The following is a 57671-nucleotide window of genomic DNA, read 5'->3' as shown; positions in this document are numbered from 1 at the left end:
GCGGTCGGAGCGTATTCGCCCGATCAGGACCACGGGCAGATCCGCGAGCTCGTATGCCAGGCATGTGATGTCGTAGCCCGCATCGAACACGATCTTGATGTGCGGGTCGCCGGGAACATGGAGGTCGGCGGCTTGCAGGCGTTGCACGACTTCCCGGATCTGGGCGGCGGTGACCTCGGTCGCGTCGTCGTCGGGGTGCAGCCGTATCGCGTCGAGGATCGTGGTCCAAGAGGTCCGGCCGGGCTCCAGCGCGGCGACGTAGGAGAACAGCCAGCCCGGGATCATCTGCGCTTGCCCCCTGCCACGGCCATAGACATGGCAGAACGATCGATCGGGGCTGGTCGCCGCGTCGGGACGCAGCCACGGACTGGCATCGACGGCCAGCATGATCGCACCTTCGTCGTCTCGCCCGACCGTGGTCGTGGCGGTGATCGCGCGCCGGAGCCGGGCGATGTCGATACTTCCGGCGTTCAGACCGTCGTAGAGGGCGCCGTGGCCGCGTCGATATTCCCCGGTCAGACACAGTCCGACCAGCGTGGTGACCGGTCCGTCGTCGCACAGCACCGCGTCGGTGAGTTCGAACAGCGCGTCGGCGCGCGCGGTCAGGCTTTCATAGAACGAATTGCGGAACGCGGCAAGCGATTCCGGTCCCGACGGGCGCGCCGACTCGACCGGACGAAATACTTCGGGCACACTGACAGGCACGGCCACCACAACTTCTCATCAGGCTCTTTAGCGGGAACCCGACGATGATGATGCGGTGGCCGCTCCATGTCACGGCGACACGCCGAAATTCGTCCCTAAATCAACACGGCAGCAACACGTTTCGATGATCGAACCGCTCCAACACCGACCCGGACGGTCGGCGGGCAGTGACCCGGAGGTTAAAAATCAAGCTTAGGAGATGCGAATGGTCCGTCACACCCCGCCTCGGCCGGTGGCGGTACAGGAACTCTTTCCCGAGCTCGTACCGCTACGCAGGGATGCGATACGACTTCACCCGCGTTCGGGCGACCCGACATACCACGACAGCTCGGTCGGAGGCCCACTGCTGTGGCCGGCCGACGAGCCCTGGCCGGTGTGCGCCGAAGAACACAACGACGATGATGCGGTGGTGCCGTTCGTGCCGATCGTGCAGGTCTACCGGGCCGATGTTCCAAGTATGTCGTTCCCGCAGGGATGTGATCTGCTGCAGGTACTGTGGTGCCCGTTCGACCACGGTGAATACTGCTACCCCCTGCCGCGGGTCCATTGGCGAGACGCCCGCGCGGTCGACCAGGTGGCAGCCACTCCTGCGGCGCCTGCCGGAGCGGAAAAGGACTACATACCCAACCCGTGTGTGGTTCATCCCGAGCAGGTGACAGAGTATCCCAGCAGGGATCTGCCGGATGACGTTCGGGCTGCGCTCGAGGACCGGTTCGCGCAGCTGGAGAGCGACACAGGCTGGATCTACCACTACCATCTCGCCGTCGCCCCCGGGATCAAGCTAGGTGGCTATCCAGACTGGGCCCAGGATCCGGTTTGGCCCGACTGTGACTCGTGCGGTCAGCGCATGCACCATCTCCTCACTGTGGCCAGCGAGGAGTGCGACGGGGAGTCCTGGCGCACCTGGCTGCCGATCGAGGACCGGGCGGTTGACGACACACAGGCGCCGTGGTACTCCGAGCAGGGCAGGGCGGCGACAGATGCAGCCGGCCTGATGCTGGGAGACGTGGGCGGCGTGTACATCTTCGAGTGCCGATCGTGTACCGGTCGCCCGATCGGTCACTGGTTCGATTGTTCCTGACCGGACGCCCCGCCCGACTCCCACCAGCTGCGACCCGGTGGCCGCAGACAGCCCCCACAGAGCCGCGTCACCTGCGCACCACTCGTCGGCACGCCACGGTGGCCGCGGCCGACGAGACCATCCAAACGGCACCCAGATAGCTGCTACTTTGCCCCCGTGGGTCAGCTTCGGACCCAGAAGATCGATGCCCTACGCCAGGAAGCCGGACCCGTCCAAGCTGTCCGGATCGACGACGCCGCCCACATGGTCCACCTCGACGCACCCCACACCGGGAACTTCACGAGAGCCAGACCGCGTTGAACACCGCACTCCTCCGAATCCGGGCCGCCGTCAAGCGAGCAGTCGCTCACCTGAAGACCTGGCGCATGCTCAGCGAGGAAGGATGCCGCTACCGCGCACCGGTCCACAAATTCCCCTCCGCACTGAAAGCGATTGTCGCACTGCACTTTTTCGCAGAGGCTTATGAATAACGCTCCAGCCCTATGCGGCACAGGCTAACTCGGGTGCCCGTTCAGGACCGCTCCCACACCTGAAACCCGAACTGCGCCAACCTGTTCCGCGCTGTCTCCCGCTCCTTCTCATCGAACAACTCCGCGAACTGCGGCTCGATCACCAGCGCCTCAACGGTGAGATCGAGACGCTCGTGCTCCCACAACGCCGAGAACCCGTCCGACACCGTCGGTGCGGCAAGCAGTTTCCTGGCCGTCAGCACCGGACCGTGCTCGGCCAGCATGCTGCGGAAATATCCGGCGTGGTATCCCGCCTCCTTACGGGCACGGTGGTAGGCGTCGATCATGCGCCGCCCGAATTCGGTGGCAGCGCTGTCGCTGACAGGCGTCTCGACGATATCGGTCGGTTCTTCCCCCGCGGCGGCAGCGCGATCCATATTCACGAACCCGAGCAACGCATCGACCGACGTGAACACCATATAGCCGAGTTCCTCGAGCCTCGGCAGATCCGCTTGCTCCGGATCCAGTTCCAGCACAACAGGCGATCCGACGCCGTGTTGTAGCCCGTCGGGCCAAAAGGCTTCCGCGACAGCGAGTTCTCGGCCGTTGACCGGATCAGGGATCCCGGTGTCGACGAGCGGCCCGGCGTAGCCCTGCTCGAGCAGACCCTTCGCAACGGAACAGACATCCAGACCAGATGGATTTTTCGCGAACTCCGACGGAGTTTACCGCGAATTCCGACAGCACTTACCGAACCGTCCAGCCATCGGAGACGCCAGTGATTGGATGATCGTCCAGGGCACGGGCGATGAGCACTGTGGCAAGCACCAGATGTGTCACTTTTGCGGGATATCTGTCACCGAACGCGTGGCCTTCGCCCGAGCGGCGGCGGTCTGGGATCACCGCGCGACCGATGAATCCGAGCGAGCGCGATCGTCTACACCCGAGAACGATGAACTGCACCACCGACGGCACTGGCCAAGGACGCAGATCAGCTCACACATCGCCACCCCTTCTGGCTGGCTTCGCTCGAATTGGAGGAACCCCGGTGTCGGATGTTGTGTCTCGCGAGGGCCTCTGGGCCATGGCTCACGCCGAACGCGCCGCCTTGGCCGGTGATCTCGCCGACCTGGATGACAAGCAGTGGGCCCAACGATCGCTGTGCGGACGCTGGGTGGTCGAGGAGGTCGTCGCCCACCTCACCGCGGCGGCGAGTATCGGCCGGCTGCGCTGGCTGACGAGTGTCCTCGGTGCCCGCTTCGACTTCGACCGGCACAACGACCGGCAACTGGCCGGGCACCGTGGTGCGACCCCGGCCGAAACCCTCGAACGATTCCGTGCGGTCGTCACGAGCACCACAGCGGCATCGGGGCACACGGCAGCTTGGCTCGGCGAGGTGGTCGTCCACGCCCAGGACATCCGGCGTCCCCTCGGGCTGTCGCGCACACCGTCGGTCGCGGCCACCACCGAAGTGGCCCGCTTCTTCGCCAGCCGCGATTTCACCGTAGCTAGCCGCAGCATCATCGAAGACTTACGCCTCGAGGCGACCGACGGCCACTTCGCTGTCGGAACCGGCCCCTTGATCCGCGGAACGACCATCGCGCTCACCATGGCAATGGCGGGAAGACATGCCTATTGCGATGACCTCACCGGGCCCGGCGTGCCCACCCTGCGCGCTCGCTGTACACCGCATGACGGTGGCTGACCCACCCCCAAGAAAAATAGTTGGGCGGGATGACGTTCGGGCTGATAGTGAATCCATCGCGTCGTCGACGTCGTGCACGACCTCCCCTTTCCGAAGTTTCCCGATAACCGGGAATCGAACAGTGTGGCGCCTTCGGCGTTCCGCCAGCTCGCCCGATCCGGTCCTAGGCGAACTGTTGGGTCGTTCCGGGGTTGGTTATTCCGGTGCCGCTCGCAGCTGTCCCATCTTGTGGTTCGGGCTTATTCGGGTGCGTAGAGCTCAGGCACGAACAGCGCTTCGGCGCCGGCGCGGGTGTGGAGCTTCCGTTGCAGCGAACGCAGGATCGTGATCGCTTCGGCGTCGCGTATCGCGTTGACGAGTTGGAACTCGACGCCTGCGCCGAACAGGTCGCTGCCGAAGGCCAGTTCGCTGAGGAACAGCACCTCAGCGGTCTCGACCCCAAACTCATAGAACAACCGGTCGATTCGTCAACTACGAAGGAGGCCGCCTGACGCTCGCCCCTTCTACAAGGATTTGACGATATCTCGTGTGGCGTCGCGATGAGTTTTGCCCTCCGGTGCAGTCTGATCTCCATGGGCAAACTCATCTATGGCTTCAACGTGTCGGTGGACGGGTACATCGCCGACGCGCAAGGCAACATCGACTGGTCCGATCCGAGCGAAGAGCTCCTCCAGTACTGGAACGACTTCGAGCGGGAGACCGCCCTGTCGTTCTACGGGCGGCGGCTCTACGAACTGATGTCCGCGTACTGGCCGACCGCTGACAAGGCCCCGGACGCCACCCCTCTGATCGTCGACTTCGCCCGCATCTGGCGCGACATGCCCAAGGTCGTGTTCTCACGCACCCTGGAGTCGGTCGACTGGAACTCCCGCCTGGAACGCGGCGACCCGGTCGAGGTGGTGACGAAACTGAAAGCCGAAACCGACGGCAGGCTGGAGGTGGCCGGCGCGACGCTGGCCGCACCGATCGTGCAGGCCGGACTGGTGGACGAGTACCGGATCGTGGTCACGCCCACCGCCGTGGGCGGCGGCACCCCGTTCTTCCCGACACTGCCGTCATGGATCTCCCTGCGACTGTTGGAGAACCGCACCTTCCCGGGCGGCACGGTCCTGCTGCGCTACGAGGCGAAACACGACTGACACAGCCAGACGCGCCCTGCGGACGCACTACGAGGTACACGACTCGAGCGGCACCCCGCTACTGCGCGACGGCCTGTTCGACATCCACCAGCAGTTCGGCGAACTGCTACCCAGCGAAACTCGCAGAACGACCGACCGACCCGCCAACACCGAGGAGGCCGCCTGAAACTCGCTCATCCACAGTCTTGACAATATCTCAGGCCAGAACGGGAGGTGACATCAGATAGAATGAGTTGCCATCAATGATGGCGGACAAGAGGAGATGATAGCGAATGAAGAACGTGACCGTGCGCAATCTGAGCGACGAGGTACACCGAGCGATCCGCCACCGCGCGGCCGCGCACGGCCGCAGCGCCGAGGCCGAGATACGAGCGATCCTCACCGACGCCGTGCAACCGGCCGAGCGGATCAAGCTCGGATCACGGCTGGCCGAGATCTGGCGCGAGGTCCCTTTGACCGAGGAGGAGCACGCCGCTTTCGACAACCGCGACCGCAGCCCGGCCGAACCCCTGGAGTTCGGCGAGTGATCATCCTGGACACCAACGTCATCAGCGAACCCATGGGCCGCACTCCGAACCCGCGCGTGCTCGCGTGGATAGACGCCCAGAACCTCGAAACCCTCTACCTGACCGCCGTCACTGTCGGCGAACTGCGCTACGGCCTGTCCATCCTGCCCGACGGCCGCCGCCGCGATGTGCTGACCGAGCAGCTGGAGAAAGACACAATGCCGCTGTTCGCCGGGCGCATCCTGCCCTACGACCTCGAGGCCACCGCGGAATTCGCGCGCCTGATGTCCACCGGCCGCGCCGCCGGATTGGCCATCGGCACCGCCGACGGCATGATTGCCGCCACGGCGGCCGCCGCAGGCTTCACCGTCGCCACCCGCGACACGACCCCGTTCGAGGCCGCCGGAGTGCCCATTATCGACCCGTGGCAATAGTCCACAGCCGCAAAAGTTTTCAGGCCCCGATGAACAGAGATGGCATGGTCAACAATGCGAAGCTGATCGAGATCGAGGCGGCATTGACCAACGACACACTCACCGACACCGAACTCGTGGAGCAGCTGCGCGCGGCGGGCTTGCCCGATCCGGCGGCACAAAGCGGCCACCGCACCGACTCCCGCGGTGGCCACCGCACCGCCGCCGGACCCGGCGAACAAGCTGACCGTCTTGGAATGCGCGCGCATTCTGGCGGTGCTCACCAGCGACCGGTTCGTCGACCTGGCGCCGCTACAGATTTACGCCCGACTGCTCGACGAGGGCACCTACCTATGTTCGGTGTCCACGATGTATCGGGTGCTGCGGGAAAACAGGTAAGTCAGCGAACGGCGCCGGCTGGCACGACACCCGGCGAAGGTGAGTCCGAGCTGGTCGCGACCGCCGCTGGTCAGGTGTATTCCTGGGACTTCACCAAACTCGCCCGGTCAAGGGGCAGTACTTCGATGCCTACGTGATGATCGACATCTACTCCCGCTACATCGTCGGCGTCCACGTCCATGCTCACGAATCCGGTGTTCTGGCAACGGAATTGATGAAGGAGATCTTCGGTGTCCACGGCATCCCGCAGGTCGTGCACGCCGATCGGGGCACATCGATGACCAGCAAGACCGTCGCAGCGCTGCTGGCCGACCTCGAGGTCACCCGGTCGCATTCCCGGCCGCGGGTGTCCAACGACAACCCCTATTCGGAGTCGCTGTTCAAAACCTTGAAATATGGGCCGGAATTCCCTGAACGCTTCGGATCACTCACCGAGGCAAGACAATTCATGGATTCATTCGGCCAGTGGTACAACCACGAACATCGCCACACCGGCATCGGCTTGCACACCCCCGCCGATGTCCACTTCGGGCTCGCCACCGCCAAGGCAGCGGACCGGCGCGAAGTGCTCGATGCGGCCCGCGCCCGACACCAGCACCGCTTCGGCACCACGACACCGCCGAAGATCCTCGCACTACCCGACACCGCTAAGAACGAGGCCCGTACCAATCCTGGTACGGGCCTCGTTTTCGTCAGACGTCAAACGCCAAAGATCCATACGCCTCGCCGTGGCGTGGTCAGACTTGCACTCTGTCGATTCCACAAGACCAGATGCTGTCCGCTTTCGTGACGATCGACAAAGCACACCTGCCCCGATGTCCGCCCACCCGGAACAAGATTCCCGGACCCGACATTGTGGCTCCAGGGTTCATGAGAACAAACGGTAGCGTGCGGTGTCGCAGTTGGTCGAAAAGGTAGGCACATTCCTACGGTTGACGGGTAGGCAAAAACCTACCTATGGTGGGTCATGCCCTACCGCACGAAATCCGGCGCGGCCGACCAGGTGTTCGGAGCGCTCGCCAATCCGACCCGGCGCGACATCCTCGAGCTGCTGCTCGACGGTGAGCAGTCGGTGCAGGCCATTGCCGAGCGCTTCGATATGGCCAGACCCAGCGTGTCCGAGCATCTGAAAGTGCTGCGGGATGCGGGACTGGTCGAGGAGGACAAGCGCGGGCGGCAGCGGTTCTATCGCGTCGAACCGCATGCGCTGCACGAATTGCAGTCCTGGCTCGACCCGTTCGAGCGCTTCTGGCGGGCGCGCCTGCATGCCCTGGGCGAGGTGCTCGACACCATGCCCGACGACCCCCACGAGAAGGAATCCGAGTGATGACCGACGATCTGACGAAAATCGAACTCGACCACTACTACCCGCACCCGCCGGAAAAGGTGTGGCGCGCGATCACCACCCCGGACCTCATGGGGCAGTGGATGATGCAACCGATCGGCTTCGAACCCGTGGCGGGCAATATCTTCGAGATGAAGACGCAGCCCATGCCCGGACAGGACTTCTCCGGCGAGATCCGCGGCAAGGTGCTCGAAGTCGTTGCCCCGGAACTACTCCGCATCACCTGGAGCGATGCCCGCGCCGAGGTCGACTCCGGCTGGATCATCACCTGGTTGTTGCGGCCGGAGGGTCATGGCACCCGAATCCTGTTCAGTCACACCGGATTCGACCCCGACAATGCGGTCACCCAGCGCGCCCGCTCGATCATGGGCCCCGGCTGGGCGAGCATGCTCGACAATCTGGAAGCCGTGGCCGCCGCTGCCTAGATGCGTGATTCCGGAGCCGCGATCCTGATCAACCCGCTCCGGCTGCTCCTAAATTTACTTCAAGTTGTTGTCCGTTCAGGACCGCTCTGCCACCTGAAACCCGAACTGCACCAACCTGTTCCGCGCCGTCTCCCGCTCCTTCTCATCGAACAACCCCGCGAACTGCGGCTCGATCACCAGCGCCTCAACGGTGAGGCGGAAATATCCGGCGTGGTATCCCGCCTCCTCGCGGGCACGGTGGTAGGCGTCGATCATGCGCCGCCCGAATTCGGTGGCAGCGCTGTCGCTGGCAGGCGTCTCGACGATATCGGTCGGTTCTTCCCCCGCGGCGGCAGCGCGATCCTTATTCACGAACCCGAGCAACGCATCGACCGACGTGAACACCATATAGCCGAGTTCCTCGAGCCTCGGCAGATCCGCTTGCTCCGGATCCAGTTCCAGCACAACGGGTGGCTCGACCCGACGGGGCCGCCGAACGTACGCTACCCACATGTGCATCTACCCCAGCCGGACGCATCTGGTGTGCCTGGGCTGCCGGGTTTCCTACAAGCATTCGATCGGCCGGGCGCCGGACCGCTGCCCGCAATGCCATGCGGGACTCATCGACGCTGGGCCGCATCTGGAGGTGCCCAGGAAAGTCGACAAGGCGGGTTGGCGAGCGCTCGCAGCAGTGCTCGACTCCGGGCTGAACTTCTACGGCGGCTGCTGTGGCACCGGTCCGGGCTATCGGCCCCGCACGTCGCGCGAGGTTCGGGAGCGGCTGATTCTCGCCGAACGGACGGGTATGTCGATCGCGGAGGCGCTGGCCACGGCCGATCCCACGACCGCTCACCCGGCTGCCGGCGCGGCGCGTGAACGAAGCGCCCTGTGAGGTGAATGGCGCGCCAGCGGAACAGAAGCCGCAGCCGCGTACCGATCCACCAGCGAGACCGGATTCCACCATGGCCATCAATAAGATCCAGTTCGACATACAAGTCCAGTTCCCCCGCCCACGCCGCTGGCTCCTCGCTGGCATCCTTCCGATCGTGCGACGTGACCGGGTCATCCCACGTGTCGACGGTGTGCCACTCACCGATCTGATCGACAGATTCGAGCTCGAGGCAGGTATGCAGCCCGCAGGTGGGGCATATGGTGGCCTCATCCCGGCGTACTCTCGGTGCCTCCGGATGGATGACCACTTCCACGGAAGGTCCACCATGGCAACGGGATCGAAGACACCCTTGCTCGTGTGCGAATGCGGCGAGTGGGGCTGCTGGCCGCTCCTGGCCGAGATTACTGTCACCGACGACCTTGTGATCTGGGATCGCTTCGGGCCCTATCGCCCAACACGCGACTATGGCGCGTTCGGTCGGTTCGACCGCAACCAATACGACGACGCACTACGGGACCTGAGTAGGCCAATCAGCTCAGACATCGCGTGAACACGATTCGCCGCATGTCTCGCTGCTCGCATCTCCGCTGCTCCGCAAGCCGATCGGCCAACGGAACACCAAGAAGTGCGAATCCCGCCCCAGCTCAACGCTGTTCCGTAGAGGTGTTCCACGTACTGTCCCGGTGAACCCCGGGTGACGACGCTGCTCGCCACGGTGGCGAGCCTCCCGCTCAACCTGCCACCGGAGGCCAGGCGTTGACGCCGTGGCTGTGGTCAGTCCTGGCGGACGTCGTTCCTGCCCGGGCCGCCGTAGAGCTTAGTCGCATTCGACGACACCGCTGACGAAAGTCGTTGCCGGTTCGTATAGCTCGCTCAGGTGCGCGTCCAACCAGTGCGCGGCACCGAGCGAGCCGACGCTGGTGACACCCGCGATGTGCACGACCACCCTGTCGTGATCGACTCGGCGGGAAAAGTATCCGATGTCAGACCGTTTCGACTGGTCTCGTCCGAAAGGTGACGAGTGTCGGCGCCCGGTGCAACCGTCGGTGACCGACCAGCCCTCGTCGTCTCGTTGGAACCCGAGAACGGAATCCGCGGCCAACAGCGTCCTCGCCATGGGTGCGCACGCTTCGGCTCCTAATCCGCATGCATCACGGTATTTCGTTGACGCCGCCTCGCGGGCACATTAATCTTGCTCTTGCAGATGACTTGAAGTGCAAGATTAAGTAAAGGACGGCGGGTCAATGGAGCATGAGATCGTCGTTGACGACGATGTGTACAACGCACTCGCGCAGCACCGGATTGCCTTCGAAGACCCGAACGACGTACTGCGGAGGCTCCTGCTCACCGGCGACGCTGTCCCCGCCATCTCCGCGGCCGCAAGTTCAGGCCCGCCGCGACTCGGCAGACTTGCACCACTGATCAGCGCGGGCTTAGTCGCGAGCGGGGACGAACTCCGCCACGAACGCGTTCGAAAAGGCGACGTCTTTACGGCAACGATCATCGATGGAGGTCGGGTGCGGACCGACAAAGGGATTTACAGCGAACCGTCTCCGGCACTCAAGGAACTCGTCGGGTCAGAGATCAACGGTTGGCACAACTGGACTCACACACGCTCCGGCAAGACGCTGCGCGAGCTACGAAACTCGCTGTGATCATGCGTTCCCGTAGGTAGAAACAAACCATCGCATAAGAGAACCGACCGTCCCTCCCTGGTGCGGGAGTGGGCGGTCGGCCATGTCGTTACAGACTATCAGAGGTGTCTCGATGAGTAACCCCCCTCGTGGCGTGCTCGCGCTCTCGCCACCTGTCATGACGATCTACGACAAGCCGTTCAAGACTCTGGCGGAGCAGGTAGGTCTGCTGCGTGAGCGTGGTATGGACATCGCCGACGAGACGGCGGCGATGCAGGTGCTGCACACAATCGGCTACTACCGGTTGAGCGGTTACTGGCATATCTACCGCACTCCCGTGCCGAGCTCCGGTACGACGCCACACAGCGAAGTCGGCGACCAGTTCAACCCTGGGACTACCTTCGACCAGGTCCTGAATCTCTACGAGTTCGACCGCCGTCTACGCCTGCATGTCCTCGATGCGATCGAGCGCATCGAGGTCGCTCTGCGGGTCCGACTCGGTTACACATTGGGCACCGGGCACCCGTTTGCGCATCTGGATCCTGCGGCACTAGGTGCGACCTTCACCAAGATGGATGATCAGAATCCCATTGCGAGCAGGGCACACTGGCTGGCCAGCGAGCACGCCAAGTGGCTGACCAACGTCAGGCGACTCGAAGACGCATCGAAAGAAGAGTTCGTCAAACACTTCAAGGCGAAGTACGGGATGCCACTCCCGGTATGGGTAGTCACCGAGCTTCTCACCTTCGGCAGCTTGTCCACCCTGCTCGCAGGGTTGAAGCAGCAGCAAAAGAACCTGATCGCTGAAGGATTCGGAGTCTTCGACGAGCACTGCGACGGCGATGGAGCAGCGCTCGTGGGGTGGATCGCCAATCTGACCTATGTGCGTAACACCTGCGCGCATCACGTTCGTTTGTGGAACAAGAACATCACTGAGCAGCTGAGCCGACTCGAAGGGACCCCGGATCTCGCCCACGCAGCCGGTACCCACCCTCGTTCTCGGATCTATGCGTCCTTGGCCGTACTGGCCTATCTCACAAGCCAACTGAACCCGCGATCGACCTGGCGCGCCGACACTGCAGAACTGATCAAGACCGGGCTGGCCGGAGCCGGCGAGCCACACAGCCGTATTGGATGTCCACCTGGTTGGGACCAGCAACCGATCTGGACTGCGACCTATAAGCCGCCTCCAGACCCGATCCCCGCCGAGCATCGCGAGATTCTGCGGCGATTCGAGTGCGTGGGGACCTCCGATGTCGGAGCAGTCATCGACTCCAGTGCCACCCCCAAGCGGCGGACCAGCCAGGTGCGCTACCACCGCGCTGGTGGCAGACTTTTGGGGTTTCCTGTCGGCCGGACCTATCGGTACCCGACGTTTCAACTCGATACACCCGGCAAGCTCATCAACCCTGTCGCCGCCCACGCCAACCTCGAGCTCGATGCCAAAAATCACCCATGGGAGGCGGGAAAGTGGTGGTGTGCGCCGAACGGACAGCTCGGCGGCGCTGTCCCCATGGATCTGCTGCTCACTGGAGAGTTGACCTGCCAGATCGTTGACTCCATGTTTCCGCTCTGACAGCGGAAATAGCCAGCATCGTCCAAGACCGCGCACCGCCTCCTATGAGGCCGGCGCCGTCCTCGCCCCCTTCTGCACTGACAACCGAGCGCAGCCCAAGCGGATGCGTGGGTGACCTGCCGTTATCGGCCATTCCGCTGTTCCACACGCGCACAGGAACATTCACTATCGAAGTGGTCTTCCAGCATCTCAACAACGAGAACCGGGCACCGTTCGACGACGTGGCGCTGCGTCGCGAGCTGCGCGACCGCATCAACGCCATCCCCGGATCGATCCTGGTGAACCGTTTCGATGCAGACATTCTCATCACGGTCGGCGTCACGTCACCGCGGGAACTGGCGGTCGCCCAGTTCGACCGCACCGGAACCTTCCTCCGAATGCGACAGGTATGAGCAACGAGGAACACCCGGTCCGAACCCGTAGCAGCCTGCCGAAGCTGCTCGCGGTCTTCTTCGCGATCTCAGTCGGCACCGCACTGCTCGGATGCGTTCTGCCCGTCGCGATCTGGCCTGGCGAGGTAAAACTCACAGCACCCTTGTTCTGCGAAGCCCCATACACCGACCCGATCGTCGTCTCCTACGCCGTGCCCAATTCCGGCGGCGGCGTCAACTACACCCTGTACTGCATAGGCGCCCGTGGCCAATTCACCGATGAGGGCTTCTTTCGGCCCTGGCTTGCACTGTGGGCATTCCATACCGCCATCGCGACGGCACTGATCTCGACAGTCACCGTGTTGCGGCGACTCTCGTCATGAAACGGGGGTCGAGGAGCAGCCGCGCGACTCAACTGCAACGGGGACCGGAACCCCGTCTCGGGCGTGACGATCCGGTCCAACGGGGACCGGGCGGCACAAATATCACCCGGCGGGGACTGGCCATCGGACTGTTCATGTTTGGACCGCATGGATGTGACCGTCGCCGCCGATCAGATACGCCGTTCGGTTACCGATGGCTGCTCCCGAGAGCTTGGCGGCAGTGACGTATCGCCACTGTTCCTCGCCGGTCGCGGCATCGAGCGCGCGCAGCTGTCTGTCGCCGGTGGTGAGTACCGAGTTCTCAGCCACCGCAATAGTTTCCAGCTGTGTACCGTCCCTCTCCCCGTGCCAGCGCGCCCGGCCGGTGGCCGCGGCCAGCGGGCTGATATGGCTATTATCGCTCAGCAGGTACACCGTGTCGCCGACCACGGTGGCGGCGTCGAACCACGCGCCGTGGCGCTCCCACATGGACGCTGCGACCGGCGTACTGCGGTGGCAGACCCAAGGGCCGGACGCCAATTTCAGCCCCCTCACGGCACCGGCGGTCGGAGGCGGTCGGGTCTACACGTCAGCGACGAAGGGTTGTGCCAGAGCCACTTTTCCATGGCCACGGACAACACCCTGCTCGCCCGCCGCAGCATCGACGACCCGACCGATATCGCCTACTACCTGTGCTTTCACCCCGACACTGTGCCCCGGCAACAGATCGTGACCGTCGCTGACGCCCGGTGGGCGATCGAGGAATGCTTCCAAGCCGCCAAAGACCAGTGCGGCCTCGACCACTACCAAGTGCGCAGATGGGACGGCTGGTACCGGCACATCACCCTGGCCATGCTTGCCCACGCCTTCCTCGCCGGCACCGCCGCCACCGACCCAAAAGCCCACGCGGGCTGGGCCCACTCACAGTCGCCGACATCCGCCGTCTCCTGGCGATAGTGCTCCACCCAGCCCGCACCCTCACCCACGCCACCGCACGATGACGACGACACCACCAAAACCACGCCCGACAGATCCGATATCAACGAAACCGATTACAGCACAACTAAATACAACTGTCGTGTTAAATTAGTGCGATCCGCACCGGCACTCTGGGTCGTTCGCCCGACGTCGACAGATCGCGCACGGCTGGTAGTACAGGCGTTCGTCGACCTGGATCTCGGGCGGGTTCAACGCCCGGCTGAAATAGGTCGACTTGTAGGTGTAGAGCAGTTCGCCGGGCACGTAGTAGTCGTCCTTCTTGTCGGCGATGTTCGACCGCACGACGACGCTACCGATCTCGGCGGCCTCCTGTTCGAGCGGCGGACCGGGGTCGTCTGCGACGCCTGCGTTCGTCTTCCTCGGACCGAGCGAGATGCCGAACTGCAGATGGTGCAGCGACTTTCTCTCATGATTACCGCGCAGGTCCGACTTCGCCTTGACATGGACGACACCGTCCGGGTCAAGGGTCGTTTTCAGTGTCAGGCGCTCGATAAAGGGCCGCGCGGCGGTGTCGACCGCAAGGCTGAGTGTTTCCAGGTCGTCACGCAGATCGGACCGCTGGGTATCCGAGCCCGGCCGGGACGGCGTGCAGAACTGGAACTTCGCGTGGCCATCGCGAGGATCGGCGCAGTATATTTCCAGCGACTCGTCCGAGAGTTCTTCGCCCTCGAAGGGAATACGGGTGCCGGCCTTGAGCAGCCGGTAGTACGAGCCTCGGGCCAAGCGGACCTCGATGTCCTTGGCCAACTCCAACTGCTGCCGGTCGACGGCGATCCACGCAGCACCCTGAGCGATCAACGTTGCGCTGTTCTGTGACACCTCGACCCGGTGCGCGCCGAAGAACTCCCGCAGCCGGGACGAGATCGCCGGCATCCGCGACATGCCACCGGTCACCAGACACATCGCCACCTGTGAATCGCTGACGTGCGCGGCGTCGAGCAGTGCCACGACGTGGTCCATCGCGCGGTCGATCAGCGGCTTCGCAATCGTCTCGAGCTCGGCTCGCGTCATCTGGTGGGTCAGTGGAGCGCCGGTGTCGGGATGGAAGTTGCGGATGTAGAGGGTCGCCGAATCCTCCTCCGACAGGTAGATTTTCAGCTGCTCGCACTTGTGACGAAGCTGGCGTCGACGGTCGGGGTCGACATCGAAGGATTCGTCGGTCGCCTGGGTGAGAATCCAGTTGCGCAGAGCGTCGTCGAAGACGTCGCCGCCGAGTTCACCCGTGCCCGCGTTGTGCAACTGGACCACGCGACCGTCCAGCAACCGGCACAACGTGAGGTCCAACGTGCCACCGCCCCAGTCCACGACCAGCACGTTCTTGCGGTCGAAACGCTGCACGAAATCGGTGCCGATCCGCGGCCGGAAGTGGCCGTAGAGTGCCGCGAACGGCTCGTGGACGAACTGGACCACGCGGATGCCGGCGCGGGCGTAGGCGTCGCGCAGCGCTCGGCGTCGATGCCCGTTCATGCCAACTGGGATGGTGGCCACCGCGTCCGTGATCTCTGACAGATAGTCGGCGTTGATGGTCGAGGCCAGCGCGCGTCGGCGCACATGCTCGATGATGTCGTGGGTGATGTCGACGGGACTGAGTTCTACACCGTCGACGCTGATCGTCTCCTCACCGAGGTAGGTCTTGGGCGACTTGACGAAACTGCCGTGCACGCCGAGGCCGCTGGCGTCGAGTTCATCCTTGGCGGCCTGCCCGACCACCTTCCGGACGCCCTCGTATTTGACGACCGAGGGCACCGGTCGGCCTTCGTCGAGAAGGTCGTAGACCCGGTCGTTGTCGACGACCGAGACGAGGCTGTTGGTGGTGCCGAAGTCGAAACCTACGACGGTCATTGCTGTACCCCTCGCGCGTTCTTCATGGAAGGTGGTTGTAGCGTCGCCAAACTTCGCCGCAGATTATTGACCGAGCGTCTGACAAATTCGTCGGTGATCTGCGTCTGCCCGTGTTGGAGGGCGTCGAGAGCGTCCTCGAGCGATTCGACCTGTTGGGAGACGACCCGCGCGGTGTCGATGCGCAACGTCTCGAAATCCGATGTCGCGCCCATACGCTCGCTGCGCCGAGCGTCGACTTCCTGCTGGAGCGCGACCTGGACCTTCGCCAGTTCGGCCTCCAACTCTGCAGTTCGGGCACGGGCTGCGGCAAGGTCCGACGCGGTTCGCCGGATCTCTGCTTGCGCCGCATGCAGGTGATGGGTCGTCTGGTCGCGTTCGGCTTCGATGGCCTGCAGCTTGTGACGTGCGGACTGGACGACGAGCGCAGCCGCTTTGCGCGCAGTCTTCGGCAGGGTGGCCATCTTCTCGCGGCGGGTCGCGGACTCGACGAACGGCTCGTCTGCACCCCAGATGGTGTCCGCGAACGCGTCGACACAGTCGGCGAGATCCCAATTCGCCGCCGAGGCCGCGATGAGCACGAGGGTGTGTGCCGCATTGTCGGACAAGCTATGCAGCGGACCCTTCATGGACTTCTTGCCGTCGAAATCCTGGCTGAGGAGATGCTGCATCCGCACGATCGACAGCGGCAGTGTCTCCCGCTCGAGGTCACCGGCGACGAGCCGGTCCAGCCGCACCCCGAAAGCGGAATCTTCGACGAATGCCGGATGCCGCTGCAGGATCCGCGCGGCTAGCGCGGTGACGTTCTGACGTGCGGTGCCATGGAGATCGGACTTGTCGGCGGTCAGCATCAACGCCAAGGCGGTGGCGAGCTTGGTGTCGCGTGCCGCGATATCGGCGATCAGGTCGTCGAGGTCTTCGAGCTCGACCGGCTTCGCCATGGCTTTCCTGGAAGATGAGTCATCCGCCAGTTCGATTGGTTTGAGGTCCTGGTCGAGACCGCGTAGGTAACGGAGGAAATCGGCGAACGACTGGATATGGTCGATCGTCAGCGGTGCCGGCGCGGCGGAAAGTGGCTGGGCAGCAGGGGTGGGCGACGGAACCGGATCATCCTCGGGAACGGCGTTCGCACCGTGCTCTTGTGCAGCGGAGGTGGCGGGTGGTTCATCGGTGGCCGCACGCTCGGCAGGCACGTTCGTGTCATCGGTGCTCGACGCATTCTCTGTTTCTGCGGCCGAGGCTGCTTCGAAAGAGTTTGCCTCCGTGGGGCGCTCCGCGCTGCCGGGTTCTTCCGCGCTGGTGAGTTCATCTGCGGTTGCTACGGCTTGAACCGTGGCCGAGCTCTCCTGCGCCGTGCCATTGTCCTCGACGGCTTCGGTCGGATGGGGGGCATTGCTCTCGGTAGTGGCATCGGTCATCTTCACCGTCTCGATTGCAGGCGTGGTGTCGTTCGTCGAAGCGTCGGACATGGTGCGTGCTACCTCCGTCGTCGGTGAAACAGTCGCCGCCAAGGCTTCTGCGGCTCGTCGTCCTCTGTGGGCGCGTCGTTTGCCCGGGCGTCGCTGCGGCTCGACATCGCGTCGCGTGTGTCCCACGGTGGAGTGTCGGACACTTGCGGAGCCGGGTTCGCGGTGCTCGATGTTCCGGTGGCCGAAGCCGCTTCCTTCCGAGCGCGCGCCTGTGCGGCGAGGGTCGCCGGAGTCAGGGCTGTGGCGGCGAGCCGGTGCTTTCTTGGTGTGCGCGCGCCGCTCGAAGTCGTCGAAGCCTCGCTCGCCGGATGCGCTGTCGTGCCGGAGGGGAGGCCGGGAGTCCGTGTCCCATCGGTTGCGCCCGCCTTCTCGGGGCGAACATTCGCCGGTGTGGTCACGGTCGTCGCGGAATCGCTCGGTGTAGCGGCGGCCGTGTGTGTCTTCCGTGGCGTGCCCGCCGGCTTTTGGGTCCCGGTGCGGGTTCTCGCCTGCACGCTTCGGGTTCGGTTTCTTGTTGCGGTTTTCGCTCCCGGTTCCGCCTGTGGCAGAGCCCCGGCTGTCTGTCCGCTCCTTGCGGTGGCCGCGTCCGTTGCTGCCGTCTGCCACGTCGATCCTTCGTTGGTAGTGAGATCCAGCCGGGAGTCCACCCACTGGTCGGGCAAACAATTTTGACTGGCCTCCCGTACGGCGGTCACAGCGCGGGGGTCGCCTGTGGCGATGTGATGCTCTGCGATGAACAGCACAGCCTTGACTCGGTCATAGGGTTCGGCGCTGCGGTAGTCGAAGCTTGCGACTGCCTCCCTCGCGGCGGCATCGAGGGGCTGGCTGCAGAGCTCCACGAGGGAAGCGGTGTAGTCGTCCATCAGCAACTGCTCGAGGTGTGAAAGCCCGCCAGCGATCCGGCTCGGGTCGACAGTGCTCGTTTTCGTCGCCAACATTCGTGCCAGACGGCCGGAAACGTTACGCAGCCGCGGGCTCAACGCCAGGTGCTCGGCTTCGTCGAAATGGTTGAAGTGGAAGGAAATCACGCTGGTGATGGCACGGGCGACCGGCCGATGTGCATCGCCCAGCAGGTACGCAGCACGATTGAGTTTCTCGCGATAGCGGACAGCCGTGGCCGGGTCCACACCGGTTCGTCGGCCCGCCAGCCAATACAGGTATTCGGCGATGCCGCCGGTGTAGTTGCGCGCGGTTTCGAAGGCCAGTGCCCGGTCGTAGAAGGCACTGATCGCATTCGAGGTGATGCCGCCAGTGGCGAGCAGTACTTCGACGTCGGTGTCAACGCTGTGCAGATCCTCCTCCGAGGCGATCGAGAAGTCGAACTCGTATGTGCGGTCCGATCGGTCGTTGCCAATCTGCACGGCGACGACGCCACTTGCCCCAGACAGTCGGGTACCGAGCTCGGCCGGATCGACCTCGGTGCCATCGACGCGTGCCCACGTGCACTGGGAGACCGCCCAGTCGATCGGCGTCGTGCGCCGCTGTACCAGAAGGCGTGCGTCACCGCACACCACACCGCGGTACACGAGAACCGGCCGAGCGACGGGGTGGCTGCTGAAGGCGTGTTCGCGCAGCGCGTTCAGCTCCGGGAAGGTGGCGCCGCACTCCGCGCAGGGCAGTCGCAGCGGCCGAGGGGGTTCCGGTGGCGGCGCCCAGATCTCCTCGTGGAAGTCGGCATAGCCCGATGACCAATGAGCCATGGTCGTCGTACTCCGTTCGTGGTGGCCAGAAAGTTCTCGACGTCGTATCGGCGTCAAACCCCGGCACGCAACAGGGAATTGATACGAATCAGACGGCCGTTCTGCACAGCCAGATCTATGCACGCTTCCAGCCGGTCCCGACTCGAGCCTGCGAGGCGACGCTGATTGAAGACCGTCATGGTCTCACGCATCAGGGATTCCTCGTCGAGCTCTCGTCCGGCGCACACTGCGTTCATCGCGTTGATGATCTCCTCGGGAGCGATGTCGCTCAACGGCCGAGTGACGACGGCCGGGGTGGCGCGATAATCCCTCCACGTCGTGCGATCGATCTGCCGGGGCCACACGAACGTTCCGAGTGGGCACTTTTGCACGAGCTCGGCGGGGATGCACTCGATGATGAAGTCTTTGCGATGACTCAGAACCCGGTCCCAGCCGAAACACTTGCCGATGCCACGAACCAGCCTGTCCAGCTCGATCGGGCCTTCCACGTCGACGGTCACTCGCACAGCATCGGTGATGATGCGTCGGATCGACGGTGAATTCGTCCGGTCGAGATCGTCCCGAGGGCCGAGCATCGTCGTCGGGGCGCACTGGTAGGCGATGCCCTTACCGTGCCAGTCACGAGAAACGGAGTTTGGCGGCGCGACTGAGGCGGGGTCGACATCGGAGGCGAGCGCCGGCGCCGTATTCGCCAGGCGCGCCGATTCAACTGGCTCCGTCCAGATCTCGGCAGGTTCGGTGTACGTGGGTAACGGCTGATCAATTTCGGGCTCGGCTACGACTTCATCGACGGACGCCTCGACGGCCACCTGGGCTTCGGCTTCTGCGATCTGCGCCGCCCGCGCCGCTGCCGCCGCTTCGAGCTGCTCCTCGAAAGCCTGTCGACGTCTACGGGAGATCTCGACGGCAGCCTCGATCCGGTCGAGGACGGCACCGGGATCATCGATCCATTCGGGCAGCCACACCCGCAACGATGAACCCCAATGCATCATTGTTTCCAGCAATCGCGGTGTCAGATCCCGGTCGGCGACTGTCGGCCGCTGCGCCCACCTCGGCCCGTCGAGCACGAGCGCTACCTGCCAGTGATCGCAGCCCCGTTCACGGACGACGATGTCGAGGACGAATTCCGACAGACCGTAGTTCGCCTCCACCTCGTAGCCGCGCTTCCGCAACTCCGCGCACAGATCCTTCTGAATCGGATCGACGGCGGCGCCGTCTCTTGTCTGGTCTCCGTCGCCGACCCCGTGCGCCGCCAGCTCGAGGTAGCCACGCAGATGCGCCATGCCGAGCGACTTGGTCCGCGACAGGTCGATGTCGGACGGATCGAACGACGTGAAGACGATGACTTTGCGGCGGGCTCTGGTGATCGCCACGTTGAATCGTTTCTCTCCGCCCGTCCGGCTGAGCGGGCCGAAATTGAGGGGGAGCTGGGACTCGCCGGGCTTCGCCGAGAACGCCGCGGTGAACAGGATGACGTCACGCTCATCGCCCTGGACGTTCTCGAGGTTCTTGACGAAGATGCCTTCTTCGGCGTCGGGTCGTAGTTGCTCGCGGACGAGGGGATCGTCGCATTCTTCGAGCAGATCCTGGACCAGGTCGCGTTGCTGGATGTTGAAGGTGACGACGCCGATGCTCTGCCCGGCCAGGTGTGGCGTAGCCAGTCGCGTACGGATCTCCTCGACGACAGCTTCGGCCTCGACGCGGTTCGTGCGCAGCGACTTACGGCTCTCGCGGTTGAAATGGCCGTTCACCCGGCGCCATTCGACACCGGCGGGACGTCGCCACCCGGGGACGGCAGGCTGGCGAGACGTCCCTCGTAGTACTTCTGGTTGGAGAAGTGGATGAGGGCCTCATCCTGACTGCGGTAATGCCACGACAACCACAGCTGAGGGATACCGGATTCGACACATTCGGTGAGGATGCTGTCGAGGTCTTCGGGAGCGAGCCCGCCGTCCTCGTCGGCTTCGTCGTCGTCGGCAGTGACCTGGCCGAAGGAGGTCGGCGGCATCTGCTGGGAATCTCCCACGATGACCGCCGATCGACCGCGACCCAATGCGCCGATCGCCTGCGCCACCGTCACCTGCGACGCTTCGTCGAATACGACGATGTCGAACGTGGCCGAGCCCGGTGGGATGAATTGCGCGAGCGAAGCCGGGCTGACGAAGACGCACGGCGTAGTGGCAACGATGTGATCGGCGTACCGGAGCATCAGCTGCCGGAAGCTGGCGCCACCGCGTCTCCTATCGAGCGAGCGCCGGAGTTGCCCGACCTCACCGGTGAGCGCATTTGTTTTGAAGGGTCGACCGCGCAGCAGGGCGGCGGGCAGCGCCTTGACCTGCTCCTCGCGCAGTGCCTCGGCGGCCCGCACGAAGTCGTCGATCTCCCCATCGCGCAGATCCGACAGGAATTTGTCGAGACCTTTCGAGCGCCGCCGTTCCTCGATCGATCTCTGCGCAGTTCCCCGGATGAAGGCTCCGGTCGCTTCGGCCGCGGGGATCGTGCCGGTGACAAGCTGTTCCACGAATATGCCCAGTCCGGCGCGGCGGAGCGGAGCGAAGTCGTCCGACATACGAGACCAAGCGAGAATTCGCTGGGCTTCGAAATGCTCTGCGTCCTCGATGAGCTCGGCATGCGTGCGTTCCCAGGCAGCCAACCAGTGGTCACCGTTTTTCCACCGCGACAGGTCATCAGCGGAGGTGCCGAGGCATGACCGAACCTCCAGCCACCCATCGTGCACTTCCTGGAACAGCCGTATCTCGTTCTCCGACAGGAAGCCCACCGATTCGAGCAGACTCCATTCGCTCGGATGGCGGTCGACAAACGCCACAGTGGCAGCGACGTAGTCGAAGACAGGTCGCAGGTCGTCGGCACTTTTGTCCGAGAGAGGATTCCATCGTGGCGGGGCCCACGGACCGAGGAGGTCCTGGGCGTGGTCCTGCGTCCGCGACAACGCCTTCCGCACGTCCGGGATCGCATGCAGGAGTGGAAGGACTGTGGCGGGAGTCAGATCCACACCAGGGTGGGCGAAAGGAGCCAAGTTCTGCTGGAACTGCTCGACCCGCTTCTTCTTTCCGAACATGCCCTTGCCACTGGCTTCGGCCTCGGCGACGAACCGGTCGACATCACCGGACTCGAGGAACATCGGCGTCAATATCGCCAGAATCGCGGCACAGCTCTGCTGCAGTTGCGCTATCTCGTCGAAGAATTCGCTGCGCAACGACGCGAACTGTGGTCCGCGCATCCAGGCAAGAGCCGCCGAGTCCGGGACGGGATGTCCGACCTGGCGGTGCGCTGCGGGAACCATAAGGCCGATTTGTGCCGGGTCTTCCACGTTTTCCAGGAGCCTGCGGACCCGTTCGCTGGTCCGGGCCGCACTCGACGCGTCGGCAGCTCGTCGCAGAGCTGCGAGGATCTGGTTCGCGCCGACCCCCTGCGGGACGGATCCAGCGAGCGACCACGCAACGTCGCGGCGGATGTCCAGATGGCGAGCCGACCTTGCGAACAGTTTGAGGGATTGTTTCACCTCTCCCCAGCTCACGGGCGGGCGAGTCACATACGAAATGGGGATGTCCGCCACCGGTCCCTCCCCGATTTCGAGGAGCTCCTCGAACGCGCTCCACAGGGACTGGCCGATGCCGTTGCATTGGTGCACCTTGTCCGGGTAGTCGGACAAAGGCACGAGGCGTGCGCCGTATTCTCCGAGGCGCATCTCCCAGGTGCGCTCGTTGTAGTGGAGCGAATTGTCGATCGCCGCTTTGAGCTGATTCCGGATGGCGTTCGGCGTCTGGTTCTTGCCGTGTAGATCGAGGGTGAAGTTCTGCAGTCCGATCTTTTCGAGGCGCTTCTTCACCACGTCGAGGGCAGCCTGTTTCTCCGCGACGAAGAGCACGGTCTTCCCGAGGCTGAGAGCATGGGCGATGAGGTTGGTGATCGTCTGGGACTTGCCAGTTCCGGGAGGGCCTTCGAGGACGAACGTCCGGCCCGCTGCAGCAAGCGCGATCGCCCGCAGCTGCGAACCATCGGCCGGGATGGGAACCGGAACAGCGCTTTCGTCGACCTCGATGTGGTCGAGTCCGATGTCACCGTCGGCGTGCGGATCGCGGAACGACTCCCCGGCGTGATGGGTCAAGTGCCTGACGATCGGGCTTCGCTCCAACGTGTCCCAGCAATCGCTGAGATCCTTCCACATTCCGAAGGTGCCGAACTGGCAGATCGCCAGCGTTGCGACCTCATCGATGCGCAGATCGATGTTGTGTTCGACCAGGGCGGCCCGAATACTGCGCAGTGTGGCCGTGATGTCGAGGCCGCTGTGGTCGAGCTTTGGCGACTCCAGCGCTTCGATCGACACGTGGTGCTTGAGCCGCAGCCACTCCACAAGGCAGTAGTTCGGGGTGGCGACCTCGGTCGTGTCCACGATGATCTGGAACAGTTTGCGTCCTGTTCCACCGATGATCTTCACCGGCAGCAGGAAAAGCGGGGCCCTGGCTTCGGCGCCGGTGGAGGTGCGATGGATCAGTGCGCCGAGCGTCAGATAGAGATTCGCGCTACCCGTCTCTTCGAGCAAAGTGCGTGCGGTGCGGGACAGATTCTTGAAGCGACGAACATAGGTCTCGCGGGTGACGGCAGCAAAGAGCTGATGGTCGTCCGAGAGATAGGTGTGCAGGATTTCCGGGTCGATTTCAGCGGCGCGGCGTGCGCCCTGGAGCTGATGGATTGACGACAGGTCGTCGTGTGGGACCAGGGTGATGGTGGTTCCCTCGTGAATGATGTCGTCCAGGATCGGCAGGCCGTCTCTGGGGACATTTAAGTCGATGACTTGTGCCGACGGCTTGAGGTTGAGCAGCCGATTGCGCGTGCTCAGGTCGAGTAGAGCCCGCTTCCATTTGCGGACCCGAGCCGGAGCGTTGTCGGTGGCATCGAGGACGTCGTCGTTTACCGGTTCGGTGCGCAGTTCCGCTGGTAGCTCGAGGACAACTGGGCCCACGGTCGTAGCCTCGGGTGAGCGGTCGAGCTCGATGTCATCCATGCTCGGAAGCGGAAGCACGCCACTCTTTCTGGCGGCGGTGATACCGACAACACCCGCCAATTTTTCTGGCGTGCTGAAATGCCGGCGGCCCTGGGCGACCGCATTCTTGAAGGATCCGTTCGCCGACTCGTCGTAGTACACCGCTTCGACGGGTACGGCGACGCCGGATTCGACGAGGTTGACCAAGACGTTCTGTTCGGTCAGCGAAGGGTGGGACAGGGACGTTTCCTTGCTGAGGAAGCCGGCGAACGCGTGGTCGTCCAGCAACCACACCAGCGGGCGCAGGCCCGCGGCTTCCAGGCACGCCGCATAGGTCACCGACAGGTCGATGCACGTGCCGAAGCGCTGCTCCAAAACCTTTGCGCTGGTACGGATCTTCTGTCCGGTCGCCTCGAACGAGGCGGGGGGAGTGATGTAGCGAATGCGCTTGGCACGGAGCGTCTCGTAGATGGCCGCGGCGATGAACGCGGCGCGCTCCTCGCCCGCTTGGTAGCCGCTGATCGAGGAATCACCGGTACTCGATCGCAGCAGTTCGGCGGCGCCGTTGAGCACCGACTGTACCGATCGGGTGTTCGGCTGTACGAAGGCCGCCAAGGAATCGTAGAAGATGGGCGCGTTGAACCACTCGTTGTGGGCGAGGACTTTTATCGGGCGTGTGAGATGAAGATCCTGGCCCCACATCCGGCTGACGGTAACGCTAACGCTCGCGGGGTGGCTTTCGTCCAGACCGCGAAGGTACGAGGTCTGCGGGGCGAACCCGGCAAAATCGTCCCAGAATGCGTCTTCTCCATCGGAGAGTTCCGCATCGTGCGTGCGGGTCCAGGCAGGCGCGAGTTCGGCGCCGTTGCCGTGCAATCGAACCGTCACCGTGACGTCGACTGCGGCTGACCCCGTCGTATTCGTGACGCGAACTCCGGCAATCAGCGGGACGTTGTTGTGGACGAGCGCGAGATTGATCGCGGGTTGGGTCAACACCTGCACCGTGAATCCCGAGTCAGCCGCCGTGCTGTCCTCCCACAGCTGTGTGTGCGTCACATCTTCCTCCGCGTACTTCGAACTCATTCCCGCCCCGGGTCGGGCAGGGCGGCCCCCTGGTCGAGCACTGATCTTCTCATCGGCGCTCGATGAGCAATCGTGACATGTGCAGCACAACGGGATGGTTACTGTCGACGCCGGTATCAGCAACGAATGCCACGCAATGATCAGTTTTCACGTTCCGCCGACAACCGGGCCTCCAAGTTCGCCCGAAAGCTGCTGATCAGCAGCGAGTTTCCCCGATCCTCCCAATCCGAACCCGATCACGCCCGGTCGCCAGGCCGGGCGAGAGTCGAGGTCGAGTTCAGTCGAGGGACAACGCCCTACAACTCGGCAGGATCCTTCCGGTACCACCCCGCGATCACGCCGACCAGGTGAACGATGTTCTGGGTCCGCATAATCGGGGCCGATGCATTCGGCTCGAAGTCGACGTCGGCTGCCGTGGTACGCCAAAGACTGGTTTCGATGACCGGTGCCGCCATGTGGGGGTCGAGGCGCTTGAAGAACTCGGCGATGTCGCCGAGTTCGGCAGGGGCATCACTGCTGCGCAGCTCCCGGAACACTCCGCCCAGTACCCGCCACATACCGACCGAACCGAGCAGCGAGGTGCGGCGCAGCTGCTGCGAGAGCGATTCACCGGCGCCGTGCGCCGCCCCCGGGTCCTCTTCGGTGATGGCCGCGAGATCGGTGAATGCGATGGACATGAGGTCGAGGAAGTCCTTGACTTGTTCGATGACCTCGCCGTCGGTCAGCGTCTGCTCGGCCTTCTTGCTGATCCGGCCACCGGCACCGGCAACCACCGCGCGGGTGATGTCGGCGACATGCTTGGCGCCCATCAGGTTCGGGTTCTTCAGGGTCATCCGGTCCTGTTCGGCATCGACGCGGCCCTTCAGCAGCGGGTGGTCGATGACGTCGGACAGTGTGCGGTTGGCGACCTTGTAGTTGTCGAACCGGGCCCGGACTGCGCTGCTGATGCCCTTGGCATTGTCGGCGACGTCGACGAACATCTGCTGGGCTTTGATCGGATCAGGTTCGACATAGATGTCGATGCCGACGTACTCCTGCTTCAGCCGGTTCATCTGCCGCACCAGCTTGTCGCGCTCGGCCTGCAGTTTGGCGGCCCGGTCGACACTGACCTTGCGGGCCAGTTCACGGTCGACGGCGGAGATACCGTCGGTGATGCGCTGCTTCTCGATCGAGACGCCGAGGATCCGGTGCTGTCCATCGATGGTGCGCAGGGTGGCGATGCCGCCGATCGCCCACGGCACGGTGAGGTAGCCGACCCGGCCGTCTTCATCGGCCTTGGTGAAGACGCAGCCACCGCCGTCCCGCGCAAGCAGCGTTGGCGCGACCCAGTCCTGCTTGGCGTCGAGGTACTGACCGAACTGCTTGGCGTGCAGGCGATCTACCTTGCGGTTGTCCTTGTCGACGTTGTTCGGATCGGGCACGGGCAGGATCGTCGGCAGGTCGAGCAGCGGAACACGGGTGGAGTACACGTCGCGCCCGCCCTGGATCGTCTTCAGAGCCAGGTAGGTGCTGGAGTCCTGCGGCCTCGAGAGCAAGCGATGGTCGATGGAAATGGTCATGGCGTCTCCTCGGTGACGTTGGGTTGGTGGGTGGTCGATGCGGTCACGTGGGCTTCGAATACGCCGGTGTGAGCAAGCCAGCTCACCGCTGGCACTGGGACCACCAGACGGTCGCGCCGCGTCCGGCGTTCTTCAGCACCGCGTCGAAGTCGGCCTCGGTGAGACTGTTGCCGACCGAGTAGGAGTAGGCGCGGCCGACTATCTCGCCGTCGTAGGTCCGGTCGCCCGCTGCGACGGCCCCGCACTGCCCGCTCGTAAAGGTCAGGACGATGCGGCAGTCGTGCACCGGCGCAGTCGATCCGGTGGCTGGCGGGATCCGACCGTCGCAGTTGGTGATCGCGACGTTCTTCGCCTCTTCGAGGTCCGCGTAGTCGTATGCGCTATTCAGCAGGCCGTTGCTAGCGGATACCGCTACAGCCGTCCACCGTGGTGCCTCGGCGTAGGCCGGACTGGCGGCTGCGGTGGCGCCGGCGATACAGGTCAGCAGGACTGCGGTGGTGATCAAGATTTTCATCAGGGCGACTTTCGTTGCAGTAGAAGCAATGTCGGATGGGACACGTGCGGTATGGAGGACGGCCGTCACTTGACGGCGACGCGGGCGCCACCGGAGAACATCGAGTCGTGAAACTCGATCGCGGCAGGCGCGGTGCCTTCGGGGACGTCGAACGCGAGGATCACCGAGATCTTGTTGCCGGGGTTGATCTCCGTCATCAGGTGATCGTTCAGGTTCATCTCGGCGCGGGTGTCGTTGCCGAACACCCGCCCGGAGTCGTCCACGAGCTTCTGGTTGTCGCCGAAGTAGGTCTGCGGTCTGTCGGCGGTGTTGGTGACCTCGATGTGCACCAGGATGTATTCGCCCTGGGCGTCCTGCTTCATGAACTGGTTGTCGCCCACGGTCTTTACCGGGGCATCGACCTGGGTGACGACAAAGCTGAACTTGCCGTCTCGTACTTGGGTACCGACGGGCGCGGCGACCGTGCGCTCGTCTTGCTGCTTCGCCACTTCGTGTGCGGCACTACCGATCAGCAAGGTGCAGCCGCCGAACAGCAGGACGATGCATGCGACGAAGCCGCCCAGCACCCAAGGCCAGACGCGCCGCTTCTTCTGGGGCGGGTACGGGTGGAACGGCGCCTGCGGCTGGCCGGTCGAAGGCTGCTGAGGTCCCTGTGGGTTGGTCATGATGGTCGTGATTCCTTCGGGTCGTGGTGAATTCAGGCAGCGCCGCTGGCGAAGATGTCGGTGACCGAGACCGTGAGCCGGTCGTTCGGTCCGCTGGTGCTGACGCTCTCTTCGCCGGCGATCCGGTAGCTGACCTCGTCGGCGGAGTCGCCGCGGGTGAACGTGAAGTTGTTGATCTTCGGACCGTCCTCACCGCCACGAATCTCGTAGATCACCGTCCACTTCTTTCCAGCCGGGATCTCCTGTTGGAACAGGAACTTCGGGTCGACGTGGACGTTGACACTGCACCCGGCCGAGCCGAAGCAGCTCTTCTTGACAGTCGTCAGGGACAGCAAGATCTGGTCGGATGTCGGATGGAATACTGGCTTCGGTGCGGCCGTGGTCGTCGTAGATCTGCCCGACGGTGTCGTGGACGGCGCGGCCGCCGTACCGTCCGTATCGTTCACGCACGCCGACAACGTCGCCATCAGCAGAGCGGCGACCGAAAGCCCAATTGTGGTCCGGCGCAGGCGCGCTGACCGAGTGGGCTGAGTCCAGGGGAGGCTGGAACCACGATTTTTGAACATTTTCGATTTCCTCCATTTTCCGCCACGGGAGCTTGCGACTGTTGATTCAGATGTCGCACTCTCGGTTCCGGCGCAGGTGTCATCGGCACTGAAGGGAATCAGTGCTGGCGATGCGGGGAATCGAAGGTGTGGAACAAGTCGGCGATTGTTGGGCGCCGACCACGTGTGTTGCGAGAAGCTGTTTCCCGCAACCGCAGATCTGTGTCTGCCGAAGCTCGTCGGGGCGGTTTCTGATCACCCCGCGGTGTTGTGGTGACTATCCTCGCACGAGAATGGCGATTTTCGCAACTCCGCAGGTAGTGGTGCGACTTCGATCGCAGCCGGCCGCAAGTTCTGGGTCAGAAAGCGCTGCTGACTACGACCGGTTCGTACAGCTCCTCTTGGACCGCAAATAGTTGCCGCTCAACGGCCTCGGCAAGGTTGGGGTTGTCGAGGAACAGGCCGAACTCGACATTGCGATGCTCGGCGCTCCGCGAGAAGTTGGCGCTGGTCACCAGCAGGAAACGGTGGTCGATGACCAGGAGTTTCGCGTGATTGCGAACGTACTCGTTGCCGTATGTAGTGGTGCGGTAGACAGCGGCAGGGCGCAGGTGCGCAGCAACTTCGGTTGTCGTCGGCGACCAGGCTTGCGACTGCCGGTCGGCAGCCCAGGTGTCGAGGTAGATCCGTACAGAAACCCCCGGCCGCTGCGCAGCCCGCTGCAATGCGGTCCAGAACCCGGACGAGCGCTGAAAGTTGAAGGTGGAGCAGGTGATCGACTGGCGAGCACCGTCCACCAGCCGGGTCACCTCGCTGGTGAGACGGCCCGACCGGGCCAACTGTCCAGGTAGCGTCCACAACGGGTCGACCGTCGGGCGGATTGACCGCGCACCCTCGATCGCCCGCAGCACCGGTACCACAGCCTGTGGTCCCAATGCTTCGAGCATCGCCCCGACGATCGCCCGCCGACTCGGCACAATCGCCCGCAGGGCCGAGTTCAGCGTGCTACCGGAGGCCAGCCGGTCGGCGAGATCCTCGGCTTCGGTGCCGGTGAGTAGTTCGCCGAGGGTGCGCGCCGGGTCAGCCGGTGGGTTTGAAGAAGCCAAGGCTGCTCCCCGGCAGATCGATCAGGAAGCGGCGGTCCAGGAAGCGATTCGCACGCTCACAAGAGGTCTCCGATGCCATGGCACAGCAGTGGCACGCGGCACCGTGCAGGAAGTCCTCCGGATCCTTCGGGGTGCGGGTCGCGCATATCGGGTCGGATGAGCAGCGTTGGGCACGCCGCAGAGCATCAGCAACGATTTCCTGCAGCCGGTCTTCTTTGCTCAGCTCCACCAGGCCGCCGAGTGTTCCATCGCTGTCCGAGGCGGTGGTGCAGATCAGTAGTCCGGCGGCCGGCTCGCGGCCGTCTGCTCCCTGCCAGGCATACAGGCGCTCGCTGAGACTGGCGGCGTTGTAGCCGCACGTCATCGCCATCTCGCGAATCAGGACGTGCGCGAAGGTATGAAGGAGCCAGTAGCGCGGTGGCCGGAGGCGGTCGTCAGGCTTGAGGTCCTTGGCAGCGGTATCGGAGTAGCGGTTGGCAAAGTTGCGCGCGTGTGCGGCACGGAGGGCAGCCCAAAGACCGCTCTGGAGTATCCGTTGTTCCCAGGCATCGACCGCTGTTTCATCGAACTGCAGGAAGATGCCTTCACCGCGGTCCTCGGTGGCTACTGTCCATGTGGGGCGGGTCGATCGGGCGAGCGGAACCATTCGGTCGGGAAGATCATCGACTCGATCGATCTCGTCGATGCGGGTGAAGCCGACCAGTGCATTGACCCTGCGCAGCGATTCCACTGCCAGCACCCGATTGATCTGACTCGGGAGCGCAGCGTGCTTGTTCCGCCGCGACAGGGTCAGTCCGCTCTGCGGATCCGAGTGCCGATCTCCCAGCGGATCGGACTGCAGGTAGCGCCATTCCGGAACCAAGAGGTCGATCGGGTCCCACCGTTGTTGTTGCTTGTCTGCTGCGGACTCTTCCGGGGGCGCCATTGCGAGGTCCATCAGCTGCTTCAGCCGGTCGTCGCTGTATCCCGAAACATCGATCTCCTTTTCCTGCAGGATGTCCCGGGCGAAGTCGAGGTTCTTGGCGTATCGCTCCAGCTTGTCGCCGAGCGCGACCCGGATGCGGCTGGCGATTTCCTCGTCGAGCATCTCCTTCTGCTCGGGCATCACGATGACCGACTGGGTGGCCGGGAACCACAGGTTCGACGCACCGACCAGGATCAGTCGGACCTCGTTCTTGCACGGATAGAAGGCGTCGAGGTGTGCGTGTCTTCCCCGGCATCGGGGCAGCTTGTCCCGCGCCGCCTCACCCTGTGCTTCGTTCATCGCCCGGGTCAATCCGCAGGCACCGCATTTGATGGTCGCGACGGCACCCTTACCGAACGACCGGTCACTCATTGTCAACGGCGCGGTGCCCTGGACGGCCTCCGTGCACCCTCGGCCGCGGTGTACCCACAGCTCATACGGGAATTCGTCGACGTGTCCGTCCTCGCAGGCGAGCAGATAGCGTGCCGGCACTGCTGGATGTGCACTCGCCTTCTTGTGGCTGCCTTTCCGGCCACGGCACTTGTGCTCGAACTGCGCCAGATCGGTCCGGAAAGGATGGGTGTTCACGTAGTTGAAGTAGCCCAGGGGGCCGAGGGTGTCGCAGCTGGTGCAGCGCAGCCACTGCGGAAAGATCCGGGCGGGTACGCCGAGATCGTTTCCCTCTTTGCCGAAGTTGCTCTTAGTCGCCTGCCACGGGAACGGCCGTAGCTCGATGTCCCGGTGCGCGCCCTTGATCAGCCGCCGCACTGCCTCCCGCAGTCGGGGCGCGTGGATGGTGGGAATGCCGTCGCGGCGATTCCAGATCCGGTCCCACTCGTCCAGCCCGGTGGGCATGATCGTGAAGTTCGGTAGATCCATGACCGAGCCGGGCCCGTAGGTGTAGATCAACGACGACGGCCGCGCGGAGCCGACCTTCGCCCGGTTCTTCAGGGTGCCCTGCGATTGCGCGGACTCCACATCACCGAGCGGATCGACGACCTGTGTCTCGTCGAAGATCGGTTCGGCGGCAGTGGCTTCGATGGTCATGAGCGCTCCTAGTCCTGCGCCTCGGGCAAGTTCCACTGGGGTGCGGATGCGGGGGCGATATAGGCGAGCCGGTCGGGCAGGGGGCTGACCAGCAGGTTGATCTCGGGCTGGACCTCGCGCATCGAGTTGGCGACCACGAACGGTGGAATGTCCAGTGACCCGCGCAATCCCTTCGCGTTGTCGGGACTGATCACCAGGGTTCCGACGTGATCGTTCGGCTTCTTGTCGTAGTTGAGGGTCTTTCCGCGGGCGATGAGGTCGGCCCGGCGTTTGGTCCACAGGTCGAGGCGGTTGTTGAGCAGCGTTTCGGCCAGTTCCGCCGCCTTTTCGTCCTGCGCGGCCCGCTTCATCCGCTCGACGAGCCGTCCGATGAGGTCCTTGACATACCCGTGCTCGTCGTCCACGTTCCCGGCGCCGGTGTCGGGCGACATCCCGTCGGTGCGGGCGGCATCGCGCACCCGCGCCGCGCTCACCAGTACACCGTCCACCCCGCGCTCCATCGCGGTCAGTGAGTACGGAGTCACCGACAGCGCTTCGACTTTCGAGTAGAAGGTCTCGTGGTAATGCCGGAACTGCTCGAAGTGGGCGAGGTCGCGGGGCCGTGCCCAGTTTCCGAGAGTCACGACCAGCCCTGGGCGCTCCGGCTCTCGGCCGACGCGGGAGGACGCCTGGATGTATTCGGCGGTGTTCTTCGGCTGGCCGACTACGAGCATCAGTCCAAGCCGGGTGACGTCGACACCGACTTGCAGCATCGAGGTGGCCAGGACCGCGTCGTACGGAACAGCGTCCCGCTTGGTGCCTTTGGCGCCAGTCGCGTCGATCGCCGGATCGAACGAAACCGCCATGTTGTCCAGGACTTTGGTGATATCGGCGCTTCCCACCCGGGAAGTCAGCTCGGCCGTCCTCAGCTCGTCGAATCCGGTGCCGAACCGTCGTGGTAGCCGTGACCACGGACGACCCTTGCGCAGCATGGTCTGGATGTCGTCACCCATGTACCGGGCCATACCGGCCAGCTCACGGGTAGCGCTGAAGTAGCCGACCAACGTCATGTACGGGTCGGCGGAAATTCCCGAGGTGTCGAGCAGCAATTGTCCTGCGGTCATGAGTACTTCGGCGACACGGATCTCGGCGGTGGTCACGCGGACGCCGGTGGTGCTGATTCCCACGTACCGGCGGCCGGGCTTGTCCTCCGACACCGGTTCTGCTTGGGAGAAGAAGGTGTCGCCGGCATCGAGCACCTGCGGCGGGAAGATAGTGACGTCGCGCCCATACAGTTTGCGCACCTGGTCGCCGGCTCGGAATGCGGTCGCCGTAGAGGCGATGAGCAGTGGGCGGACGGGAGCGCCGGAGGGGGTTTGCCAGCTGGTGATCACATCGACAGCCGCCTCGAACAGGCCGACAGTGGTGCCCAGTGCACCGGTGATCAGGTGCAGCTCGTCCTGGATGATCAGGTCCGGTGGGCGCAGCCGACCAGACGGTCGGCGGGCCGCTGCGGGGTGAATGCCCTTGGCATTGTGCTTGTTTCCGTCTTGGAGCGCACACTGCTTGTAGTCGGGGTGCACGTAGCCGTGCCGGTCGCATCGTTCCGAGACGTAGCCGAACAGAGCAGCCGCTTCACCTTCCCGTGCCAGCCGAGCGAACTTGTCGACAGTGGCGATGACGAACGACGGTGCGAGGCGGTAGATCTCTTCGTCGACGGTGAGCACCGGAAGTCCGTCGTCCACGGCACCGCCTTGGGAAAACGGGCACTCGGCGAGATCGTCGCTGCAGTAGATTCGCACCCGCCGCTGGACTTCATCGGTCTTCACATCGGCTGCTTCGATCCTGTTGCCGCACCACGGGCAACGCTGGATCTGCAGGACGGTGAGCCGGTGCCCGCGGCCTTCATTGATGTTCTTGAGCTGGTCGCGGGCTTCTTCGAACCACTTCGGGCTGACCTGGGTACCCACCCACAGCCCGATCCGGAACGGTTCGGCGCCCCAGGTGTTTTCGTCAGCTCGACGCGCAACCTCGGCGGCGCACACCAGGGCGGTCGCGCGCTGGAACTGCTGGGCGGTCAGCAGCCGCAGGGTGTATCGCATGAGGACAGCGACTCCGGAGAGACCATTCAGCGGTCCCTCGGAGCTGTCGACAACACCCTGCCGACGGCGGACCGCGAAAGTGTAGGCCGCCAGGCCGAGGTAGGCCTCGGTCTTACCACCACCGGTGGGGAAGAACAGCAGCTGAGCTTTGGCCAGGCCACTATTGGTCGCGGAGCCGGAACGGCGCTCCGCTGTTGGGTCGGTCAGCATCGGCAGCTGCATGAGGATGAACGCCAGCTGGAAGGTGCGCCAGGAATGGGCCAGAGCGCCTTTGCTTTTCAGGACCGCGGCACGAGCTTCCTCGATGCTCTCGTCGCGATACTCCTTCTTGGCGCGGCGTTCGGCAACCTGACTGTGGATACGTTGCTCGGCCATCACCTCATTCATGAACTGGAAGCACCGCAGGGCGGTGTCGTCGGTGAGGAGGTGGAACAGGCCTTCGGCGAGCTGCTGGTGGACTTCACGCGCGTCGGCGACGGCCTCGAGGGCCACCGTCCGCAGGTGCGGAGGTAATTTCTTCGCTCGCTGCTCTTCGCTGTCCAGCCACACCGCGTAGTCGGACACGATCGGCTGCAGGCCGGTCCGCAGCTCACCTTTGGTAGCCTCGGCGAGCAGCTTCATGTCCAGCAGCGCTTGTACTTCGCCGGCTGTGGTTTGTGGAGTTTCGGTGACCGGCAGCCAGGTGGTCCATACCTTCCGCGCCCGCGGGGAGCGGGTTGCGGTGTCCCACTGCTCTTTCCGCCACGTGTCGACCTGCCAGTTGACCGAGCAAGTGCGCCCGACCGCGTACTCCAGGTGCTTGCGGTACTGCAGGTTCAGCCGGGCGCGGTCGTCGTCCAGCTCCTGGTGGACATCGGTCAGCGGATCGGACGCCGGTAGGAACACATCCGCACCACCCGCATCGATCTCCAGCTTCGTCTGGTACAGCCAGGCTTCGGTGGGGATGTGGCGGCCGGTTTCCCGGTCGTTGCACAAGGCGACTTCGACGAGCAGACGGTTCTTCTCCATGTAGCTGTCGATGCGCAGCACCACGGTGTCACGCAGAGGTATTTCTTTCGTCTCGCCCGGCTGCAGGTCGGCAACCCGGATCTCGGCGGGAATCGTGAAGGGGGTGCGCTGGAAGCGTGGGGTTTTGCGAGATTGCTGCTGGTCAGCAGCAGTCTCGAGATCGTCGTGCGAGACCCGGTTGTATTGGCCCCAAGAGGCGGTAACGGTGAATGACTCCAGGTCGGCTGGGATCTGGAATCGCAACCCCATCGATGCAGGAATCACCAAGCCCCGCTTGGGCGCCGCGTCCTCCGCGTCGTTCGAAGCGGAATCCTCGTCGGCTGCGGCGCTACTGTCATCTACCGCGGTTACCGGGACACCGCGGGACTGCTGCGCATCCAGGTCGTCACCGACATCGGTGTCTGGTTCGTCGGTGTCCTGGTCGGTCGGAATACCGCGGTCAGTGATCCGGACCGGGGCGATACGGCCGATCAGGTAGGCCTGGTCGGGGGTGGTTTCGAGGATCTCATTGTCGCCGTTGGCGGGGCCGAGGATTTCGCGGTCGAGGATGTCGACGAGGTTTTCGCGGGCGGTGTAGGAGCGGGAGTCGGGGGTGTGAGTGAGGCGGTAGTCAATCGGCGCCGAGGGAGTGGGCGTCGTGGCGTCGTCGATCGAGCTTGTCACTGCTCCCCTTCGGTGAATTCGTCGTCGGACTGGTCTGGATCAGGAGTCGGCGCTGCCCCCTGGGCTGCCGCGCGGCGGTGGTTTTCCTCAAGTAGGCGATCCAGGATTTCTACGCGAGCGGCGGGGCTGACGGTCCAGCGTTGCATTTGGCGGTAGGTGTGGAAGCTGTGGTCGAGAGGGACGTCGTCCCAACCGTAGGCGGCGATCACGGCGTAGTCGAGTTCAGCATGAATTCTGCGTACTTCCGCAATCTCAGCATCAGAGTCATTCAATACAGCCGGATCATTGACGAGGTTGTAGAGCTTTGTGAGACCGATATTCCTATGCAACAGGATCTGTCGGCGGGTAGCTTCCAGGATCCTCCCAAGTTCTTCTAGCCGATCATCTCCGATAGGCCGGGGAAAGGTTTCAAAAACGTCCGACGGCGTGTACCGAAGGTCGGTCCGAATAGTAGATCCGTAGGTAGATGCCCAGATCTGATGGAGGCTTGATGACAATATAGCTTGGTCAGCAAACGAGTCAGTCGCAAATACTGCCAACGCGTGGCTGAAAACCTGTTCTGAAGAAACCCGCACCGGCACTACAGTTTTGGAATGGAGGGTGATCACAAGTACTTCGCCCAACCCTGAAATTGCCTTCCGCATCCCAGTTCCCGGACGCTCATATACCCACCACATGCGCTGAAGTCGCGGCTTATTTGTCAAACGTGAACGTGCCGGCTTGACCCGGCTCAGCACCCATTCGTATGCAGCGCCGTACTTGGACAGAGATCCTTCACCAATCCCCGTAAGATCAACAATCCAACGAGGCGCGTCACACATTGGTCGTTGATTTACATCCTCGCCGCCTAGGTATGGCTTTACCACCGCCCTAATGAGATGTAGCGGGTCGGTCGATCGGGCAGACTCGCTACTGGTAGCGGCTGGTAGGTGAGCACTGATTGGCCCCGGACTTCGAGTCCTGCTTTGAGATCGTGCCCCTGCCGGTCGGCCGGGAGAAATGGATCGCTGATGGGATGTCGTGCCTGCCGCATGACGGCGTGAGCACCGATTCATTAGGTCGCCGACGTTCTCCCGCACGCTGCCGGATTTGGTGTCCGACAACGATGAAGAGGGAACAGCTGTGCTGCTGGTCGGTGATGACTGGGCCGAGGACCACCACGATGTCGAGCTGATGGATGAGGCCGGGAAACGGCTGGCCAAGGCTCGATTACCGGAAGGGATCGCCGGGATCACCCGGCTGCACGCCATGATCGGTGAACACCTCGGCGACGACGCCGATGCCGCGCGGGTACGGATCGGGATCGAAACCGATCGTGGCCCGTGGGTCGCGGCGTTGATCGCGGCCGGCTACACGGTGTACGCGGTGAACCCGTTGCAGGCGGCCCGGTTCCGGGAACGCCGCAGCGTTTCGGGTGCGAAGAGCGATGCCGCCGACGCGCATACCCTTGCCGACATGGTCCGTACCGACGCGCACCAGTTGCGTCCGGTCGCCGGGGACAGTCCCGCCGCAGAAGCGGTGAAAGTTGTTGCGCGAGCACATAAAACGTTGATCTGGGAACGCACCCGCCACACGCAGCGGTTACGGTACGCGTTGCGGGAGTACTTCCCCGCCGCTTTGGAAGCGTTCGACGACCTCGACGCTCCCGACGCCCTGGAGCTGCTCGGCAAGGCACCCGACCCGGCCGCCGCGGCGCGGTTGTCGCTCAACCAGATCCGGGCCGCGCTGAAGCGGGCCGGCCGCCGCGGCGACCTCGACGCTAGAGCCGCCCGTATCCAGGCAATCCTGCGCAGCGAGCAGCTGGGCCGCAACCAGGTCATCGCGGCGGCCTACGCGGCAGGGACCCGCGCCGCGGTCGCGGTCCTGGCCACCCTCGACGAGCAGGTGAAAGTCCTGCAAGGGGAGGTCGAGGCCCATTTTGGCCGGCACCCGGCCGCTGAGATCATCTTGTCCCAGCCAGGACTGGGCAAGATCCTCGGCGCCCGGGTGCTCGCCGAGTTCGGGGACGACCCCACCCGCTACGCCAGCGCCAAGGCCCGCAAGAACTATGCCGCGACCAGCCCCATCACCCGCGCCTCGGGGAAAATGAAGGTCGTCGCGGCCCGGTTCGTGCACCAGGACCGGCTCGTCGACGCGCTGATGGCCCAAGCATTCAGTGCGCTCAACGTATCGCCGGGAGCCCGCGCCTACTACGACAAGCAACGCGCCCGCGGCCTAGCCCACCGTGCCGCCCTGCGTCAGGTCGCCAACCGGCTCGTGGGCATCCTCCACGGCTGCCTCAAATCCGGAACCCTCTACAACGAGACCACCGCCTGGACACACCACACCCAAGATCAACAAGCCGCAGCTTGACAAGCTAAGCCCTGGGATGTCTCAAAGGCGGATCTTCCGCGACAATTGCATGAGCGCGCGCCGGATCCATCGTAAACTCCTCGATACAGTTCACGTTCGAACCGATGTAGGCCATTCCACCGTTCTCCCTGAGACGGCTCGGCCTACCCTTTACGCGGCCAACCGGCTCAAGCAACGTCGAGATCCGACCAACCTTCATGTCATTTGCGATCAGCGTTGCCGATCCATCGACCTCACCGAGCGTTCCCCAAACAGCCGCATATTCGAGGTTCGCGGTCACAGAAGGCCATGAGCGGCTCTGAATCGCCCGGGTCAACGTGAGCCCCTGCGACTCCAGTCGGTCTAGGCCCACCTCGCGAGTATCACCCTGAGCGACAGTATTGGTCGCGATGAGGCCGAGATTGCCTCGATTCGTCAGCAGAGACGCCCCACGTAGAAAGAAATATCCCACTAGATCAGAATTTCCAGTAGCACCGCCCGCAACGACGTTAACGAACCACTCCCGCAGGTTCGAACCGACAAACCCCGAAATCTTCTTGCCACCCAAGAACGGCGGGTTACCGACGATCGCGTCGAACCCCCCGCGCTCCATCACATCCGGAACCGCCAGGATCCAATGCAGCGGCTGCCAGCGCTCATAATCGGTGGCCACCGTGGGCGTAAGCCCCTCGGCCAGAATCCGATTCAGCATGGCCGGGTCGCCGGGCTCACCGTTGGCGGGATAGGCGTCGGCGACGGCGACATCCAGGTTCTGGTATGCGGCGGTCAGTCCGCGACCGGGTTTGCCGCCGTGGATCAGACCAGCGGCTACGACTCCGTCGGCGATGGTGCGCAACTGTCCGATGAGGTTCTGATAATCCTTCCACTGCCGTCGTTTGGTGGTCGTCGCGCGCTGCGGATCCCGATCATCGACCTCCGACGCCAGCGAGCGACGCAAGCGCGCGGCCTCTGCCAATGTCCCGTCTACATCGATGTCGTAAAGAGACCCAGTCAGTAGGCCTTCAACCTCATCCGGATATATACGCCACGCCTTCAACTGCCGGACATCGGTCAGCCCCAACAGCGCATTCCCGTGCAGCACTTTGTCGTCCACGAACGAGAACGGTAGCTTCGGATCGAGCGACACCAGCCACAACGACAGCTTGCACATCTCAACCGCCATCGAGTTGATGTCGGCGCCGTACAAGCAGTGCGCCACCACCTCACGAACGGCATGCAACTGGATTTCATGTGGTGTCCCGAAGACACTCCCGTCCTGCTGCCACGCCTCGACCAGGCGCGCCGCAAGGTACCTTGCTGCGGCCACCAGGAATGCCCCTGAGCCGCACGCAATATCGGCGATCTTGAGATCGAGGATCGCTTCCGGCCGAATCAGCTTCCACTCGTCCTGATCGGCCGTCTGATGCGGCCCCGGCGAATATACCCGCGGTTCCAGCGCATACCGCACCACTTCTTCCGCCAGTGACCGCGGCGTGTAGTGCGCGCCGGCGGACGCCCGGGACGCCGTCTCCACCACCACCACGCCACCGGGCAACACCACATACGGCTTGTTCCGCAGGTCGCGCCGGATGATGCCGATGAACGGCCGCAGCCGGTTTCGCAACTCCTCGTGCCGGGCTACCGACAGCAACGCCCGCTCGGCGTCCTCCACCTCGCCCGCACCACGAATCGCCTTGGCGAGAACAGTTTTCGACACGGCCTTCGCGGCCGGCTGGTCCTTCTTCGCCCACGCGATGATCGCATCGGCCAGCTTCGCTGGATCGGAATGCCGCGCCGCCAACTCTTCCAACGTGGCGAGCGGAATCTCCGGCTCGGCCCCTTTGGCCCCGATCAGCCCGACGGTGATCTCCGCGACCGTTTCCGTCGAATACCCGAGCAGACCTTCGTAGATGTACCCGATCTGCTCGACATCGATGTCGCGGAAGGAGATTCGCCGCGCATCCTGTCCGCGCGGGGTCGCCACCTGCACCGACCGCAGCACCTCCAGCATCACCCGGTCGGAGATGCTGATCGCCAGCGCACCGGATTCGCTTAGTGCGGTGAGGAATCCGAACCGGTCCGCGTCGAACAGCGACCCACCGTAGGACGGGATGCGGATGTCCTCGAAGGATGCGCCCCGGTACAGCGCGTTCGAGGTGGCGAGCAGCCGATGCCAGGTGTGGAAGGTGCCGTCGAGCGCCTCGCTGCCCTCCAGCTCCTTGCGCCGGTCCAGCTCGTCCAGCTGGTCGCTGAGCCCGTACCCGAGAGTGAACAGCTCACCCTGCGGCAGCAGCCCCCGCTCCTCGGCGAACAGCAGGAACACAACCCGCATCATCACCGTCACCGCCGCCTCGTACACCAGCGACTTGCGCTCCGGCAGCGGATCCGGCAGTCCCTCGAAGGTTTCCGCCAGCGCCGACTCGGACATGGCCTGCACCAGCAGTTCCACGGCTTGACGCACCTGCACACCGAGCGCCTCGGTGATCTCCTCGGCGGCGGCGACCGACTCCCCGAACAGCTCGGTCAGCCGGTCCTCGGCCTTACCGCCGACCAGGCAGCGCCGCTGCAGCAGTTCGACGAACGCGTTGCGGGTCTGCGGCTCCTCGATCCACGTCTGCGCGTTGACGATGCCGGAGGCGACCATGGTGTCCGGGCGGGCGGACACAATTGCCCACCACCGGCCGTCGGTGACAACACCGATGCGCACATCGGAGACACGCAGCAACTCTTCCATCCGGTCGATCGGGCTGGCCGCCCACCCGTCGTCGAGCGGATCCCGCAGCGACGACACAGGGTCGGTGAGCAGCACCAGCGCTCCGGTCAGGTCACCGCGGACGAGTGCTCCGCTGGCGGTGACCATGACCTGGTGGTTCGGGGACTTCACGGCGACAGCGCTGCCCGCGGTGTACATCTGCGCCCACCCGAGTACCTCCCGCAGCATGGTGTCGACCCAGGTGTCCCGCGCGGTTCGATACCGCTCGAGGACCGCCTCGTTGTCCCGGTCGAAATCCCATTCCTCCCAAGCCTTCTCGAACGCAGGCTTGGCCTCACGCAGAACGGCGAGTGCATCGGCGTTCATCGCCGGCATGCCGTTCTCCCAGACCCGCTTCAAGGCAGGGATGGACAGGAACGGGCCGTCGGTGTCGACCAGTTCCAGCCATTCGCGGTGCAGGTCGGCGGTGGAGGTGCCGCGGCGACGGGGCTTCTTCGGTGCGGTGATCATCGCTGCAGGGCTCCGGGTTCGGCGTCGGCGGGGGTCAGGGCGAACACGACTGCCGCCACCGACACGTAGGGCTTGATATCGGCGTAACGCTCACCGACAGAAGTGATTTCGCGCTGCTCTTCCTCGTCGAGATTGTCGCGGCGCTGCTGCATCACGTCGATGTCGCGACGCAGCTGCTTGCGCTGATCGTCGGTGAAGAACTGAAGTTCCAGCTCGGCTTGCTGCTCGCGTAGCCGCTTCAGCGAGTCGTCCAGGTTGTGCCGGAACGCGGCGTAGATCTCGCGGGTGCGGCTGGTGTCCGCGGCGTAGCGAGCCTGCAGGGCCTTGGCCACCTCGTCCTGCTTGCTCTCGGCGCGGCGGTTCATCGCGTTCAGCAACCGGCTCTGCAGTCGCGAACCCTCGACGTTCCACAGCTTGGCCAGCGTCGAACGAACCTGCGGGGATGCCAGTTTCAGATCCGTGTTGTCGAGCGTGGCCTCGAGCAGGTCCTCGACCTTCTGCTCGGCCATGTCGTTACCTCGGATACGGATGCCGGTGAGGAACACCTCCTCGTGCAGCCGCAGGCCACCGCGGCCCACCAACACAAGGCGCGACACCACTGCCACACACGACTGCGGCAGGTCCTCGACGACTACCGCGGTCACCCGGCTCACATCCGAGCCGACGCCGAGCAGCTTGCTGCGCAGGATCCGCGCCGATCGCTGCACGAGACCGTGACCGAGGTGTACGTGGACAAGGTCGTCGCGGTTCTTCGCGGTACGGTCGTCGAAGGTCACCGGGCGCCAGATGCCGGGTGCGAGGTGGGTGTCCAGTCCACGCAGCGCTGGCTGCCACGCGCCACTCAGGCCGGGAATGTCGAAGACCTGGCCGGCACCGGGCTCGTTCGGAGGATCCAGGGAGTCCGGCTCCTCGAGGTCGAATACCTGCTCGATGTCGGGGTCGATCGTCTCGATCAGGGTCGGCTGGGCCGTCAGCTCCAGGGCGGTGTCCACCACGCGGCGCACGTTCGCCGGTGTGATGTGCATGCGGGCCTTGGTTTCGGTGTAGCTGTTCGCCAGCTCGGTGAGGCGGCGGTTCAGTTCCCGGCTTCCGGCCATCACGTTCGAGATGGCGGCGGCGCCGTCGTCGGGAGCCGACTTCTTGCGCCCGCCACGCCGTTTCGCGACGGTCGGGCTGAAATGCTGCTGCACCTCGTCGTCGATCACCTGGTTGACGGAACCGAGGTCGCTGTGGACCGTGCCAACCTTCTCCGCGATGCGGCGCAAGAAGTCCTGGTCGGCGCCGAATGTGCTGGCCGTGCGGTCCGGGGCGAACTGGTAGATCAGCGGCGTCTGCATCTGGCCATAGCGATCGATGCGGCCGATGCGCTGCTCGAGCCGGGAGGGGTTGAACGGGATGTCGTAGTTCACCAGCCGATGGCATCGCGCCTGTAGATCGATGCCCTCACCCGCGGAGTCGGTGGCCAGTAGCACACGGACCGGCTCCTTGCTCGGGTCGGCGCTGAACCGGGCCCGGATCTTCTCGCGTTCTTCGGCGTCGGTGGAACCCTGGATCACGGCCAGGCGGTCCTTGTAGCCGCGCTGTTCGAGCACGCCCTTGATCCATTCCAGGGTCGTGGCGTATTCGGTGAACACCACTACACGCTCGTTGAGCCAGAGCTTGCGGTCCGCACGGCACACGCTGTCAAGGAACTCAACGAGCGCCTTCAGCTTCGAATCGGGACGGTGCGCGAAACCGTTGCCCCAGCTGACCAGCCCCGTGATCTCCTGCGGTGCCGCGGCACTCAGCGGGTCCGACCCTTTGCTGCGGCGCAGCGCCGAGAATTCCGGCTGCTCCGTCTCGCCCTCTTCCTCGTCCGACTGGCCGCTGCCGAGCACCTCCTGGTAGTACTCGTCGTCATCGTCGTCCATGGTCGGAAGGCGTCCCGAGGAAGCGGCTTCTTCGTAGCGCTGCAGGGTGAGCGCGAACGACCAAGGGCTGGATAGGAAACGCTTCTTCAGCAGCATCGCGACGATGTCGCCGGAGCGGCCGCGACCATTGCGGCGGGCGCTCTCGGTGAGGATGCGGTCCAGCAGACTGAACTTGTCCTGTTCGTCGTCGTCCGGGGTGAAGGCGATGGGCTCCAGCTGCCGGGTCTTGAAGTTCTTCTCCGGGATGTCGGTTTTGAGCCGACGGACGGCGACATCCTTCAGCGCGGTTTCGTCGAGGACTACACCGCGGGTGAACCGGCGGCCGTCGATCATCTCCAGCAGAGCGGTGAACGACTCGGAATATCCGTTGTGGGGAGTCGCCGACAGGAACAGGCGGTGCTCACAGCGCTGGGCGAGTTCCCGAGTGGCGATCGTGCGGTTGCTGTCGACTGCGTAACCACGTCGGCCGCCCACCGCGGTCGGGCTTGCCGGCGCGACATGGTGCGCCTCGTCGACCACCAGCACGTCGAAGGAATACCGGCGGGCGGTGGACGCCTTGCCTGCCGAGGCATACACCTCGCGCAGCATCTGCTGAGCGCGCAGCGACGGCAGCCACGCCATACTGACGATGACCCGCGTGAACAGTCGGAACGGGTTGGCGTTGAGGCCGTGGCTGCGCCGGACCTGGCGAATCAGGTCGCTGTTGACGATGGTGAAGTCCAGGCCGAACTTCTCCCGCATCTCGTCCTGCCACTTCAACCGCAGGCTGGGCGGGCAGACGATGATCACCGAGCGGGCACGGTGCCGCAGGAGCAGTTCCTGCACGACCAGACCGGCCTCGATGGTCTTGCCGAGGCCGACGTCGTCGGCGAGTAGCAGGTTCGTGCGGGCGGACTGCAGGGCGCGGCGCAGCGGCTCCAGCTGGTAGGCCTCCACATTGGCGCCACTGCGGTAGGGGGACTGGAAGGCGTCGGCATCCGCGGAGGTGACCGCGCCCCAGCGGACCGCGTCGACGAATGCGGCCAGGCGGTTCGGGTCGTCGAAGTTCTCCGCGCCGATCTGCTCCGGCAGGCCCTGGTCGGGGGCGACCGTGTGACCGACCTCGAGCTCCCACACCACCTCCAGCTCGTCGCCGAGCCGGTCTTCGGCCAGCGACTGCAATCCCACTACATGGGTCAGCCGGGGGTCGCCCTCGTCGGCGGGGCTACGCGGCAGACCCTGCTGTCGGACATCGGTAACCGCCCAGGTCGAACCGCGGACTGTGACGATCTGGCCCGGTTCCGGCACCGGTGGGAGTGTGCGCCGATCAGCAGCGGAGTGGTGCGGGCTCGCGATCGTCATCCTCGGTCAACCTTCCGTGCTGTTCATCTGCGCTCACTGGGCGGTGGTCGGCCCAACCGACCTCAACGGTGCAGGTCGCTGAGTGAGTCGAACACGCCGGACACCATAGTGGACGAGTTTTTCGATTATCGCAAGCCGCCTGGGATACCATCCCCCTGTGTCGAGCATTCCAGATCGCGTCCGGGAGATGATCCAGGAGTCGGGTCTGAGCCAGCGTGAGTTCGGCCTGCAGATCGGGCTGGACGATTCGAAGCTGTCGAAATCCCTTCGCGGGACCCGTCGGTTCTCCTCTGTCGACCTGGCGCGGATCGCCGAGCTGTGCAACGTTTCCGTCGACTGGCTGGTCATGGGCGAGGACACCCAGGTCGCTGTGGCGGCCCGAACGACCGGCGGCACCGCCGGTACAGCATTCGAGATCGCCAAGCGCTACGGCACATTGCGTACCGATATGGCGAGTCTCGGATATACCCAGCCATGGAGCGGGTCATCGAATCTATCCGAGGCCGGGTCATTTCAAGCGCAGGGCATTCGACTGGCGGATGCGGCGTCGAAACGCCTGACGGTGAAAGGAAGTTCCGTGCTGCAGCCGGATCTTGCCACGGCAATCGAATCGGCATTCGGCGTGGATGTTGCCGTGGTGGCACTCGATCAGGATTTCGATGGCTTGGCGGTGTCTTACCCCGACGTCAAGCTGATCATCCTGGCTGCCAGCACAATTCCGGCGCGGCAAAGGTTCACACTCGCGCACGAGTTGGGTCATCTGCTGGCTGGCGACGATCAAGGCGTCCACCTGGACGAGGATGTTTTCAGCAAAGCGCAGAGGCGTGAAGGCAGTGAGATACGTGCGAATTCCTTTGCTGCGGCGTTTCTCATGCCCGAAGAACTGCTGCGAGAGCGATTGATACCGGCGAAATTCAGCGAGGAGGCTTTCGCCGGTCTCGCCTTCGATCTTATGGTGACGCCGTCGGCTTTGGCATTCCGGTTACTCGATCTGCATTTGATCGATGCCGGCTTGTGTGACCGGTTCAAGCGCCTCACCGCGGCCAAGGCCGCGAACATCGTCGGGCGCGGTGTCGAGTTCGGTGAGCGTGTCGTAGCGGCCAGCACAACCCGGGCGCCTGGCCTGCTGGTCAGGGACACCTACGCGGCATACGACACGGGTGCCGCGACACTACGTCCATACGCCAACCTGTTGGACATCGACGTCGAGCAGCTCAGAGAGTCGTTGGAGTCCGACAGAGGGGCCCAGCAGTAGTTGTGAGCGAGTTCCTATTTCTCGACAGCGCTGTTGTCGGCAACTTCGTGGGGGTGGACCGCCTGGATCTGTTGAAGTCGATTCTCGGCACCCGAGGCGTGTGGACCTCCGCCGTGGAATACGAGGTTTCCCGCACGCTGCCTGTCAAAGCCCAGGTCACCCTCAGCGGATACATGGGCGAACCTGTCGATATCGATGATCCGGCCGAGATCTGTGAGGTCCATCGGCTGCGGCGCGTCGTTTTCGGCGGAGCCGAAACGCGTTCGCTGCAGAATCTCGGCGAGGCGGAGACCTGTTTCCTGCTCACCAAGCGCAAGGAGTTCGCCGGATCCAGGTGGATCACGGACAACCCGGAGGTGCTGCGGTACGCCCAACACCGAGGCATTGCCACCCGGCAGACCCGCGAACTGATGTCCGAAGCGGTGCTCAACGGGGAGATAGCGCCGGACCGCGCACGCGACATCCTGATCCAATGCCGCTTAGCTCGCCCCCTGTAGAGCTGTGACCGGCGGTTTTGCGGATGGTCGTCGTTGTGTCGGCGTGATGCAGCTTTGGTTGGCCAGCCGGATGGTAGCGGGTCCGGTGTGACGGGTTCCCTTGTCTGCCTTGCGTTTTACTCGGAAGCTGTTGTGTCTGGCGCGTTTGACGACGCGGGGGTAGGAGCGGTGGCGGCGGGGGTTGAGGTGGCGTTTTGCGGTGATCTGTTCGGCGAGTTCGGTGTGGAGCTCGAGTTGGCGGTCAGGGGGAAAAACCGTCCGGGCCTGCGATGGTGTCGCGGGCGAGTCGGACGGTCTGGGTGAACTTCACGCGGTCGGGATCGATGCCGGTCTCGACCGCGGCCCGGCAGATCAGCGAGCAGATCGCGTAGTGGGCGATGAGGAATCCGTATATTTCCTGGCGGACCATGTCCGGGGTTTGCGAGCGCAGGGTTTTGGCGGGGCCGCGGAGCTGCGTCTTGATTTGCCTGTTCGCGGCTTCGTGTTCCCAGCGTTGGTGATAGGCCTCGGCCAGGATCAGCGAGGGTGCCTCGTGCGGGTCGAGGATGGTGGTGAGCAGGCAGATCAGCTCACCGCCTTCGCCACGGTCGGTGATCTCGTACTCGATGACGCGGGCGAAACGAGTCCGGTCCCAGTCCAACTCCTCCCCGGCTATGGCCGCCTCCAGCAGCTCGGCCCGCATTTTCGCCGGGGTTTTGGGCGCGAAAAGCAGTGTCACATAGGAGCCGTCACCGAGGCGGTCCACGATCGGCAGGTCCATAATGTCACCGAGACGCCACAACAGGTCGGCGTCGGTGTCGGCGCCCTGGCACCACAGTTTGAAACTGTAGAACCCCTGGTCACACACCAACATCATGCCGGGTTCGAGTAACCAGATCAGTTCGGCCGCGCGGTGCGTTCACCGGTGCCCTTGCCCACGACCGGCCCGATCACCGCGCCCAGGCTCACATGCGAGCCGCATTCGGTCAACGTCACCACCCGTGCCTGTGGCAACACTCCCTTGCTCGGTTTACCGAATTCCGTTGCGTTGGCCTCGGTGTCGGCCACGTCGAACACCATGCCATCAATCGAGACCAGCCTGCGTCGCGCGTAGAACGCGTCCAGGGTCAGCCGCGACGCCACCGGCACCGCGATCCGCTCGAACAGTGTTTTCATCGGCTCGAACCCCAGCCGCTGCCGGGCCTGGGTGATCCCACCCGAGGTCGGCAAACTCCACTTCGGATCCCAACAACGCCAAAGCCGCAGCGGCCCAACCAGTTTCCGCATCACCCCCTCGTAGTCCACACCTGCGAACAACGCCAACGCGACCACGAAATACATCACCAAATGCGGCGGCAACGTCCCACCACGACGCTTGGGCGCCTTGCCGTGCTCGGAAATCGCCATCTCCACCGCATCACGGTCCACCACAGCGGTCAACACACCCAACGACACCTGATCGATCAACGACACCGCACCCACATCCACCACGTCGGCGACGCTAACCCCAGCACCGACACGATCCGGCACCGACACGCCCAAAAACGCTCCACACCAACCAGTCTCACAGACCAACCAGCTGGCACTACATCGCAATCATGCCGATGACCTGCGAAAACACGTCAAGCTAAGTGGCATTGGGCCCAGACCTGGCCGGGCAACCGGAGTTGATCGATTCTTCAGGCGGACTGGGTTCTCAGCTACACGGCCGGGTTCGGGCGACTCCTCGATGCTAGCCTTGTTCGGTCCGATGGCTGGGACATAGCTGCCGGGCCGTGTTGTCTCTGAGGCGCACCAGCGCCGTGAACGTCGGTTTTGCCGAGGGGGGTCTATGGCGAAACTGGTGATCGACAAGGACTTCCTGCTCGACCTCGGCGCGCTGGAAGCGTCCGTGCAGCGCAACGTGCGAGATGTCTTCGCCAAGTTCGCAGCGAGCACCCACACTGGGCTGCACCTGGAGAAGCTCCGCACCGCGTGCAACGATCGATACCGATCGATTCGCATCAACCAATTCATGCGGGGCATCGTGCTGGCACCGACCTCTGGCGATACCTACGTACTGCTGAAGGTTCTTCCACACGATGACGCCTATGCCTGGGCGGCCCGTCGTGATGTCACGATCAATCCCACATTCGGAGTCATCGAAATCTGGGATGGCGTCGGTGCTGCCGATATCCTTGCCGCTCTTCCGGAATCGGGATCGAAACAGTCCGAGCCCACGATGCTGTTCGGCGGTTTCGGCGACGCCGTGCTGCGCAGGCTGGGCATAGACGACCGGGTTCTGAAGGTCACCCGATCTCTCACCGACAAAACGCAGCTGGAGGCGGTGAAGGAATTCCTGCCCGGCACCCAGTGGCAGGTCTTGTCCGGTCTCGCCGAGGGATTCACCCCGGACCAGGTCTGGGAACTGCTCGCCGCCGAGCTGGCCGCCGAGCCGATCGACCCAGACGACCTCGATGCCGCTATCGCGCGCAGCGGCCACCGGCTTGTCCTGGTTGATGGGCCAGAGGAATTGCTCGCCATACTTGAACGCCCGCTGGATTTCTGGCGTGTATACCTGCACCCCACCCAGCGAGCCATTGCCGACGCCTCCTACCGCGGTCCCGCGCGCGTGACGGGCGGTCCCGGAACCGGTAAGACCGTGGTCGCGCTGCACCGCGCCCATGCCCTCGCTAAGCGCAACGAGGGCCGAGTGCTGCTCACCACATTCACGTCCACACTGGCCGACATCCTTCAAGCCGGGGTAAACCTTTTGATCGAGGACGAGCTCGTTCGTCGGCGTATCGAGGTCGTGAATGTCGACAGGCTCGCGAACAAGATCTTCCGTGGCCACCGGAAGCCGCCCCACATCCTGACGCCGACGGAGGAACGACAGATCTGGGCGTCGATCGTCCGCGATCTGGAATTGCCTTTCACACCGGGCTTCCTCGGTGAGGAATGGCGAGAGGTAGTGCTGGCTCAGCGAATTCAATCGGCGGACCAATACCTTGCGTCCAAACGTCGCGGCCGAGGTCGAGCAATGAATGCGCAAGCCAAAGCGGGCGTCTGGATGGCAATCTCGAGTTTCGAGAAGCACCTCAGCCACACCAAGCAGTGGACCCACGAGACCGTCCGCCGCGAAGCCGTCCGGATCATGGAGACGGTCGAAGACCCTATGTACAGGCACATCCTCGTAGACGAAGCACAAGATCTCAGCCCTGATCAGTGGCGGCTGCTGCGCGCCTGCGTGCCCGCCGGGTCCGACGATCTGTTCCTCGCAGGTGACACCCACCAGCGCATCTATCAGAACCGGGTGACACTGAAGGAAATCGGAATCCACGTCGCCGGGCGCTCCACCCGGTTGACCATCAACTACCGCACCACCGCGGAGATCCTGCGCTGGAGCCTGGAGCTGCTGCGCGGCGAGCGCATCGACGACATGGACGAGGGGCTGGACTCGATCGCCGGATGCCGATCCGACCTGCACGGACCCGATCCAGACGTGCGCGGATTCGACTCCGCCGAGGACGAACTCTCCAATCTGGTCGAGGTGATCCAAGATTGGATCGCGCGTGGCGCTGTGCCGGACGAAATCGGAATCGCCACCCGTGCCAAGGAACTCGGCGGCCGAGCCCGAGCTGCCCTACGCCGGACGGGAATTCCAGTCATCGACCTGGCCACGGCGACCGAGGGCGGCATCGGCGTCGGCACGATGCACCGGATGAAGGGTCTCGAGTTCCGGTACCTGGCGGTGCTGGGTGTCAGCGAAGAGCAGGTGCCGCCAGCGCCCGCAGTCACCTCCGTGGAGGAAGACCCGCACGCTCATCAGCGCGACCTGCAGCGCGAACGCTGCCTGCTATTCGTCGCCTGCACCCGCGCCCGCGAGGAACTGGTCGTAACGTGGCATGGCGCCCCGAGCGACCTACTTCCGGAAGCCCCGAATGTCGAAAGGTCGTTGTGACTCGCCTGGCCAACCTGCTCGAACAGATCGACGCCGGCACTGTGCTCCTTCCGGAGTTCCAGCGCGGCTACGTGTGGAACCGCGACCAGGTCCGCGGGCTCCTGCGGTCGCTCTATCTGGAGCACCCAGTAGGTGGTCTGCTGTTCTGGGAGACCGACTCCGACGACATCTCATACCGGGGTGATTCCCGCGCCGCCGCAGGGCCGCGACGGCTGCTGCTCGACGGACAGCAGCGGGTGACCACCATATACGGGGTCGTGCGAGGGACCCCGCCGCCGTTCTTCGAGGGCGACCCGAAGACGTTCAGCGCGCTGCACTTCGATGTGGAAAACGAGGTGTTCGAGTTCTACTCAGCGGCGAAGATGAAAGGCAACCCGTTCTGGGTCGACGTCACGGAGCTTTTCGAGCGTGGACCAATGGCATACCTGCGACGATTCTCTCCAGACACCCATCCGCAAGTCGACGATGCTCAGCTCGACGTCTACCTCGACCGGCTCAACAAGGTCCGGGAGATCACCAGGCGGTCGTTGAACGAGGAGAAGATCACCGACTCCGGCCGAACTGTCGATGATGTCGTCGAAATCTTCAACCGCGTGAACTCGGGCGGCACGAAGCTGTCGAAAGGCGACCTGGCGCTGGCGAGTCTGTGCGCGCGGCGGCCCGAGGCACGGCAAGAACTCCGCGGAAACCTCGACCGATGGAACCAGCTGGGATACGGCTTCAGCCTGGATTGGCTGCTGCGCAACGTCACCGCCGTCGCGACTGGACGCTCTGTGTTCGACGCGCTCGGCAAAGTGACACCAGAGGAGTTCGAGCGTGCGCTGCGGTCCGCCGTCAGTCATATCGACACCTTCCTCGATGCGGTCTCTACCCGCCTCGGACTGGACCATGCCCAGGTGCTGATGGCGCCGGCCTCGCTGCACGTAGCGTCCCGACTGCTCGAGCTCAACGGTGGCGGGTTCGACAACGATGCCCACCGTGATCGCGTCCTCTACTGGTACGTCCACGCCGCGCTGTGGGGCCGGTACACCGGTTCGGCAGAGACTGCGCTACAACAGGATTACGAGGCCACGACTCGGGGCGGCGTCGATGCCCTCATCAAGAATCTCGAGCGAACCCGCGGTGGCAAACTCACCATTCGCCCCGATGACTTCACCGGCGCCAATCGTGGCGCCCGGTTCTACCCACTGCTGTACACGTTGAGCCGCGCCTGCGGAGCCCGCGACCTCAGCAGCGGACTGGAACTGCGGGCCGAGAATCTTGGCCAGCAGGCCGCATTGGATATCCACCGACTGTTCCCGAACGAGGAACTCCGCAAGGCCGGATACGAACGTGGCCATATCCAGAACCTGGCCAACTTCTGCATCCTTCCCGCGAATACGGTCGACATGCTGAAGAAGCGCGCACCGGCCGACTACCTCGCCGAGGTTGAGAGGGACCAGCCTGGCGTCCTTGAATCACAGTGGATCCCAACAGATCCCAAGCTGTGGCGGGTCGAGAATTATCTGGAATTCCTCAAGGCCCGCCGCGAGCTCGTCACTGCGGCAGCACAGAAGTTCCTTGAAAGCCTGCTGTCCGGTGCCGCGCCCAGTACGAACTTGAGGCCAATTCGGGTCCGCGACGAGAGCGAGAACCCGGCCGTCGCCCGCCTCCGTACTGCGGTCGAGGAACTGGCCAATCGAGGATTCGTCAGGCCGAAGTTCGAAGTCGAGGTCACCGACCCGCGCACCCGGCGAGAGCTCGTGATCGCCGACGCGTTGTGGCCGGACGGCCTGCAGCCGGGAATCGGAGACCCGGTAGTCCTGATCCACGACAGCAACGACGTCGATCTGACCAGGTTGACACTACTCGGTTACCAGGTCTTCACCTCCCTAGACGAGCTGCTCGCCTACGCCAATCGGGGAAGCGGAACGATAGATGAGGCCCCCGAACCGGATTACGCTGATCCCGAACCTGTCGAATCGGTGGTGGCGGTTGTTGCGGCCGACGTCACCGCCGAGTTCACCAAGACGGTCAACGAGGCGATCGCCCGAGCAGTCAACGAAATCGGATACCGACCGGGGCAGTTTCGTCGGATGGTCGCGGAGATGGGAGCTGTTGCCACCGCGCGAAAGCTGCTGGCTACCAAACAACTTTCCGAGGGTTTCTCCACCTTGTGGGAGTTCCAGCGCTTGGATCTGACGGTGGAAGCCGCAGTGCTCGACGAGCGATTCGCGGAACTCTTCACCGATCAGGAGCGCGAGACGGCACGGTTCAGGCTCCAGCAGTTCGGGTTCTGGGGATAAATCCTGGCTGGCGCCGGCCGCGCTAAAAATAAGTTCGGTCCACTCGGAGCTGTGTTCCTGTGACCCTGACCGGCCGGGAGGGACGGGATTTGTCGGTTCGAGTGTCTAGTACTCCAGCCGCACTTAGTTATATAAGCTCTGTCTTCGCTGGTAGTGGGCTTGTTTGGACCGGTATTGGTGACGTCGGCGCCAGATCGACCAGTGCCAGATCTGTTCGAGGGTCTTGGTCGTGGTGATCAGGTGTCAATGGCCAAGTTGAAGTGGCTCTGGCGCAATTGTGATGATCATGGGCGTGTCGATTCTGGTGGGGTGCAACAGTTTGCGTTATAGACACTCGTCGTGGTTCTCGATGGCGTCGCCGACGCCCTGCTTGGCTTGCTGTTCCCGCACTGGTCCGCGGTTCGCGTCCACGGCGTATCCGCAACGAAGTTCTCATTGCGCTTCGAAGTGGCGGCGACGGCCCGCACTGCCGCGTGCACGCTCTGTGGTCGATCCTCGGATCGGGTGCACAGTCGGTACGAGCGTCGGCTGGCCGATCATGCGGTGAGTGGTCGTGAAGTTTCAATCCGGTTGCAAGCGCGCAGATTTCGCTGCGCGAACACCGATTGTCCGCGGTCGATCTTCGCTGAACAGGTCCCAGGCCTGGCCGACCGCTACCAGCGCCGCAGTTCACTGCTGACCACGCTGCTCACCACGGTCGGCCTCGCACTGGGTGGGCGCCCGGGCCAACGCATGACCCGGTCCCTCGGCACGGAGGTATCCCGATCGACACTGTTGCGGCTGATCCGAGGACTCGAGGTGCCGCGACCCGGCGGCCTACCGGCTGTCGGTATCGATGACTTCGCCATCCGGCGCGGCCACACATACGGCACGGTGATCATCGATATGGCCACCCACCGCCCTGTCGACGTCCTCGACGACCGCAACTCCGACACCGTAGCGGCCTGGCTGGCCGGACACCCCGAGGTCCGCATTGTGTGCCGCGACCGCGGCGGACCCTACGCCGACGGCGCCCGCCGCGGCGCACCCCACGCAATCCAGGTCGCCGATCGCTGGCACCTGCTGCACAACCTGGCCAAAGCTGTCGACAAAGTTGTTCGGGCGCACCGCAAATGCCTGGCAGACCCGGACACACAACCAGAACTCGCCCAGCCACTACCAACACCGCAAACCATCACAGAGGACGCTGATCCTGTTGGCAGAGAGAATATTACGCGGCAACGCCACCGAGAGATCCACGACCTGCTGGCACAGGGAATCAATCATTCCGCGATCGGGCGGGCGTTGAAGCTCGACCGCACAACGGTGCGCCGCTACGCCCGAGCCGAGTCACCCGAGCATCTGACCGCCGACCGCCGCGAACGAGTCACCGCCCTGGACGATTACGAGCCCTACCTGCAGCAACGATGGAACGAGGGCTGTGAGAACGCCGCCGTCCTACACCGAGAGATCCGCGAGCGCGGCTTCGCCGGCAGCACCAGAACGGTCCGGCGCCTGCTGCAGACGTGGCGCACCCCTACCGCAGCGACGTCGGCGGAACCGGTGAAGTCCGGCCCGAGGACTCGTGAGATCGCTGCTTGGATGATGCTGCCAGCCGAGAAACTGACCGACGAACAGTCCGGAAAACTCAAGCAGTACCTCGAACGATGCGACACCCTACGGGTGGTGAACCAGCTGGTCAGCGACTTCGCCGGCATGGCCCGCGAGCGGCGGGGAAGCCATCTCGACACCTGGATCACCACCACCCGCAACAGCGGCATCAGCCACCTGCGCAGCTTCGCCGAGGGCCTGCTCAAGGACTACGACGCCGTCCGCAACGGACTCACCCTCGAATGGAGCAGCGGCGCTGTGGAAGGAAACGTGAACCGCATCAAAATGATCAAGAGAACCATGTACGGACGCGCCAACTTCGACCTCCTCCGCGCCCGCGTGCTACTGGCGGACTGACCCCGAAATCATCAAAAGTGCGCCAGAGCCGTTGAAGTCGCCGTTTTTGGCCAGGAAAAGTCCCCACCCCCTTTGCTGGGGGTGGGGGTTCAGTTCAGGGGCGGTCACCTCTCTTGTTGCGGTGTTTCATGCGGTAGGAGTCGCCGTCGGTGATGACGACGGTGGCGTGGTGCAGGAGCCGAAAGCGCGCGGGTTCGCCGATTCTCGGTGGTGGTATGCGATGAACCCGTGCGTGGTCGGGTGGTGTGTGGTCGAAGCGGGTCGGGTTCGCGGATGTGGGCGGTCGTCGGCGGGTTGTTACCGGGGTGTGGTGGAGCGGCGTTCGGGGTGGGCTGCTTGGACGTAGGTGATGGCGGTCTTGGCGGTTATGCCGAAGACGCGCATGAGGTGGACGGGGTCGGCGGTGTGTGCGGCTTCGTCGAGGATGCGGTCGCGGCGGAGTTGGGATGGGGTGAGACCGAGCCGCTCGAAGATGATGTCGATGACCCGGTGGGAGACGGGTGGGAGCGTGGCATCGGCTGCGGTCACCTGGCTGACCAGCAGGTGGGGGTTGGAGGTTCGGCTCCAGAGGCGCCGCCGCTGGTGTAGCCAGTCGAGCGCGAGGGTGTGGGTGAGTTCGTCGAGGTAGACGGTGTGGTGTCGGGTTTGTCGTCGAACCAGCAGCCGTCCGGCGGATAGGTCGAGATCGTTCAGTTGCAGGTGGGTGGTTTCTTGTTTGCCCAGGCCGTGGATGGCGATGAGGGCGACGACGAGTTTGGCCATCTGCCCTTCGGTGCGGTCGATGAGACCGTGCAGGCGGTCGGTGGGAATCGGGACGGGCAGGCGACGCATCGCGGTCAGGGTGATCCCGCGGGTGGGATCGCGGAAGATGCGTCGTTCTTGTTTGAGGGCGCGGAACAGGCTGTGCAGGGCCGAGAGCAGGTTGCGGGCTGTGACGGGTGGTTGCCGGTCGAGGGCGGATTGGATGTCGGGACCGGTGATCTCACGCAGGCTGGTGACGGACTCGGTCCAGATGGCCAGCGTCGGCCGCAGGCAGTTCAGGTAGGAGCGGATCGTGGCGAAGGGGAATTGTGGGTGTGGTCGGCGTCCTTCGCCACGCAGAACACTTATCCAGCAACCGATTTCATCGGCGAGGGCATCGGGAAGGGTGTCGATGCGCTGCTGGATGGCCCGTTCGATGGTGTCGCCTTGGCGGGCGGGGTCGGCGATGACCATGCCGTGAGCGTCGAGGAACTGCAGGACGCGTCGGATGGCGGAATTGGGGCGGTGGTCGGCGACCGCACGGATGTCGGCTTCGGGGATGGGGGCGGCTGCGCCGAGCCAGCCCAGCAGGACCCGCAAGGTCATCGCCCCGGCGTTGCGGGGCATCGGACCCCACCCGTGGTTTCGTGCGTGCTGCTGGAACTCCTCGAGCAGGGCTGTGGCTGCCGGTGTCAGCTCAGGCAGGGCATTGGGGGAACCGACGGTGAAGCGACTCCAGTCTCGACGGGCGTCGAACAGCATGATCTGCGTGGGGTCGAGCAGGTGAGGTGATATCGATGGCGCGGGAGGCCGTGGGGTCAGCCGCCGTCGTTGCTGCGGGGTCGGCACCAGGTCGGGGAAGGGTTTTCCCGTTGCGGCACTTGGGTTTTTCCACTTCGCGGGCAGAACGATCGGGGTGGCCCGAAACGAGCGCAGTTCCGGCAGGATCAGCGTGAGTTGCGTCGGGCGGCCGGGCACGGGATCGAGCAGCCATCCGGGATCGTCGACACGCAGGACTTGCAAGCACGAGCGGCAGAGTCCCTCGTCGCTGACATGGTTGCGATGCCGACATCGCAAGCACGGCTTGCATTCTGGGAAGGCGCGGCGCCATTTCCCGCAGGGGGCGCAGGTGGTGTATTGCCGTCTCTCGCCCCAGCCCAGGCAGACCGGGCACTGCCCGATCGGCCAGTTCCTCGGTGTCGCTGTCACGGGTCAGTTCGGCGGCATCGATCGTTTGGTCCCGCCGCGGCGGGCGGTCGGTCGCACGGGTTCATCCGTCCCACCGACGGCCCGATTGGTTTGCCGCTCTTGCTCATTGGCGGTCGTGAGGGGCTCGGCTTCCAGGAGATCGGCGACCGTGCACTGCAGTGCGGCGCATATCTTGTCCAGGTCATCGAGCCTGACCGTGGTGGGTTTGTTGCTCCAGAGGGCGGCGACTTTGCTCAGCGATGGCGTGAAGCCGACCTCGGCGAATACGGTCATCAGCTCGCTGGGCCGCCAGATGTCGCGTTTGGCCGCGGCCCAGCGCAGGTTCCATTTCATCGCAGGGTTCCTTTGTCCATGACGAGTCGTTGCACCGCTCTCCCGGCTGCTGCCAGGCTCGCGGTTTCCGGGTCGGCGTGTGCGGTGGCCAGGTAGGAAACAGTGGTGGTCGGGCGATCGTGTCCCAATAATTTCTGTACTTCCCAGAGCGACATTCCCCGCTCGTAGTTGTGGGTTGCGCAGGCATGTCGGAGTAGATGTGGATGCAGCTCGGTCACTGGGCCGGTGAGAAACCGGCGGCCGACGGCTTTCAGTGCCCGCCGGAACGTCGACGGGGTGACCGCGATGCCGGGGGTGGCCAGATTCAACGCGGCGACGGCCTGCGGGATCCGCTCGGACGGGAACAGTGGGGCTTCGGAATCGTCTGGGTCGTCGCAGAATTCGGCGCGGACTTCCTCGATATACCACCACAACAGCGCCCGGCCTTCCTCGAACAGATAAGCCTCGCGTTGGCGAGGCCCGGATCCGCGAGCTCCCTTGCCGTGCACCAGGAATCGGCCCCATTGACCGGACTCCCAGTGAACGTCGCCGATCCTCACCGAGCACAGCTCGGCGGCGCGAACGCCGGAGATGTAGGTGAGCTTGCCCATGACGTAGTCGCGGCGGGCGATCGCCGGCTTGCGCGACTGCGGCAGCGATTCCCGCCAGCGGCCGAAGAATTCGCGTGTCGCCCGCTGGGACGGCGGTATCCGCAGCCCGAAGTCGCCGCGATGGGTCGGCCGGTTGAACGGGTCGATCGGCGACTCCACGCCGACGCCGTAGTTGCGGGCGATCTCACCGGCATACCGCTGCTCGAGGAAGGCGAAGTAGCTGTCGATCAGGGTCATCTTGCGGCGCACCGTCGAGCGTGCCCGCTTGCCGACACCCGCGAAGTACTTGTCGACTTGGCGTGGGGTCAGTTGCCACGGCACCAAACCGTAGTACTGGCAGATCTCGATGATCGGCTTGGTCAGCCCATCCAGCGTGGCAGCAGCCAAACCCGCTGTGTCCCTGGCCCATTGATACTCAGCGACTGTATCCAGGAAGAAACTCTGCTCGTCGTCGGCAGTAACCTCGGCGGCCTTGCGCCGCTGGAGCGTGACAACATCTGCTAGCCCCGGCTCGAGGATCGGTTCCACAGACGTTTCATCGCCATCGGGCGTGGCCGCCGGAACGAGCGACAGTGGGCGTGTCCCGGAATCCGGCATGGTGTCGCAGATTACAGCAGCTGCTCCAGGATTCCTGTAATAACTCGCAGATTGCCGGATATGTCTGATCAGGCCATCGAACGGGCCGAGAGCTGCTGAGATGCGTTGACACCAGCGAAATCCGGTTGAAGGAACCCGCACCTACTCCGGTTATCGACAGTGGCTGTGGCCAGGGTCTTGGGCATGATGGTGTCGAAACCGGACGGATGAATATTGCTTGTTACCGCGATAGACCGCCGCTCGTATGCTGCATCGATCACCCGGT

46 protein-coding genes and 2 pseudogenes (2 of these 48 running past the window's edge) are annotated in these 57671 nt (G+C 64.1%); 21 read left to right on the top strand and 27 right to left on the bottom strand.

Annotated features, from left to right (window positions below):
• Positions 1 to 711 carry the 5' portion of an NF041680 family putative transposase gene (locus tag ACV7NQ_RS26205; protein ID WP_463358523.1) on the bottom strand. The gene continues 729 nt to the left of window position 1, outside the view, so the window shows 711 of its 1440 coding nt (coding positions 1-711); it begins with the start codon at positions 709 to 711; its stop codon lies beyond the left edge, outside the window.
• Between the two features lie 193 nt (positions 712 to 904).
• Between ACV7NQ_RS26205 and ACV7NQ_RS26200 the strand changes: the two genes are divergently transcribed.
• A complete protein-coding gene (locus tag ACV7NQ_RS26200; RefSeq protein WP_463362060.1) occupies positions 905 to 1786 on the top strand; it encodes a YwqG family protein in 882 nt (293 codons plus the stop codon).
• Positions 1787 to 1926: 140 nt separating this feature from the next.
• On the top strand, positions 1927 to 2256 hold the full coding sequence (locus ACV7NQ_RS26195) for a transposase family protein (protein WP_463365820.1): 330 nt from the start codon (positions 1927 to 1929) through the stop codon (positions 2254 to 2256).
• Positions 2257 to 2297: 41 nt separating this feature from the next.
• Here the strand turns inward: ACV7NQ_RS26195 and ACV7NQ_RS26190 are convergent, their stop codons facing one another.
• Positions 2298 to 2771, bottom strand: a complete 474-nt coding sequence (locus ACV7NQ_RS26190) for a hypothetical protein (RefSeq protein ID WP_463362059.1) — start codon at positions 2769 to 2771, stop codon at positions 2298 to 2300.
• A gap of 548 nt (positions 2772 to 3319) precedes the next feature.
• Here ACV7NQ_RS26190 and ACV7NQ_RS26185 point away from each other — a divergent pair.
• A complete protein-coding gene (locus ACV7NQ_RS26185) occupies positions 3320 to 3940 on the top strand; it encodes a maleylpyruvate isomerase family mycothiol-dependent enzyme (protein ID WP_463365819.1) in 621 nt (206 codons plus the stop codon).
• A 239-nt stretch (positions 3941 to 4179) separates the two neighbouring features.
• Here the strand turns inward: ACV7NQ_RS26185 and ACV7NQ_RS26180 are convergent, their stop codons facing one another.
• On the bottom strand, positions 4180 to 4395 hold the full coding sequence (locus ACV7NQ_RS26180; protein WP_463362058.1) for a hypothetical protein: 216 nt from the start codon (positions 4393 to 4395) through the stop codon (positions 4180 to 4182).
• A 117-nt stretch (positions 4396 to 4512) separates the two neighbouring features.
• Between ACV7NQ_RS26180 and ACV7NQ_RS26175 the strand changes: the two genes are divergently transcribed.
• The 6 genes and pseudogenes from ACV7NQ_RS26175 to ACV7NQ_RS26150 all read left to right on the top strand — a co-directional run bounded on the left by ACV7NQ_RS26175 (position 4513) and on the right by ACV7NQ_RS26150 (position 8167).
• The gene (locus ACV7NQ_RS26175) at positions 4513 to 5079 is read left to right on the top strand and encodes a dihydrofolate reductase family protein (RefSeq protein ID WP_463365818.1); all 567 of its coding nucleotides are present in this window, start codon (positions 4513 to 4515) and stop codon (positions 5077 to 5079) included.
• Between the two features lie 272 nt (positions 5080 to 5351).
• Positions 5352 to 5606, top strand: a complete 255-nt coding sequence (locus tag ACV7NQ_RS26170; protein ID WP_463362057.1) for a FitA-like ribbon-helix-helix domain-containing protein — start codon at positions 5352 to 5354, stop codon at positions 5604 to 5606.
• A complete protein-coding gene (locus ACV7NQ_RS26165) occupies positions 5603 to 6019 on the top strand; it encodes a PIN domain-containing protein (protein WP_463362056.1) in 417 nt (138 codons plus the stop codon). Before ACV7NQ_RS26170 ends, ACV7NQ_RS26165 begins: the two co-directional genes overlap by 4 nt.
• Positions 6020 to 6217: 198 nt before the next feature.
• Positions 6218 to 7046 (top strand): annotated as a pseudogene (locus ACV7NQ_RS26160) (transposase); the annotation flags it as partial.
• Between the two features lie 318 nt (positions 7047 to 7364).
• Positions 7365 to 7724, top strand: coding sequence for an ArsR/SmtB family transcription factor (locus ACV7NQ_RS26155; RefSeq protein ID WP_463362055.1), 360 nt, complete (start codon positions 7365 to 7367; stop codon positions 7722 to 7724).
• Positions 7724 to 8167: an SRPBCC family protein gene (locus ACV7NQ_RS26150; RefSeq protein ID WP_463362054.1), complete on the top strand. Its 444-nt coding sequence runs from the start codon at positions 7724 to 7726 to the stop codon at positions 8165 to 8167. Before ACV7NQ_RS26155 ends, ACV7NQ_RS26150 begins: the two co-directional genes overlap by 1 nt.
• Before the next feature lie 75 nt (positions 8168 to 8242).
• Here ACV7NQ_RS26150 and ACV7NQ_RS26145 read toward each other — a convergent pair whose 3' ends face one another.
• Entirely contained in the window at positions 8243 to 8611 is a 369-nt protein-coding gene (locus tag ACV7NQ_RS26145; protein WP_463362053.1) for a hypothetical protein, read from the bottom strand.
• 46 nt (positions 8612 to 8657) lie between these two features.
• Between ACV7NQ_RS26145 and ACV7NQ_RS26140 the strand changes: the two genes are divergently transcribed.
• Positions 8658 to 9038 (top strand): hypothetical protein, encoded by a 381-nt coding sequence (locus ACV7NQ_RS26140; RefSeq protein ID WP_463362052.1) that lies wholly within the window; start codon positions 8658 to 8660, stop codon positions 9036 to 9038.
• 817 nt (positions 9039 to 9855) lie between these two features.
• On the opposite strand, the gene ACV7NQ_RS26135 is transcribed toward ACV7NQ_RS26140, so the two are convergent.
• The gene (locus ACV7NQ_RS26135; protein ID WP_463362051.1) at positions 9856 to 10155 is read right to left on the bottom strand and encodes a hypothetical protein; all 300 of its coding nucleotides are present in this window, start codon (positions 10153 to 10155) and stop codon (positions 9856 to 9858) included.
• A gap of 127 nt (positions 10156 to 10282) precedes the next feature.
• Between ACV7NQ_RS26135 and ACV7NQ_RS26130 the strand changes: the two genes are divergently transcribed.
• From ACV7NQ_RS26130 to ACV7NQ_RS26115, 4 genes are all read left to right on the top strand, one after another.
• Positions 10283 to 10693, top strand: coding sequence for a restriction system modified-DNA reader domain-containing protein (locus ACV7NQ_RS26130; protein ID WP_463362050.1), 411 nt, complete (start codon positions 10283 to 10285; stop codon positions 10691 to 10693).
• Between the two features lie 112 nt (positions 10694 to 10805).
• Entirely contained in the window at positions 10806 to 12248 is a 1443-nt protein-coding gene (locus tag ACV7NQ_RS26125; RefSeq protein ID WP_463362049.1) for an Abi family protein, read from the top strand.
• A 107-nt stretch (positions 12249 to 12355) separates the two neighbouring features.
• The gene (locus tag ACV7NQ_RS26120; RefSeq protein ID WP_463362048.1) at positions 12356 to 12640 is read left to right on the top strand and encodes a hypothetical protein; all 285 of its coding nucleotides are present in this window, start codon (positions 12356 to 12358) and stop codon (positions 12638 to 12640) included.
• A complete protein-coding gene (locus tag ACV7NQ_RS26115; protein ID WP_463362047.1) occupies positions 12637 to 13002 on the top strand; it encodes a hypothetical protein in 366 nt (121 codons plus the stop codon). The genes ACV7NQ_RS26120 and ACV7NQ_RS26115 overlap by 4 nt, the downstream gene beginning before the upstream one ends.
• 132 nt (positions 13003 to 13134) lie before the next feature.
• Here ACV7NQ_RS26115 and ACV7NQ_RS26110 read toward each other — a convergent pair whose 3' ends face one another.
• Positions 13135 to 13470 carry an outer membrane protein assembly factor BamB family protein gene (locus ACV7NQ_RS26110; protein ID WP_463362046.1) on the bottom strand — a complete coding sequence of 112 codons (336 nt, stop codon included), beginning with the start codon at positions 13468 to 13470 and terminating at the stop codon, positions 13135 to 13137.
• Positions 13471 to 13623: 153 nt separating this feature from the next.
• On the opposite strand from ACV7NQ_RS26110, the pseudogene ACV7NQ_RS26105 reads away from it, so the two are divergent.
• Positions 13624 to 13938 (top strand): annotated as a pseudogene (locus ACV7NQ_RS26105) (transposase); the annotation flags it as partial.
• A gap of 129 nt (positions 13939 to 14067) precedes the next feature.
• Here the strand turns inward: ACV7NQ_RS26105 and ACV7NQ_RS26100 are convergent.
• From ACV7NQ_RS26100 to ACV7NQ_RS26040, 13 genes are all read right to left on the bottom strand, one after another.
• The gene (locus ACV7NQ_RS26100; RefSeq protein ID WP_463362045.1) at positions 14068 to 15822 is read right to left on the bottom strand and encodes an Hsp70 family protein; all 1755 of its coding nucleotides are present in this window, start codon (positions 15820 to 15822) and stop codon (positions 14068 to 14070) included.
• The gene (locus tag ACV7NQ_RS26095) at positions 15819 to 17288 is read right to left on the bottom strand and encodes a hypothetical protein (protein ID WP_463362044.1); all 1470 of its coding nucleotides are present in this window, start codon (positions 17286 to 17288) and stop codon (positions 15819 to 15821) included. The genes ACV7NQ_RS26100 and ACV7NQ_RS26095 overlap by 4 nt, the downstream gene beginning before the upstream one ends.
• A gap of 8 nt (positions 17289 to 17296) precedes the next feature.
• On the bottom strand, positions 17297 to 18988 hold the full coding sequence (locus tag ACV7NQ_RS26090) for a hypothetical protein (RefSeq protein ID WP_463362043.1): 1692 nt from the start codon (positions 18986 to 18988) through the stop codon (positions 17297 to 17299).
• Between the two features lie 53 nt (positions 18989 to 19041).
• Positions 19042 to 20739 carry an AAA domain-containing protein gene (locus tag ACV7NQ_RS26085; RefSeq protein WP_463362042.1) on the bottom strand — a complete coding sequence of 566 codons (1698 nt, stop codon included), beginning with the start codon at positions 20737 to 20739 and terminating at the stop codon, positions 19042 to 19044.
• Entirely contained in the window at positions 20736 to 25049 is a 4314-nt protein-coding gene (locus ACV7NQ_RS26080) for a DUF4011 domain-containing protein (protein ID WP_463362041.1), read from the bottom strand. Before ACV7NQ_RS26080 ends, ACV7NQ_RS26085 begins: the two co-directional genes overlap by 4 nt.
• A gap of 323 nt (positions 25050 to 25372) precedes the next feature.
• Positions 25373 to 26635, bottom strand: a complete 1263-nt coding sequence (locus ACV7NQ_RS26075; protein WP_463362040.1) for a DNA sulfur modification protein DndB — start codon at positions 26633 to 26635, stop codon at positions 25373 to 25375.
• 82 nt (positions 26636 to 26717) lie between these two features.
• On the bottom strand, positions 26718 to 27149 hold the full coding sequence (locus tag ACV7NQ_RS26070) for a DUF4189 domain-containing protein (protein WP_463362039.1): 432 nt from the start codon (positions 27147 to 27149) through the stop codon (positions 26718 to 26720).
• A gap of 65 nt (positions 27150 to 27214) precedes the next feature.
• Complete coding sequence (locus tag ACV7NQ_RS26065) at positions 27215 to 27814, bottom strand: DUF4352 domain-containing protein (RefSeq protein WP_463362038.1); 600 nt, start codon at positions 27812 to 27814, stop codon at positions 27215 to 27217.
• A 32-nt stretch (positions 27815 to 27846) separates the two neighbouring features.
• Positions 27847 to 28260 (bottom strand): hypothetical protein, encoded by a 414-nt coding sequence (locus ACV7NQ_RS26060; RefSeq protein ID WP_463362037.1) that lies wholly within the window; start codon positions 28258 to 28260, stop codon positions 27847 to 27849.
• A gap of 458 nt (positions 28261 to 28718) precedes the next feature.
• Complete coding sequence (drmC, locus tag ACV7NQ_RS26055; RefSeq protein ID WP_463362036.1) at positions 28719 to 29465, bottom strand: DISARM system phospholipase D-like protein DrmC; 747 nt, start codon at positions 29463 to 29465, stop codon at positions 28719 to 28721.
• Positions 29440 to 31476, bottom strand: coding sequence for a DrmB family protein (gene drmB, locus ACV7NQ_RS26050; protein WP_463362035.1), 2037 nt, complete (start codon positions 31474 to 31476; stop codon positions 29440 to 29442). Before drmB ends, drmC begins: the two co-directional genes overlap by 26 nt.
• A gap of 8 nt (positions 31477 to 31484) precedes the next feature.
• Positions 31485 to 35228 (bottom strand): DISARM system helicase DrmA, encoded by a 3744-nt coding sequence (gene drmA, locus ACV7NQ_RS26045; RefSeq protein ID WP_463362034.1) that lies wholly within the window; start codon positions 35226 to 35228, stop codon positions 31485 to 31487.
• Positions 35225 to 35872, bottom strand: a complete 648-nt coding sequence (locus ACV7NQ_RS26040) for a type IIL restriction-modification enzyme MmeI (protein WP_463362033.1) — start codon at positions 35870 to 35872, stop codon at positions 35225 to 35227. Before ACV7NQ_RS26040 ends, drmA begins: the two co-directional genes overlap by 4 nt.
• Positions 35873 to 36350: 478 nt before the next feature.
• Between ACV7NQ_RS26040 and ACV7NQ_RS26035 the strand changes: the two genes are divergently transcribed.
• Positions 36351 to 37580 (top strand): IS110 family RNA-guided transposase, encoded by a 1230-nt coding sequence (locus ACV7NQ_RS26035; RefSeq protein ID WP_463365766.1) that lies wholly within the window; start codon positions 36351 to 36353, stop codon positions 37578 to 37580.
• A 4-nt stretch (positions 37581 to 37584) separates the two neighbouring features.
• On the opposite strand, the gene ACV7NQ_RS26030 is transcribed toward ACV7NQ_RS26035, so the two are convergent.
• Positions 37585 to 40782, bottom strand: a complete 3198-nt coding sequence (locus ACV7NQ_RS26030; protein ID WP_463362032.1) for an Eco57I restriction-modification methylase domain-containing protein — start codon at positions 40780 to 40782, stop codon at positions 37585 to 37587.
• Entirely contained in the window at positions 40779 to 44033 is a 3255-nt protein-coding gene (gene drmD, locus ACV7NQ_RS26025; protein WP_463362031.1) for a DISARM system SNF2-like helicase DrmD, read from the bottom strand. The genes ACV7NQ_RS26030 and drmD overlap by 4 nt, the downstream gene beginning before the upstream one ends.
• A gap of 157 nt (positions 44034 to 44190) precedes the next feature.
• Between drmD and ACV7NQ_RS26020 the strand changes: the two genes are divergently transcribed.
• Both ACV7NQ_RS26020 and ACV7NQ_RS26015 read left to right on the top strand, forming a co-directional pair.
• Entirely contained in the window at positions 44191 to 45288 is a 1098-nt protein-coding gene (locus tag ACV7NQ_RS26020) for a helix-turn-helix domain-containing protein (RefSeq protein ID WP_463362030.1), read from the top strand.
• A gap of 2 nt (positions 45289 to 45290) precedes the next feature.
• A complete protein-coding gene (locus tag ACV7NQ_RS26015) occupies positions 45291 to 45785 on the top strand; it encodes a hypothetical protein (RefSeq protein ID WP_463362029.1) in 495 nt (164 codons plus the stop codon).
• Positions 45786 to 46026: 241 nt separating this feature from the next.
• Here ACV7NQ_RS26015 and ACV7NQ_RS26010 read toward each other — a convergent pair whose 3' ends face one another.
• Together ACV7NQ_RS26010 and ACV7NQ_RS26005 are read right to left on the bottom strand one after the other, a co-directional pair.
• On the bottom strand, positions 46027 to 46641 hold the full coding sequence (locus tag ACV7NQ_RS26010; protein WP_463358709.1) for a transposase: 615 nt from the start codon (positions 46639 to 46641) through the stop codon (positions 46027 to 46029).
• Between the two features lie 20 nt (positions 46642 to 46661).
• The gene (locus tag ACV7NQ_RS26005; RefSeq protein WP_463365625.1) at positions 46662 to 47300 is read right to left on the bottom strand and encodes a transposase domain-containing protein; all 639 of its coding nucleotides are present in this window, start codon (positions 47298 to 47300) and stop codon (positions 46662 to 46664) included.
• Positions 47301 to 47595: 295 nt separating this feature from the next.
• Here ACV7NQ_RS26005 and ACV7NQ_RS26000 point away from each other — a divergent pair, with 295 nt between their 5' ends.
• The 3 genes from ACV7NQ_RS26000 to ACV7NQ_RS25990 all read left to right on the top strand — a co-directional run bounded on the left by ACV7NQ_RS26000 (position 47596) and on the right by ACV7NQ_RS25990 (position 53936).
• On the top strand, positions 47596 to 49704 hold the full coding sequence (locus ACV7NQ_RS26000; protein ID WP_463362028.1) for a UvrD-helicase domain-containing protein: 2109 nt from the start codon (positions 47596 to 47598) through the stop codon (positions 49702 to 49704).
• Positions 49701 to 51989: a GmrSD restriction endonuclease domain-containing protein gene (locus tag ACV7NQ_RS25995; RefSeq protein ID WP_463362027.1), complete on the top strand. Its 2289-nt coding sequence runs from the start codon at positions 49701 to 49703 to the stop codon at positions 51987 to 51989. The genes ACV7NQ_RS26000 and ACV7NQ_RS25995 overlap by 4 nt, the downstream gene beginning before the upstream one ends.
• Positions 51990 to 52328: 339 nt before the next feature.
• The gene (locus tag ACV7NQ_RS25990; protein ID WP_463362026.1) at positions 52329 to 53936 is read left to right on the top strand and encodes an ISL3 family transposase; all 1608 of its coding nucleotides are present in this window, start codon (positions 52329 to 52331) and stop codon (positions 53934 to 53936) included.
• A 297-nt stretch (positions 53937 to 54233) separates the two neighbouring features.
• Here the strand turns inward: ACV7NQ_RS25990 and ACV7NQ_RS25985 are convergent, their stop codons facing one another.
• The 4 genes from ACV7NQ_RS25985 to ACV7NQ_RS25970 all read right to left on the bottom strand — a co-directional run.
• Positions 54234 to 55700 (bottom strand): hypothetical protein, encoded by a 1467-nt coding sequence (locus ACV7NQ_RS25985; protein ID WP_463358546.1) that lies wholly within the window; start codon positions 55698 to 55700, stop codon positions 54234 to 54236.
• Between the two features lie 189 nt (positions 55701 to 55889).
• Positions 55890 to 56219: a helix-turn-helix domain-containing protein gene (locus tag ACV7NQ_RS25980; RefSeq protein WP_463358547.1), complete on the bottom strand. Its 330-nt coding sequence runs from the start codon at positions 56217 to 56219 to the stop codon at positions 55890 to 55892.
• Entirely contained in the window at positions 56216 to 57337 is a 1122-nt protein-coding gene (locus ACV7NQ_RS25975) for a tyrosine-type recombinase/integrase (RefSeq protein ID WP_463358548.1), read from the bottom strand. The genes ACV7NQ_RS25980 and ACV7NQ_RS25975 overlap by 4 nt, the downstream gene beginning before the upstream one ends.
• A 137-nt stretch (positions 57338 to 57474) precedes the next feature.
• Positions 57475 to 57671, bottom strand: partial view of an ATP-binding protein gene (locus ACV7NQ_RS25970; RefSeq protein ID WP_463361311.1) — the final stretch only. It continues 565 nt past the right edge of the window; the window shows 197 of its 762 coding nt (coding positions 566-762); the start codon falls outside the window, past its right edge; its stop codon occupies positions 57475 to 57477.

This window comes from Nocardia sp. Tas62D01 (assembly GCF_055232035.1).
Note: the sequence above shows the minus strand (reverse complement) of the source record. Positions and strands in the feature narration are given on the sequence as shown.

What these genes read in the sequence shown, in the direction of transcription:
- ACV7NQ_RS26065 (WP_463362038.1), bottom strand. Translation starts at nt 27,814, where the DNA reads ATGACCAACCCACAGGGACCTCAGCAGCCTTCGACCGGCCAGCCGCAG.
- ACV7NQ_RS26155 (WP_463362055.1), top strand. Translation starts at nt 7,365, where the DNA reads ATGCCCTACCGCACGAAATCCGGCGCGGCCGACCAGGTGTTCGGAGCG.
- ACV7NQ_RS26110 (WP_463362046.1), bottom strand. Translation starts at nt 13,470, where the DNA reads ATGTGGGAGCGCCACGGCGCGTGGTTCGACGCCGCCACCGTGGTCGGC.
- ACV7NQ_RS26140 (WP_463362052.1), top strand. Translation starts at nt 8,658, where the DNA reads ATGTGCATCTACCCCAGCCGGACGCATCTGGTGTGCCTGGGCTGCCGG.
- ACV7NQ_RS26010 (WP_463358709.1), bottom strand. Translation starts at nt 46,641, where the DNA reads ATGATGTTGGTGTGTGACCAGGGGTTCTACAGTTTCAAACTGTGGTGC.
- ACV7NQ_RS26000 (WP_463362028.1), top strand. Translation starts at nt 47,596, where the DNA reads ATGGCGAAACTGGTGATCGACAAGGACTTCCTGCTCGACCTCGGCGCG.
- ACV7NQ_RS26095 (WP_463362044.1), bottom strand. Translation starts at nt 17,288, where the DNA reads ATGTCCGACGCTTCGACGAACGACACCACGCCTGCAATCGAGACGGTG.
- ACV7NQ_RS26200 (WP_463362060.1), top strand. Translation starts at nt 905, where the DNA reads ATGCGAATGGTCCGTCACACCCCGCCTCGGCCGGTGGCGGTACAGGAA.
- ACV7NQ_RS26030 (WP_463362032.1), bottom strand. Translation starts at nt 40,782, where the DNA reads ATGATCACCGCACCGAAGAAGCCCCGTCGCCGCGGCACCTCCACCGCC.
- ACV7NQ_RS26175 (WP_463365818.1), top strand. Translation starts at nt 4,513, where the DNA reads ATGGGCAAACTCATCTATGGCTTCAACGTGTCGGTGGACGGGTACATC.
- ACV7NQ_RS26130 (WP_463362050.1), top strand. Translation starts at nt 10,283, where the DNA reads ATGGAGCATGAGATCGTCGTTGACGACGATGTGTACAACGCACTCGCG.
- ACV7NQ_RS26100 (WP_463362045.1), bottom strand. Translation starts at nt 15,822, where the DNA reads ATGACCGTCGTAGGTTTCGACTTCGGCACCACCAACAGCCTCGTCTCG.
- ACV7NQ_RS26170 (WP_463362057.1), top strand. Translation starts at nt 5,352, where the DNA reads ATGAAGAACGTGACCGTGCGCAATCTGAGCGACGAGGTACACCGAGCG.
- ACV7NQ_RS26185 (WP_463365819.1), top strand. Translation starts at nt 3,320, where the DNA reads ATGGCTCACGCCGAACGCGCCGCCTTGGCCGGTGATCTCGCCGACCTG.
- ACV7NQ_RS26070 (WP_463362039.1), bottom strand. Translation starts at nt 27,149, where the DNA reads ATGAAAATCTTGATCACCACCGCAGTCCTGCTGACCTGTATCGCCGGC.
- ACV7NQ_RS26150 (WP_463362054.1), top strand. Translation starts at nt 7,724, where the DNA reads ATGACCGACGATCTGACGAAAATCGAACTCGACCACTACTACCCGCAC.
- drmD (WP_463362031.1), bottom strand. Translation starts at nt 44,033, where the DNA reads ATGACGATCGCGAGCCCGCACCACTCCGCTGCTGATCGGCGCACACTC.
- ACV7NQ_RS26090 (WP_463362043.1), bottom strand. Translation starts at nt 18,988, where the DNA reads ATGGCTCATTGGTCATCGGGCTATGCCGACTTCCACGAGGAGATCTGG.
- ACV7NQ_RS25980 (WP_463358547.1), bottom strand. Translation starts at nt 56,219, where the DNA reads ATGAAATGGAACCTGCGCTGGGCCGCGGCCAAACGCGACATCTGGCGG.
- ACV7NQ_RS26115 (WP_463362047.1), top strand. Translation starts at nt 12,637, where the DNA reads ATGAGCAACGAGGAACACCCGGTCCGAACCCGTAGCAGCCTGCCGAAG.
- ACV7NQ_RS26040 (WP_463362033.1), bottom strand. Translation starts at nt 35,872, where the DNA reads ATGCGGAAGGCAATTTCAGGGTTGGGCGAAGTACTTGTGATCACCCTC.
- ACV7NQ_RS26075 (WP_463362040.1), bottom strand. Translation starts at nt 26,635, where the DNA reads ATGACCATTTCCATCGACCATCGCTTGCTCTCGAGGCCGCAGGACTCC.
- ACV7NQ_RS26125 (WP_463362049.1), top strand. Translation starts at nt 10,806, where the DNA reads ATGAGTAACCCCCCTCGTGGCGTGCTCGCGCTCTCGCCACCTGTCATG.
- ACV7NQ_RS26135 (WP_463362051.1), bottom strand. Translation starts at nt 10,155, where the DNA reads ATGGCGAGGACGCTGTTGGCCGCGGATTCCGTTCTCGGGTTCCAACGA.
- drmB (WP_463362035.1), bottom strand. Translation starts at nt 31,476, where the DNA reads ATGACCATCGAAGCCACTGCCGCCGAACCGATCTTCGACGAGACACAG.